The organism is Streptomyces sp. NPDC048603, from assembly GCF_043199475.1.
GTDB lineage: Bacteria > Actinomycetota > Actinomycetes > Streptomycetales > Streptomycetaceae > Streptomyces.
Genome location: NZ_JBICVY010000007.1, coordinates 342,044 through 398,200, shown reverse-complemented (window position 1 = coordinate 398,200; position 56,157 = coordinate 342,044). Strand labels below are relative to the sequence as shown.

General features: G+C 73.7%; 49 protein-coding genes (2 of these 49 only partly in view). 22 read left to right on the top strand and 27 right to left on the bottom strand.

Annotated features, from left to right (window positions below; genetic code table 11):
- Window positions 1-382: the beginning of a penicillin-binding transpeptidase domain-containing protein gene (locus ACGFQ9_RS19800; RefSeq protein ID WP_393575190.1), read on the bottom strand. 1,124 nt of this gene lie to the left of the window's left edge; the window shows 382 of its 1,506 coding nt (coding positions 1-382); the start codon lies at window positions 380-382; its stop codon lies beyond the left edge, outside the window.
- Window positions 379-1,845, bottom strand: coding sequence for an FtsW/RodA/SpoVE family cell cycle protein (locus tag ACGFQ9_RS19795; protein WP_393575384.1), 1,467 nt, complete (start codon window positions 1,843-1,845; stop codon window positions 379-381). Before ACGFQ9_RS19795 ends, ACGFQ9_RS19800 begins: the two co-directional genes overlap by 4 nt.
- Before the next feature lie 118 nt (window positions 1,846-1,963).
- Between ACGFQ9_RS19795 and ACGFQ9_RS19790 the strand changes: the two genes are divergently transcribed.
- The 3 genes from ACGFQ9_RS19790 to ACGFQ9_RS19780 all read left to right on the top strand — a co-directional run bounded on the left by ACGFQ9_RS19790 (window position 1,964) and on the right by ACGFQ9_RS19780 (window position 4,807).
- A complete protein-coding gene (locus ACGFQ9_RS19790; protein ID WP_393575189.1) occupies window positions 1,964-2,362 on the top strand; it encodes a DUF6325 family protein in 399 nt (132 codons plus the stop codon).
- Window positions 2,362-2,889, top strand: a complete 528-nt coding sequence (locus ACGFQ9_RS19785; protein WP_393575187.1) for an SHOCT domain-containing protein — start codon at window positions 2,362-2,364, stop codon at window positions 2,887-2,889. The genes ACGFQ9_RS19790 and ACGFQ9_RS19785 overlap by 1 nt, the downstream gene beginning before the upstream one ends.
- Before the next feature lie 565 nt (window positions 2,890-3,454).
- Window positions 3,455-4,807: an NlpC/P60 family protein gene (locus ACGFQ9_RS19780; RefSeq protein WP_393575185.1), complete on the top strand. Its 1,353-nt coding sequence runs from the start codon at window positions 3,455-3,457 to the stop codon at window positions 4,805-4,807.
- Here the strand turns inward: ACGFQ9_RS19780 and ACGFQ9_RS19775 are convergent.
- The 5 genes from ACGFQ9_RS19775 to ACGFQ9_RS19755 form a co-directional block, all read right to left on the bottom strand.
- A complete protein-coding gene (locus ACGFQ9_RS19775) occupies window positions 4,759-6,018 on the bottom strand; it encodes a styrene monooxygenase/indole monooxygenase family protein (protein ID WP_393575183.1) in 1,260 nt (419 codons plus the stop codon). The genes ACGFQ9_RS19780 and ACGFQ9_RS19775 overlap by 49 nt on opposite strands.
- A gap of 122 nt (window positions 6,019-6,140) precedes the next feature.
- The gene (locus ACGFQ9_RS19770) at window positions 6,141-6,764 is read right to left on the bottom strand and encodes an ATP/GTP-binding protein (protein WP_393575181.1); all 624 of its coding nucleotides are present in this window, start codon (window positions 6,762-6,764) and stop codon (window positions 6,141-6,143) included.
- A complete protein-coding gene (locus ACGFQ9_RS19765) occupies window positions 6,745-7,137 on the bottom strand; it encodes a DUF742 domain-containing protein (RefSeq protein ID WP_393575180.1) in 393 nt (130 codons plus the stop codon). The genes ACGFQ9_RS19770 and ACGFQ9_RS19765 overlap by 20 nt, the downstream gene beginning before the upstream one ends.
- Window positions 7,134-7,640 (bottom strand): roadblock/LC7 domain-containing protein, encoded by a 507-nt coding sequence (locus ACGFQ9_RS19760; RefSeq protein ID WP_393575178.1) that lies wholly within the window; start codon window positions 7,638-7,640, stop codon window positions 7,134-7,136. Before ACGFQ9_RS19760 ends, ACGFQ9_RS19765 begins: the two co-directional genes overlap by 4 nt.
- On the bottom strand, window positions 7,637-11,113 hold the full coding sequence (locus tag ACGFQ9_RS19755; protein WP_393575177.1) for a nitrate- and nitrite sensing domain-containing protein: 3,477 nt from the start codon (window positions 11,111-11,113) through the stop codon (window positions 7,637-7,639). The genes ACGFQ9_RS19760 and ACGFQ9_RS19755 overlap by 4 nt, the downstream gene beginning before the upstream one ends.
- A gap of 432 nt (window positions 11,114-11,545) precedes the next feature.
- Here ACGFQ9_RS19755 and ACGFQ9_RS19750 point away from each other — a divergent pair, with 432 nt between their 5' ends.
- Window positions 11,546-12,331 (top strand): hypothetical protein, encoded by a 786-nt coding sequence (locus ACGFQ9_RS19750; protein WP_393575176.1) that lies wholly within the window; start codon window positions 11,546-11,548, stop codon window positions 12,329-12,331.
- Window positions 12,332-12,483: 152 nt separating this feature from the next.
- On the opposite strand, the gene ACGFQ9_RS19745 is transcribed toward ACGFQ9_RS19750, so the two are convergent.
- The gene (locus ACGFQ9_RS19745; protein ID WP_393575175.1) at window positions 12,484-13,110 is read right to left on the bottom strand and encodes a CGNR zinc finger domain-containing protein; all 627 of its coding nucleotides are present in this window, start codon (window positions 13,108-13,110) and stop codon (window positions 12,484-12,486) included.
- Window positions 13,111-13,226: 116 nt separating this feature from the next.
- Between ACGFQ9_RS19745 and ACGFQ9_RS19740 the strand changes: the two genes are divergently transcribed.
- Together ACGFQ9_RS19740 and ACGFQ9_RS19735 are read left to right on the top strand one after the other, a co-directional pair.
- Window positions 13,227-13,973 carry a phosphodiesterase gene (locus ACGFQ9_RS19740; protein ID WP_393575383.1) on the top strand — a complete coding sequence of 249 codons (747 nt, stop codon included), beginning with the start codon at window positions 13,227-13,229 and terminating at the stop codon, window positions 13,971-13,973.
- 14 nt (window positions 13,974-13,987) lie between these two features.
- Window positions 13,988-14,695: a LysE family translocator gene (locus ACGFQ9_RS19735; protein ID WP_393575174.1), complete on the top strand. Its 708-nt coding sequence runs from the start codon at window positions 13,988-13,990 to the stop codon at window positions 14,693-14,695.
- 13 nt (window positions 14,696-14,708) lie between these two features.
- Here ACGFQ9_RS19735 and ACGFQ9_RS19730 read toward each other — a convergent pair whose 3' ends face one another.
- Both ACGFQ9_RS19730 and lon read right to left on the bottom strand, forming a co-directional pair.
- Window positions 14,709-15,149, bottom strand: a complete 441-nt coding sequence (locus tag ACGFQ9_RS19730; protein WP_393575172.1) for a MarR family winged helix-turn-helix transcriptional regulator — start codon at window positions 15,147-15,149, stop codon at window positions 14,709-14,711.
- 152 nt (window positions 15,150-15,301) lie between these two features.
- Window positions 15,302-17,698, bottom strand: a complete 2,397-nt coding sequence (gene lon / locus ACGFQ9_RS19725; RefSeq protein ID WP_393575170.1) for an endopeptidase La — start codon at window positions 17,696-17,698, stop codon at window positions 15,302-15,304.
- Between the two features lie 215 nt (window positions 17,699-17,913).
- On the opposite strand from lon, the gene ACGFQ9_RS19720 reads away from it, so the two are divergent.
- Window positions 17,914-18,834, top strand: a complete 921-nt coding sequence (locus ACGFQ9_RS19720) for an immunity 49 family protein (RefSeq protein ID WP_393575169.1) — start codon at window positions 17,914-17,916, stop codon at window positions 18,832-18,834.
- Between the two features lie 24 nt (window positions 18,835-18,858).
- Here ACGFQ9_RS19720 and ACGFQ9_RS19715 read toward each other — a convergent pair whose 3' ends face one another.
- Both ACGFQ9_RS19715 and ACGFQ9_RS19710 read right to left on the bottom strand, forming a co-directional pair.
- Entirely contained in the window at window positions 18,859-19,704 is an 846-nt protein-coding gene (locus tag ACGFQ9_RS19715) for a sulfurtransferase (protein WP_393575167.1), read from the bottom strand.
- Window positions 19,705-19,818: 114 nt separating this feature from the next.
- On the bottom strand, window positions 19,819-21,075 hold the full coding sequence (locus ACGFQ9_RS19710) for a hypothetical protein (RefSeq protein WP_393575166.1): 1,257 nt from the start codon (window positions 21,073-21,075) through the stop codon (window positions 19,819-19,821).
- Window positions 21,076-21,314: 239 nt separating this feature from the next.
- Here ACGFQ9_RS19710 and ACGFQ9_RS19705 point away from each other — a divergent pair, with 239 nt between their 5' ends.
- From ACGFQ9_RS19705 to ACGFQ9_RS19685, 5 genes are all read left to right on the top strand, one after another.
- A complete protein-coding gene (locus tag ACGFQ9_RS19705; RefSeq protein WP_393575165.1) occupies window positions 21,315-21,848 on the top strand; it encodes a hypothetical protein in 534 nt (177 codons plus the stop codon).
- A 58-nt stretch (window positions 21,849-21,906) separates the two neighbouring features.
- A complete protein-coding gene (locus ACGFQ9_RS19700) occupies window positions 21,907-22,668 on the top strand; it encodes a spermidine synthase (protein WP_393575163.1) in 762 nt (253 codons plus the stop codon).
- 69 nt (window positions 22,669-22,737) lie between these two features.
- Entirely contained in the window at window positions 22,738-23,478 is a 741-nt protein-coding gene (locus tag ACGFQ9_RS19695) for a response regulator transcription factor (protein ID WP_393575161.1), read from the top strand.
- A gap of 134 nt (window positions 23,479-23,612) precedes the next feature.
- The gene (locus ACGFQ9_RS19690; protein WP_393575381.1) at window positions 23,613-24,695 is read left to right on the top strand and encodes an ATP-binding protein; all 1,083 of its coding nucleotides are present in this window, start codon (window positions 23,613-23,615) and stop codon (window positions 24,693-24,695) included.
- A 259-nt stretch (window positions 24,696-24,954) separates the two neighbouring features.
- Window positions 24,955-28,851: a multifunctional oxoglutarate decarboxylase/oxoglutarate dehydrogenase thiamine pyrophosphate-binding subunit/dihydrolipoyllysine-residue succinyltransferase subunit gene (locus ACGFQ9_RS19685; protein ID WP_393575160.1), complete on the top strand. Its 3,897-nt coding sequence runs from the start codon at window positions 24,955-24,957 to the stop codon at window positions 28,849-28,851.
- An 82-nt stretch (window positions 28,852-28,933) separates the two neighbouring features.
- Here ACGFQ9_RS19685 and ACGFQ9_RS19680 read toward each other — a convergent pair whose 3' ends face one another.
- The 8 genes from ACGFQ9_RS19680 to ACGFQ9_RS19645 form a co-directional block, all read right to left on the bottom strand.
- Window positions 28,934-30,559, bottom strand: coding sequence for an alpha/beta hydrolase (locus ACGFQ9_RS19680; protein ID WP_393575158.1), 1,626 nt, complete (start codon window positions 30,557-30,559; stop codon window positions 28,934-28,936).
- Window positions 30,560-30,751: 192 nt separating this feature from the next.
- Window positions 30,752-33,730, bottom strand: coding sequence for an FxSxx-COOH system tetratricopeptide repeat protein (fxsT, locus tag ACGFQ9_RS19675; protein WP_393575156.1), 2,979 nt, complete (start codon window positions 33,728-33,730; stop codon window positions 30,752-30,754).
- Between the two features lie 71 nt (window positions 33,731-33,801).
- Complete coding sequence (locus ACGFQ9_RS19670; RefSeq protein ID WP_393575155.1) at window positions 33,802-35,193, bottom strand: HEXXH motif domain-containing protein; 1,392 nt, start codon at window positions 35,191-35,193, stop codon at window positions 33,802-33,804.
- Entirely contained in the window at window positions 35,190-36,578 is a 1,389-nt protein-coding gene (locus ACGFQ9_RS19665) for an FxsB family cyclophane-forming radical SAM/SPASM peptide maturase (protein ID WP_393575153.1), read from the bottom strand. The genes ACGFQ9_RS19670 and ACGFQ9_RS19665 overlap by 4 nt, the downstream gene beginning before the upstream one ends.
- Window positions 36,579-36,751: 173 nt before the next feature.
- Window positions 36,752-36,952: an FxSxx-COOH cyclophane-containing RiPP peptide gene (gene fxsA, locus ACGFQ9_RS19660; RefSeq protein WP_393575151.1), complete on the bottom strand. Its 201-nt coding sequence runs from the start codon at window positions 36,950-36,952 to the stop codon at window positions 36,752-36,754.
- 123 nt (window positions 36,953-37,075) lie between these two features.
- Window positions 37,076-40,780 carry an SAV_2336 N-terminal domain-related protein gene (locus ACGFQ9_RS19655; protein ID WP_393575150.1) on the bottom strand — a complete coding sequence of 1,235 codons (3,705 nt, stop codon included), beginning with the start codon at window positions 40,778-40,780 and terminating at the stop codon, window positions 37,076-37,078.
- Window positions 40,781-40,786: 6 nt separating this feature from the next.
- Complete coding sequence (locus ACGFQ9_RS19650; RefSeq protein ID WP_393575149.1) at window positions 40,787-41,791, bottom strand: AAA family ATPase; 1,005 nt, start codon at window positions 41,789-41,791, stop codon at window positions 40,787-40,789.
- Between the two features lie 35 nt (window positions 41,792-41,826).
- A complete protein-coding gene (locus ACGFQ9_RS19645) occupies window positions 41,827-43,872 on the bottom strand; it encodes a trypsin-like peptidase domain-containing protein (RefSeq protein WP_393575147.1) in 2,046 nt (681 codons plus the stop codon).
- Window positions 43,873-44,072: 200 nt separating this feature from the next.
- On the opposite strand from ACGFQ9_RS19645, the gene ACGFQ9_RS19640 reads away from it, so the two are divergent.
- Window positions 44,073-44,258, top strand: coding sequence for a DUF6104 family protein (locus ACGFQ9_RS19640; RefSeq protein WP_007266501.1), 186 nt, complete (start codon window positions 44,073-44,075; stop codon window positions 44,256-44,258).
- Between the two features lie 160 nt (window positions 44,259-44,418).
- Here the strand turns inward: ACGFQ9_RS19640 and ACGFQ9_RS19635 are convergent, their stop codons facing one another.
- The gene (locus ACGFQ9_RS19635; protein WP_393575146.1) at window positions 44,419-45,624 is read right to left on the bottom strand and encodes an NADP-dependent malic enzyme; all 1,206 of its coding nucleotides are present in this window, start codon (window positions 45,622-45,624) and stop codon (window positions 44,419-44,421) included.
- A 526-nt stretch (window positions 45,625-46,150) separates the two neighbouring features.
- Here ACGFQ9_RS19635 and ACGFQ9_RS19630 point away from each other — a divergent pair.
- From ACGFQ9_RS19630 to ACGFQ9_RS19620, 3 genes are all read left to right on the top strand, one after another.
- Entirely contained in the window at window positions 46,151-47,113 is a 963-nt protein-coding gene (locus tag ACGFQ9_RS19630; protein ID WP_393575145.1) for an ABC transporter substrate-binding protein, read from the top strand.
- Between the two features lie 63 nt (window positions 47,114-47,176).
- Entirely contained in the window at window positions 47,177-48,112 is a 936-nt protein-coding gene (locus tag ACGFQ9_RS19625) for an amino acid ABC transporter permease (RefSeq protein ID WP_393575144.1), read from the top strand.
- 5 nt (window positions 48,113-48,117) lie between these two features.
- Window positions 48,118-48,882, top strand: a complete 765-nt coding sequence (locus ACGFQ9_RS19620; RefSeq protein WP_393575143.1) for an amino acid ABC transporter ATP-binding protein — start codon at window positions 48,118-48,120, stop codon at window positions 48,880-48,882.
- A 103-nt stretch (window positions 48,883-48,985) separates the two neighbouring features.
- On the opposite strand, the gene ACGFQ9_RS19615 is transcribed toward ACGFQ9_RS19620, so the two are convergent.
- Complete coding sequence (locus ACGFQ9_RS19615) at window positions 48,986-49,312, bottom strand: hypothetical protein (RefSeq protein ID WP_393575142.1); 327 nt, start codon at window positions 49,310-49,312, stop codon at window positions 48,986-48,988.
- Window positions 49,313-49,404: 92 nt separating this feature from the next.
- Complete coding sequence (locus tag ACGFQ9_RS19610) at window positions 49,405-50,157, bottom strand: class I SAM-dependent methyltransferase (protein WP_393575140.1); 753 nt, start codon at window positions 50,155-50,157, stop codon at window positions 49,405-49,407.
- A 205-nt stretch (window positions 50,158-50,362) separates the two neighbouring features.
- On the opposite strand from ACGFQ9_RS19610, the gene ACGFQ9_RS19605 reads away from it, so the two are divergent.
- On the top strand, window positions 50,363-50,992 hold the full coding sequence (locus tag ACGFQ9_RS19605; RefSeq protein WP_393575138.1) for a CGNR zinc finger domain-containing protein: 630 nt from the start codon (window positions 50,363-50,365) through the stop codon (window positions 50,990-50,992).
- Here the strand turns inward: ACGFQ9_RS19605 and sodX are convergent.
- Window positions 50,896-51,318: a nickel-type superoxide dismutase maturation protease gene (sodX, locus tag ACGFQ9_RS19600; RefSeq protein ID WP_393575137.1), complete on the bottom strand. Its 423-nt coding sequence runs from the start codon at window positions 51,316-51,318 to the stop codon at window positions 50,896-50,898. The two genes, ACGFQ9_RS19605 and sodX, sit on opposite strands and share 97 nt — an antisense overlap.
- Before the next feature lie 173 nt (window positions 51,319-51,491).
- Between sodX and sodN the strand changes: the two genes are divergently transcribed.
- From sodN to ACGFQ9_RS19580, 4 genes are all read left to right on the top strand, one after another.
- Window positions 51,492-51,887: a superoxide dismutase, Ni gene (sodN, locus tag ACGFQ9_RS19595; protein WP_393575135.1), complete on the top strand. Its 396-nt coding sequence runs from the start codon at window positions 51,492-51,494 to the stop codon at window positions 51,885-51,887.
- 276 nt (window positions 51,888-52,163) lie between these two features.
- Entirely contained in the window at window positions 52,164-53,129 is a 966-nt protein-coding gene (locus ACGFQ9_RS19590; RefSeq protein WP_393575133.1) for a zinc-binding dehydrogenase, read from the top strand.
- A 53-nt stretch (window positions 53,130-53,182) separates the two neighbouring features.
- Window positions 53,183-53,392, top strand: coding sequence for a helix-turn-helix domain-containing protein (locus ACGFQ9_RS19585; protein WP_393575132.1), 210 nt, complete (start codon window positions 53,183-53,185; stop codon window positions 53,390-53,392).
- The gene (locus ACGFQ9_RS19580) at window positions 53,392-53,934 is read left to right on the top strand and encodes a Clp protease N-terminal domain-containing protein (RefSeq protein WP_393575131.1); all 543 of its coding nucleotides are present in this window, start codon (window positions 53,392-53,394) and stop codon (window positions 53,932-53,934) included. The genes ACGFQ9_RS19585 and ACGFQ9_RS19580 overlap by 1 nt, the downstream gene beginning before the upstream one ends.
- Before the next feature lie 83 nt (window positions 53,935-54,017).
- Here the strand turns inward: ACGFQ9_RS19580 and ACGFQ9_RS19575 are convergent, their stop codons facing one another.
- A complete protein-coding gene (locus ACGFQ9_RS19575; protein WP_393575130.1) occupies window positions 54,018-54,548 on the bottom strand; it encodes a hypothetical protein in 531 nt (176 codons plus the stop codon).
- A gap of 234 nt (window positions 54,549-54,782) precedes the next feature.
- Between ACGFQ9_RS19575 and ACGFQ9_RS19570 the strand changes: the two genes are divergently transcribed.
- On the top strand, window positions 54,783-55,124 hold the full coding sequence (locus tag ACGFQ9_RS19570; RefSeq protein WP_393575129.1) for a HopJ type III effector protein: 342 nt from the start codon (window positions 54,783-54,785) through the stop codon (window positions 55,122-55,124).
- 9 nt (window positions 55,125-55,133) lie between these two features.
- Here the strand turns inward: ACGFQ9_RS19570 and ACGFQ9_RS19565 are convergent, their stop codons facing one another.
- A complete protein-coding gene (locus tag ACGFQ9_RS19565) occupies window positions 55,134-56,138 on the bottom strand; it encodes a helix-turn-helix transcriptional regulator (protein ID WP_393575127.1) in 1,005 nt (334 codons plus the stop codon).
- 1 nt (window position 56,139) lies between these two features.
- Window positions 56,140-56,157, bottom strand: partial view of a DUF4097 domain-containing protein gene (locus ACGFQ9_RS19560; RefSeq protein WP_393575125.1) — the final stretch only. 903 nt of this gene lie beyond the right edge of the window; only the last 18 of its 921 coding nucleotides appear in the window; its start codon lies beyond the right edge, outside the window — the gene reads right to left on this strand; it ends in the stop codon at window positions 56,140-56,142.

The following is a 56,157-nucleotide window of genomic DNA, read 5'->3' as shown; positions in this document are numbered from 1 at the left end:
GGCTGCGGGCCAGGTCGTGCCAGAGCGGCAGCAGGGCAAGGGCCGGGTCGGTGCCGGCGAGGATGCGGTCCTCGGCCCGTTCCACAAGGCTGGTGCCGTACGTCTGCGAGGAGAAACCGGTGACCGGCGCGTAGAGCGGGCCGTCGGTGTAGGTCCGTTCGTAGCGCAGGACCTGGCCGCTGTCCCGGTTCCCGGTGACGGGCCGGCCGTCGACCAGGATGGCGCCGCGCGGCTGGGCGTAACGGGCGATGGAGGACCGCTTGTTGGCGGGGTTCGCGGCCAGGGTCCCGGCGTCGGCCAGCTGCACCCGGGCGGCGTTGACCAGGAGGGCGGCCAGCAGCAGGGCGCAGAAGTACGCGCACCAGCGGATGTAGCGAATCACGCGGCGCACCCGCTCCCGGCCGCGGGAGGCCCGGCCGCAGGGGGTCCCGCGGAGGACGTGCCCCCGGAACCGCCCGCGGGGCTGCCCCCCGGGCCGTCCCGGTCCCCGGCGGGGCGGGGTCTGCGGGCGCAGTCGCTGAGCCGGACCAGCAGCGCGACGATGATCCAGTTGGTGACCACGGAGGAACCGCCCTGGGCGAGGAAGGGCATGGCCATGCCGGTGAGCGGGATCAGGCCGGTCACTCCCCCGGCGATCACGAAGACCTGGAGGGCGATGATCGAGGCCAGGCCGGTGGCGAGGAGCCGGCCGAAGGGGTCGCGGAGCGCCAGCCCGGCCTCGAAGCCGCGGGCGACGAGCAGCCCGTAGAGGAGGAGCAGGGCGACGAGGCCGGTCAGGCCGAGCTCCTCGCCGGCGGTGGCGAGGATGAAGTCGGATTTCGCGGCGAAGCCGATGAGGAAGGACTCGCCCTGGCCGAGCCCGGCGCCGAGGAGTCCGCCCGCGCCGAACGCGAACAGGGACTGGGCGAGCTGGCCGGGGCCCTCCCCGCGCTCGATGGAGGCGAAGGGGTCGCGCCAGTCCTCGACCCGGCCGTGGACATGGGGCTCGAAGGTGCCCACGGCGTACGCCCCGAGGCCGGCCAGAAGCAGGCCCACGGCGATCCAGCCGAGCCGGCCGGTGGCCGTGAACAGCATGATCACGAAGAGGCCGAAGAAGAGGAGGGAGGTGCCGAGGTCGCGTTCCAGGACCAGCAGGCCGACGCTGATCAGCCAGATGGCGAGGATCGGGCCGAGGACGCGCATGGGGAGCAGCCGGACCAGCCAGATGCGGCGGCCGGTGAGGGCGAGGGCGGTGCGGTTCGCGGCGAGGTACGCGGCGAAGAAGACGGCGAGCAGGATCTTCGCGAACTCGCCGGGCTGGAAGGAAAGTCCGGCGAAGCGGATCCAGATGTGGGCGCCGTTGACGGGCGGGAAGAAGACCGGGACCAGCATCAGCACGAGGGCGGTGGCCGCGGCGAGGTAGGTGTACCGCTGGAGCACCCGGTGGTCGCGGAACAGGGCCAGGACGAGGACGAAGAGCGCCACCCCGAGCGCGGACCAGAGGAGCTGGTCGCCGGCGTCGCCGGGGCGGGTGGGGGTGGTGAGGTCCAGGCGCTGGATGAAGACGAGGCCGAGGCCGTTGAGCAGGGCGGCGATGGGGAGCAGGACCGGGTCGGCGTAGGGGGCGGCGAAGCGGACCGCGAGGTGGGCCAGGAGGGCGGCGAGGGCGAGCCCGGCGGCGTAGCGGGACGCCTGGGGCGGGAGGTGGCCGAGGGTGGCCATGCCGACGTGCAGGTGGCCGAGGACGGAGATGGCGACGGCGCCGGCGAGGAGCGCCAGCTCTACGCCGCGGCGCTTGCCGGGGGTGCCGCCGGGGGGCGGTGGAGGGCCGTCCGGGTCCGCGGGGTCCGCCACCTTTGCCGTCAATGCGGTCATATGGGAAACGTAGCAAGCAGTCTGAGGTTATGTCCGGCTATGTCATAGTGTGCCGAGGAGTCACCGAAAACCTTCTGCGTGGTGGTGGTCATGGGGCGTGATGGTGGTCATGGGTCCTGTTGAGTTCATCGTGCTCGCGTTTCCCGAGGAGCAGCTCCGGGTGCCGGCGGTGGAAGCGGTGCTGGGGCTACGCAAGACCGGGAACGTCCGGCTGATCGACGGGCTGGTCGCGACGAAGACGGCCTCCGGGGAGGTGCTGGCGGCGGAGTTCGACGAGTTCGTCGAACTCCACGGGCTGCTGGCGGGGCGTGAGGTGTCCCGGCTGATCGGGCCGGAGGACGTCCGGGAGGCGGCGGACCTGCTGCAGCGGGGCAGCTGTGCGCTGCTGCTGGTCGTGGAGCACGTGTGGGCGGCGGACGCGGCGGTCGCGGTCCGCGCGGCCGGCGGGCGGATCGCGGGCTCGGTCCGCATTCCGGTGGAACGGCTGGCCGAGCTGGGGGTGTCCTGATGTTCATCCGGCCGATGGGTGCGGTGGTGCACCCGGCGGAGCGCGAGCCGGGGCGGCCGCTGCTGCGGGGGCTGCTGGCGCGGGGGGCATACGTCTGGGACGGGGGCCCGCCCCCTCCCCCGGCCGCCGCGCCGGGGGAGCCGGCCCCGCCCGTTCCGTGGGCCTCGGCCGGAGCCGGCGAGGACGAGGACGAGGGTGAGGGCGGATCCTTCCCCGAACCGCCCGAGGCGGGCTTCGCTCCGGGCGGCGCGGACGCGGGCACCGATGCCGGGGCCGGCAGGCCGGTCGGGCCGGTCGGGCCGGTCGGGCCGGGAGCGGGCGCTCCGGCCGGGGCGGGCGCCGGAGTACCGGCCGGGGCCGCAGCGGGCGCTCCTACGACGGGAGCCGGGCCGGCGGCTGCGGGCGCGGCGGCGGTGCCCGTCCACGACCTGACCGACCAGTTGCACCGGCTGGCAGAGCTGGCCCGCGAGGGGCTCCTGACCCCGGAGGAGTTCTCGGCGGCCAAGTCCCGCCTGCTGAAACCGTAGCGGGGGTGGGGGTCCCGCTGCGCGGAGCCTCTCCCCGCCCCGCCCTTTCCCGAGACCGGGGCTCCGCCCCGGACCCCACGGGGCTGCGCCCCAGACCCCCCACTGGGGCTCCGCCCCGACCCCCACCGGGCTCACCCGGTCCGGGGTGGCCCACCCCGGATCGCCCACGGGGCTCCGCCCCCACCCCGCCGGGCTGCGCCCCCACCCGCCAGGGCCCACCCCGGGCCCCTCGAGGCTGCACCCCGTACCCCATCAAGGCGCCCCGGGTCTTCGAGGTCCAGCCCGGACCCCGTGCGAGGGCTCCGCGCCCGCTTCACCCCTCCGGGGCTGCGCCCCGCACCCCGCCGAGCCCGCCCCGGGCCTTCGACGTCCGCCCAGAACCTTTGACGGGGCCCCGCCCCGACCCACCGGGGCTGCGCCCCGCACCCCGCCCGGGGCCGCTGGCGGGGCCGGGGTGGCGGCGGATGGCGGGTGGGGTGAATGGGTGAGGTCCGTGGTCCGGTCGGCACGGGTGGGGGATTTGTCGTATTTGGCGTGGGAGGATCGCCGCCTCGGAGGTGATCCCATGTCACGTCGGTTGCTGCGCGCGGCCTGTGTCGCGACGGTGGTCGCGGCCGCCGTCCTGCCCGGGGGCGGTCCGGTGGCGCCGTACTCCGCGAGTGCCTCGCCCGTCGTGCCGGACGGGTTCCCGGCTGCGGCCGGACAGCCGGACGCGGCGCCGGGGAGCCCGGACGTACCGGGGCTGACCGTTCCTCAGGACGGGAGCGGGGAGGGCAGGGCTGCCGAGCGGGATGCCCTCGCCGGGCCGGGCGCTCTCGCCGGGGCCCCGGGGCCCGCCGCCGCCGCCGCCGTGGGGAGTGCGGGCGGGGTCGGGGCGCTGCTCGTACGGCTGCAGGGGCTCTACCAGAGCGCCGAGGAGGCGACCGAGGCCTACAACGCCACCGAGGTCGCGCTCAAGGGCCGGCAGGAACAGGAGCAGCGGCTCAGCACCGAGCTGGGCGCCGCGCGGAGCACGCTGGACAAGGAGCGGGCCGAAGCCGGGCGGCTGGCCCGGGCGCAGTACCAGGAGGCCAGCGGCGGCCTGTCGCCGTACGCCCGGATGATGCTGTCCGGCGACCCGCAGCGCGTGCTCGAGCAGCGGCGGATGGCCGGCCGGGAGGCGCAGGCCCAGGCCGCCCTGGTGAGCCGGCTGGCCGGCGCCGAGAAGCGGGCCTCCACCGCGGCCACCGCGGCCCGCAAGGCCCTGGACACCCAGCAGGCCCTGGCCGCCGAGCAGAAGAAGCAGCGGGACGAGGTCACCGGCCGGCTCAAGGAGGTCGAGCGGCTGCTCGCCTCGCTCACCCGGGAGCAGCTGACCGAGCTCGCCGACCGGGAGCGGGCGGGGACGGAACGGGCCCAGCGCGCGCTGGAGGGATCCGGGCGGCTGCCCGCCCGGAACAACCCGCCGACCGCGGCCGGCGGGGCCGCCCTCGGCTACGCCACCGCACAGCTCGGCAAGCCGTACGTGTGGGGTGCCGAGGGACCGGCCTCCTTCGACTGTTCGGGGCTGACCTCGCAGGCGTGGGCGCACGCGGGGCGGACCATCCCCCGGACCAGCCAGGAGCAGTGGGCGCAGCTCCCCAGGGTGCCGCTGGACCAGCTCCGCCCGGGGGACCTGGTGATCTACTTCCCCAAGGCCACCCACGTGGCGATCTACGCCGGGGACGGCAAGGTCATCCAGGCGCCCCGGCCGGGCGCGAAGGTCAAGGTGTCGCCGATCGCGGCCAATCCGCTGCTCGGCGCGGTCCGTCCGGACCCGGCCGGCACCCCGCTCGCCGAGGGTGAGTACACCCGGCCGGAGCTGGATGCCGACGGCTCCGACGACAGTGGTTACTCCGCCGAGGGGGCGCCCGAGGAGGCCGCGACCTCCGCCAGGTAGTCCGCCGCGTCCTCCGGGTCGTAGAAGTACGCGTCGAAGTCGGAGGGGTTGTCGAAGCCGTTGGCGAAACGGTCCGCCACCGGCTGCAGCTGCCCGGCGGCACCGATCAGGTTCAGCACGTGCTCCGGCGGCACGCCGAGCATCGCGTTGGACCAGTCGGTGACCGGCTTGCCGGTGGTGAACCAGTACTTGTCGAAGGTGGCCTTCATCCACGCCTCGTCGAACGGGTTGTCCCCGTGCATGAGGATGGAGGAGAGGTACGAGGCCGCGCACTTCGACGCCGAGTTGGCGCCCTGGCCGGTGATGGGGTCGTTGGCGACGACCACGTCCGCGACGCCCAGCACCAGTCCGCCGCCGGGCAGCTTGGCGATCGGGTTGCGGACCACCGGCGCGTACCGGCCGGCCAGCGTACCGCCCGCGTCCGTCAGCTCGGCCTTGGTGGCCCGCGCGTACTCCCACGGCACGTACTTCTCCATGAGGGCGAGCGTCAGCTTCAGGTGTTCCGCCGGGTCGTTGACGCCCGTGAACACGTCGAGCGGGCCGCCCGGGATGCCCTCCCAGAAGAGGATGTCCGCCCGCCCGGAGTTGGTGAGGGTGGGCATGACGAACAGTTCGCCGACGCCCGGCACCAGGTTGCACCGGACGGCCTCGGTCCCCGGGTGCTCGGGGCGCGGGCCGAGTCCGTGCACGTACGACACGGCCAGCGCGCGCTGCGGGCTGTCGTACGGGGAACGCGCCGCGTTCCGGCCGAACATGGACACCAGCTCGCCCTTGCCGGCCGCGACCATCACCAGGTCGTACGTGCGGGAGAAGTAGTCCAGGTCGGAGACGGTCGCGCCGTGGATGACCAGCTGGCCGCCGCGCTGTACGAAGGTGTCCAGCCAGCCCGCCATCTTCAGGCGCTGGTCGACGGACTGGGCGTGGCCCTTCAGGCGGCCCAGCCAGTCGACGGCGCGGCTGCCGTCGGGGGCGGCGACGGACAGGCCGAGACCCTCGATGCGCGGGGCCCGCTGCGCCCAGAAGTCGAGCTGCAGGTCGCGTTCGTGCTGGAGGGCGGTGTCGAACAGGACCTGGGTGGACATGACCCGGCCGGTGCGGATCTCGTCCGCCGTCCGGTTCGACAGCAGGGTGACCTCGTACCCCTTGGCCTGGAGTCCGAGGGCGAGCTGGAGGCCGGACTGGCCGGCCCCCACGACGAGTATCTTGCGCATGGCGTCTTCGTGTCCCTGTTCCGTTGGTCCGGCTGATCCGACTGGTCCGGCTGATCCGACTGGTCCGCTGTCCGAAGCTCTTCCGGTCGCACCGGTCGCACCGGTCGCTTCGGTTGATCCGGTTATTCCGGGGTGCTGTCGAGGGCGTGGGTCACCAGCGTCAGCAGCGATTCGACGACGGTGGCGCGGCGCCGCGCGTCCATGATCACGACGGGCACGTGCCGCGGGATGGTCAGCGCCTCCCGTACGTCGTCCTCCTCGTAGGAGGTGGAGCCCTCGAAGTGGTTGACGGCGACGGCGTACGGCAGTCCGCAGCTCTCGAAGTAGTCGAGGGCCGGGAAGCAGTCGCGCAGCCGGCGGGTGTCCGCCATGACGATTCCGCCGACGGCGCCGCGTACCGGGTCGTCCCACATGAACCAGAAACGTTCCTGGCCGGGGGTGCCGTACACGTAGAGGACGAGGTCGTCGTCGAGGGTGACACGGCCGAAGTCCATGGCGACGGTGGTGGTGCGCTTGTCCGGGGTGCCGGACAAGTCGTCGGTGGCCGCGGCGGCCTGGGTCATCACCGCTTCGGTGCGGAGCGGGGTGATCTCGGAGACGGCGGAGACGAAGGTGGTCTTGCCGACGCCGAAGCCGCCCGCGACGAGCACCTTGACGGCGACGGGAGCGCGGGAGCGGTCGTACTGCCAGGGCTGGACGGGTTCGTCGTCGGGGACGACCGGTGGTTCAAAGACGGCGGAGCCCACTGAGCACCCTTTCGAGCAGTGCGCGTTCGGGCCGGCCGGTGCCGTGTCCGGTGCCGTAGACGCGGATCCTTCCCTGGTCGGCGAGGTCGCTGACGAGCACGCGGACGACACCCATCGGCAGCTTGAGCAGTGCTGCGATCTCGGCGATGGTGCGCATGCGGCGGCACACCTCGACGATGGCGTGCATCTCGGGCATGCGGTCGCCGCTCCTGGGCGTGGCGTCCAGGGCGGCGACGAACGTCTCGACCTGCAGGACCTGGGTGAAGCGGGTTCGGCCACCGGTCAGCGAGTACGGGCGGACGCGCGCGGGGCGGCGGTCCGCCCCGCGTATCGGCAGGCGGGAGGGGGGCGCGGCGGCCGGCGCTGCGGTCACGTGACGTTCTCCGGGTTTTCCATGGACTGGCGCAGCTCGCTGCGGACTTCGGGGGTGAGGACGTGACCGGCCCGGCCCACGAAGAGCGCCATGTGGTAGGCGACGACGCCCATGTCGCAGTCGGGGGTGGCGTGCACGCCCAGCAGCGAACCGTCGCTGATGGCCATGACGAAGACGGAGCCGTGCTCCATGGTGACCATGGTCTGCCTGACCGACCCGCCGTCCATGAGCTCGGCGGCACCCGTGGTGAGGCTGCCGAGACCGGACACGATGGTGGCCAGGTCCGCGGCGGCTCCACGGGGTCCCCGGGGCCGCTGCTGCTGCCGGTCCCGCTGTTCCTTCTGCTCGCCCGGGGCCTCCGGGTCGGAGCAGAGGAGGAGCAGCCCGTCGGAGGAGACCACGGCTACGGAGACGATGCCGGGCACCTCCTCGACCAGATCGGTCAGCAGCCACTGCAGATTGCGGGCCTGGGTGCTCAGTCCGTACGTACTGGGCGCGGTCATGTGCGTGCCTCCTGTGCGGTGTCCCCCTGATCGTCCCGTCCCTCGGCGAGCTCGGCCGCCACGACGCGGCGCCCGTCCCGGGCCCCCTGGTAGAACCCGCCGAGGCGTCGGCGCAGCTCCTCGGCGTCGACCTTCTTCGGTTCCGGCCTGGGCTCCGTGGCCCGGGGCGCGGTGACGACGCGCGGGGTCCGCTTGGGCAGGCCCTTGTCGGTGACGGCGCCCTCGGGGTCGGCGGGCTGGGCCGGCACGGGGGCGTGCGACGGCCCGGGCTGTCGGCCCTGCGGGTCCTGGTCCGGCCGGCGGCGCTGGGGCAGCGATGCCTGCGGCTGCGCCTGCTGCTGCTCCGGCGGCTGCTCCGGCTGCCGGTCCTGCGGGTGTTCGGCTTCCGGCCGGTCCGCCTGCGGCCCGTCGGTGCGCGGATGCGCTGCCGGGACCGTCAGGACCTGACCCTGCGGGGGCAGCTGCTCCCCGGGCTCGGGCGTGGCCTCCGGCTCCGGTGCGGGCACCGTGAAGACCTGGCCCTGCGGGGGCAGTTCCATCTCGGGCGCGGGCACCTGGAACACCTGGCTCACGGGCGGCAGGACCGCCTCGGGGTCCCCGGCGGCCGGCGGCTCGGGCAGGACGTAGGCCTGCGCGGGCGGCTCGGCCTGCGCGGTCCCGGCCTGCTCCGGGTCCTGTGCCGGGTCCTGTGCCGGGTCCTGTGCCGGCGTGGCCGGCTCGTCCGCGCCCGGCTCCTCCGCGCCCTGTTCCCGGGCGGAAGGATCCCGGAGGTCCGGCTCCCGGAAGGCCGAGGCCGTGAACACCTGCTCGGCGGGCGGAAGTCCGCCCTCCGTGCCGGCGTCCGGGAAGTGCACCTCCGGCACGGTGGCGGTACCGGCACCGGCACCGGCACCGGCAGCCTCAGCCGTGACGGGCTCGGCCGCCTCGGCCGGCGCGAGGTGGAAGTCGTCGGCCGCCTCGCCCGGGAAGGGCTCCGCGGCTGCCGGGGCCAGGTGGAAGTCCTCCTCCGGGTCCGCTCCCTCGTCCTCGCGCCCTGCCGGGGCCGGCTCCGTGACGGCGGTGTCGGCCGGGGCCGCCAGCGGGAAGTCCTCCTCCGGGTCGACCACCCGGGCGGCGGGCGACGCGGCAGCAGGCTCGGCCGCGGCCGGCTCGGGCGCCGGCTCCGCGGCGTGCTCGGCCTCGGCCGGTACCGGGCCTGCTTCGGCCCGCAGGTCCACGCCTTCGGCCGGCACGGCCATCGCTTCGGCCGACTCGGCGATCGGTTCGGCCGACTCGGTGATCGGTTCGGGCCGCTGCGGGCGGAGCCGCGGCGGCAACGTGTTCTCGTTCGCCTCCGCCACGACGCCCGGCAGCTGCAGCAGCGGCGCCCCGGGAACGCTCAGCGTGTGCACGGGCGTGGACGGCCCGCCCGCGGGCAGCAGCGAGGCCGGAACGACGACCAGCGCCTCCGTGCCCCCGCTCCGCGAGGCCCGCAGCTCCGCCTCGACACCGTGCGCCGCCGCCAGCCGGCCGGCCACGTACAGGCCGAGGCCCAGGCCGTGCTCGGACTCGGACTCCGCCTCGTACGCGTCGGGCGTGGACAGCCGCTGGTTGAGCAGCTCCAGCCGGTCTTCGGTGATGCCGATGCCCTCGTCGACCACGGACAGGACCACGTCGCCGGAGTCCAGCAGCCGCCCCGAGACCTTCACCTTGGCGTCCGGCGGGGAGAACGTGGTGGCGTTCTCCAGGAGTTCGGCGAGCACGTGCGAGATGTCGTCGGCCGCGTGTCCGGCGACCTGCGTGTAGGCGGGCAGGGACTGCAGGTCGACACGCTCGTAGCGCTCGATCTCGGAGACCGCGGCGCGCATGACGTCCACCAGCGGCACCGGCCCGGCCTGGCCGTGGCCGTGCTCCTGGCCGGCCAGCACCAGCAGGTTCTCGTTGTGACGGCGCATCACCGTCGCCAGGTGGTCCAGCTTGAAGAGGGTGGCCAGCCGGTCCGGGTCCTGCTCCTTGGACTCCAGCTCCTCGATGACCGTGAGCTGCCGCTCCACCAGGCCCAGGGTGCGCAGCGACAGCGACACCGAGGTGGTGATCATGATGCGGCGGTGTTCCTCGAGTCCGGCCCGGAGCCCGGTGAGCTGCTCCTCGAGTTCCGTACGTCCCGCGGTCAGGGCCTCGTTGCGGCCGATCAGCCGCCGCCGGTCGGCGTCCAGCCCGGCGATCTTCGTGTGCAGGGAGACGGTCATCTCGCGGACCGAGTTGAGCGACCGTACGACCTCGGCGAACTCGTCGTTGCGGCCGGTGAAGCGGACCGGCTCGATGGAGCCCTCGGCCGTGGCCAGCCGGGCGGCGCCGCGCCGGAGCACCGACAGGGGCCGGGTCAGCGAGCGGGCGACCGCCGTGGAGACGCCGATGGTGATCAGGAACAGCACGCCGAGGAGCGCGATCAGCACTTCCAGTGCGGTCACGTCGTCGTCGCGGAGGCCGGCCAGCGCGGTGACGCGTTCGGTGGCGAGGGTGGACTCCACCGACCGGATCCGGTCGAGCCGGGCCGACAGGGCGGTGCCCACGGCCTCGGCGTTCAGCTTGCGTTCGGCGGGGGCCAGGGTGGGCCGGTCGGTGAGCTTGTTCAGGAAGTCCTCGGCCGCCTTCACCTCCGGTCCGGTGACGGTGGCCGCGAGGGTCTCGCGTACGTCGGGCCGCGCGGCCCTGTCGAAGTCGTCGAGGGCGCCCTGCTCGCGCACCCGGGCGCGCTGGGCGGCCGAGGTCAGCTCTTCCTCGACGGGCGAGGCGGCCGTGGCGGCAGAGCCGGACGTACCGGCGGTCGCCGAGGACGACCCCTGCTCGCCGCGGGGGACGGCCAGCGCGGCGAGCAGCAGGCCACGGGTGGCCGAGGCCTGGTCCGCGGCCAGGCCCAGCGGGGCCATGGGGCGGGTGGTGGCGAGGGCCGCGGTGGCCCGGGGCGGGGTGTCCTCGGCCAGTCCGGCCGCCGGGACGAGGAGTTCGGCGATGACCGCGGAGTACGCCTGGTTGGCGGCGAGGGCGCTGCCCTTGCCGTTGACGGCGTCGCCGCGGACGGTCTCGATGCGGCCCAGGGCGACGGCGAGTGCCTCGTCGGCGTCCGTCTGGGCCTCGGCCGTCTCCCGGTCGACGCGTCCGGAGCGCTCCTTCAGGGCGGCCTTGCCGGCCGCGGGGCGTCCCCTGGCGATGTACTCGGTGACGGCGTCCCGCTCGTCGGCGAGTGCGTGCGCGAGGGTGAGGGTGTGCCGGACCTGTTCGGCTCTGGTCACCAGTTGCTGGGACTCGTTCAGGTCGGCCGAGGCGGAAATGACGGCAGGGGCGCCGGCGCCGAGGACGGCGAGGCCCGCCACGGCGACGCCGATGACCAGCCTGCGGCGCACGCGTACGCGGCGTCCCGTGGGGAGGTCGACGATGGCGGGGCCGTCGGCGGTGGTGGCGGTGCCGTTCTTCCGAGACCGCTTGTTCTGCACCGGTGCTCGCAATCCTGTACGTGTGCTCGTGCTCGTCTACTCGTGTGGCCGAGGTAACGGCCGGTCAACAAGTAAACGCCCCCTGCCCCCTCGTACCGCTTCAGACCTTTGCAGTGTGTTTGGGACAGAGCCGCACAACGCCCACCCGGCCACACGAACGAGTGAACATCACGGATGAGTTGGCGAACAACTCGGACACCGGGCGGTACGGGCCGCTCCGTGGACGGGCGGTTGAAAGATCGCAGGCGGCTTTGGCAGGATGCCCGCCCACATTCCGGGGGGCGGAGGTTCGCCTTCCACCGGGGCGCCCCGAGGGGCCCATTGCGGGGCATTTGGTACGGACCAGAGTCCGCCGGACAGGCGCGGGGCACAGCCCGCGGGCGGCGCCGGGACCGCCGCGCGGTTCCGGACATCCCGGGCACACTTGCCCTCATGCGCATCGACCTCGCCTCGGCTCCCGGCAACCCGGAACACCCCAATGAGGACTGGGTATCCGCTGCGACACCCGCCTCGGGCGGGGGCGGCGTACTGGTCGCGCTGGACGGGGTGACCCCGCCCCGGGGGCCGGACGGCTGCGTGCACGGAGTGCCGTGGTTCACCGCCCGGCTCGGCGGCCGGCTGACCGAACTGTCCGGTTCACGGCGGGACATGCCGTTGATGGAGGTCCTGGCGGAGGCGATCGCGGGCACGGCGGCCGGACACCGGGACTCCTGTGACCTTTCTCACACCCGGACCCCGCAGGCGACGGTGGTCGCGGTCCGCTGGGACGAGGCGTACGTCGAGCACCTGGTGCTCTCCGATTCGGTGCTGCTGCTGGAGTCGCCGGAGGGCGGGGTGACGGCGGTCCGGGACGACCGGCTGGACCACGTCCCCGCGGAGGTGCTGCGCTCGCACGCGGCGACGGACGCGCTGCGCAACGCGTACGGGCGGGAGGGCGCGTTCTTCACGGCGGCGGCGGATCCGGCGGTCGCCGGGCGGGCGGTGACCGGGCGGACGCCGCGGGAGCGGGTACGGGCGGTGGCGGCGCTGACGGACGGCGCGAGCCGGTGGACGGACACGTTCCGGGAAGGGGACTGGGCGGCCTGCATGGCCGTGCTCCGCAAGGAGGGGGCGGCCGGCCTGATCGACCGCGTCCGCGCCCTGGAATCGAGCCCGTCACAGGTCCGGCCCCGCTGGAAGCAGCACGACGACGCGTCGGCGCTCTACGCCGAGCTCTGACGCCCCCGGCGGGGCGGCCGCGCAGCCACCGCCGTGTGGGCAGGCGTGCCGTACCGCACCGCCGTGTGGGCAGGCGTGCCGCAGGGCGGCACGCCTGCCCACACCTCAGCGGAGCCGCGCCCACACCTTCGGTGGAGCCGGGTCCCGCAGGGTCAGGGGGTGGGGCGGTGGCGTTCGGCGTGGCGGGCCACGCGGGCCCGGTTGCCGCAGGACGGTTTGCACCAGGCCTGGCGGCCGTGGGTGCGCAGGAAGTAGCGGACGCAGCGGGGCGCCGAGCAGGCGCGGAGCTGCGCCCCTTCCGGGCCGCTCAGGAAATCGATCGCCGCACGGGCCAGCGCGGCCAGCAGCCCGGCCCGGGAGTCGGCGCCACCGCCGCCCGCCGGCGCCAGGCCGGCGGTGGGCCGCTCGCCGGCCGGCCAGGTCAGCCGCGGGACCACCGGGTCCAGCGCCGCCGCCGTGTTGAGTGCGGCCAGTGCCTCCTCGACCGGCATCAGCCGGTTCGCGTCCGCCGGGCTGGGCGGCGCGGGGCTGACCGCGCGCGCGAACAGGGCGCGTACCGCCCGGCGCAGGGCGGTGACCTCCTCCCGCAGCCGCTCGTCCGCCGTCGGCGGCAGCACCCCCGCCGGGAGCAGTCCGTCCTGCTCGCGCAGCCAGGAGGCCAGGCCCTCGACGGTGGCCAGGTCGTCGGCTACCCCGCCCGAACCGTCGTGGCGGATGGTGCTCGCCAGCTCCAGGGCCGGCCGGCGGTGTTCCGCGCGCGGCGCCGTCCTCGTCTCCACCTGACTGCCTCCCAGTCCCGTCCCGGGTCTCGTGCGCTCTTGATCTCCCGTCTCCCCACACCCTAGGGTCAGGATCGCTAACGGTAAATCAATTGGTTTCCATTAGGGGGATGGCCATGGCCACACTGCTGCTCGCGCAGATCAGCGACCTGCACCTGGACGGCAGCCGCCGCGCCACCGAACGCGCCGCACGCGTGATGGACCACCTGCGGGCGCTGCCCCGCCCGGTCGACGCCCTGCTCGTCACCGGAGACATCGCCGACCACGGCACCGAGGCCGAGTACGAGGAGGCGGCCCGGCTGCTCGACGCGCCCTTCCCGGTGCTCACCTGCCCGGGCAACCACGACGTCCGGCCCGCCTTCCGGAAGGCCCTGCTCGGCGAGGAGCCCTCGGAGGCTCCGGTCAACCGGGTCCACCAGGTGGCCGGCACCGCCGTCCTGATGTGCGACACCACCGTGCCGGGGCAGGACCACGGTGTCCTGGACGACGTGACGGCGAACTGGATCGACCGCACGCTGAGCGGGTTGCCGGACGACACCCCGGCGCTGCTCGCCTTCCACCAGCCGCCGGTCGACCTGTACCACCCGCTGCCCGACTCCTCCCGGCTGGAGCGGCCCGAACGGCTGGCAGTGCTGCTCGACGCGCACCCCCGCGTGGCCGCGGTCCTCACCGGCCACGCCCACACCGCGGCCGCCTCGACGTTCGCCGGGCGCCCGCTGGTCGTCGGGCCGGCCGTCACCTGGACCCTGCGGCTGCCCTGGGAGGGCGACCGGCCGGCCGACCGCGAGCAGCCACCCGGCCTGGCCTTCCACGTACTGGGCGAGGACCGGCGCCTGACCACGCACTTCCGCGTGGTGCTGTAGGGCCGGGCCGGTCCGTGTACGTGCATCCGTATGCCGTCGCCGGGTTCCTGCTGGCCGTCCTGCCGCTCGCCGCCACCCCCGGCGCCAGCCTGGCGCTGCTGGTCCAGCGGGTCACCGACGGCGGCCGCCGGCAGGCGCTGCCCGTGGTCCTCGGCACCGTCACCGGCCTCTACGTGCACGCCGCGCTGGCGGTGGCCGGGCTGTCGGCGCTGGTCATGCATACGGCGGGGGCCTTCACCGCCGTACGGATCGCGGGGGCCTGCTACCTCGTCGGCCTGGGGGGCTGGACCTGGTACTCCGCGGCCCGGCAGGCCCGGCAGGCCCGGCAGGCCCGGCAGGCCCGGCAGGCCCGGCAGGCTGAGCATCCCGTACGGGCCCGCCCCCGCCTCCGCCGCCTCGGCCGGCTCATCGGCCCGGTCCGGGCGCGCGGCGGGGGGACCTACTCCCAGGCCCTCCTCGCCAACGTGCTCAACCCCAAGGCCGCGTCCATCTACCTGACCCTGGTCCCGCAGTTCGTCGTGCCCGCCCGCCCGTTCGCCGGGCAGATCGTGGTGCTGGCCACCGCGCACGCCCTGCTGATCGCCCTCTGGCTGCTCGGCTGGAGCCTGCTGGTCGGGCGAGCGGTGCGGGCCCTGCGCCGGCCCGGGTTCCGGGCCGCGGTCGCCCGGGTCAGCGCGGTGGTGCTGGTCGCGCTGGGGCTGCGTACGGCCGTGGCGGGATGACCGCGGCCGCCGCCTACTCCGCGCCCTCGTTCAGCTGGTTCAGCAGGCGGGCCAGCTCCGCCACCTCTCCGCGGTCCCAGTCGGCCAGCTTCCGCATGTAGCGGGCCCGCCGGGCGTCCCGGACCTCTCGGAACCTCTCCCGGCCCTCCGGGGTGAGGCCGACCAGGAAGGCCCGGCCGTCCGCCGGGTCCGGTTCGCGGGCGACCAGCCCGAGGTCCTCCAGCGCGCGCAGCTGACGGCTCATCGTCGCCTTGCCGACGCCGAAGTAGGCGGCGAGGTCGGTGGCCCGCTGCCTGCCCGCGTCCTCCAGCCGTACGAGCAGCCCGTACGCGGCCGGCTCCAGCTCCGGATGGAGTTCGCGGGCCATCTCTCCGGAGGATGCGCGGGCCCGCCGAAGGAAGACGGACAGCTCCCGCTCCAGTGCGAGGAACTCCTGGTCTTCACTCCCGTGCACGTACCGCTCCCATCCGTGGTGTGTTGAGGCACCAGTATTTCCCAGCGGGACGGCCCGGACCCGCAGCGGGCGGGTCCGGGCCGTCCCGTGCCCCCGGTCAGGGGAAGGGGAGGGGAAGGGGAAGAGGAGAAGGGGAGGAGGAGGGGGCGGGGTCAGGCGGCGGCGGTGACGGCGAGCTCCGCGTCCTTCAGCGCGAGTTCCAGCACCTGCCGCACGTCGGTCACCGGGTGCACCTCCAGGCGCTCCAGCACCTCCGCCGGGACGTCGTCCAGGTCGGCCTCGTTCCGCTTGGGAATGATCACCGTCGTGATCCCCGCCCGGTGCGCGGCCAGCAGCTTCTGCTTGACGCCGCCGATCGGCAGCACCCGCCCGGTCAGCGAGACCTCGCCGGTCATCGCCACGTCGGTGCGAACCTGCCGTCCGGAGAGCAGCGAGGCGAGCGCCGTGGTCATGGTGATGCCCGCGCTCGGTCCGTCCTTGGGCACCGCGCCCGCCGGGAAGTGGATGTGCACCCCGCGGTCCTTCAGTCCGGTGACCGGCAGTTCCAGCTCGGCGCCGTGCGACCGCAGGAAGCTCAGCGCGATCTGCGCGGACTCCTTCATCACGTCACCCAGCTGGCCGGTCAGGGTCAGCCCGGCCGCGCCGGTCTCCGGGTCGGCGAGGGAGGCCTCCACGAACAGCACGTCGCCGCCGGCGCCGGTGACGGCGAGGCCGGTGGCCACGCCGGGTACGGCGGTCCGCCGCTCGGCCGGGTCCTGCGCGGACTCCGGCACGTGGTGGGGACGTCCGAGCAGCCCGCGCAGGTCCTGCTCGCCGATGGCGAAGGGCAGTTCGCGCTCCCCCAGCTCGTGCTGGGAGGCCACCTTGCGCAGCAGCCGGGCGACGGCCCGCTCCAGGTTCCGGACGCCGGCCTCCCGGGTGTACTCCCCGGCGAGCTTGCGCAGGGCTCCCTCCTCCAGGGTGACCTCGTCGGCGCCGAGGCCGGCCCGGTCCAGCTGCCGGGGCAGGAGGTGGTCGCGGGCGATGACGACCTTCTCGTCCTCGGTGTAGCCGTCCAGCCGGACCAGGTCCATACGGTCGGCCAGGGCCTCGGGGATGGCCTCCAGTACGTTGGCGGTGGCCAGGAAGACCACGTCGCTGAGGTCGAGTTCGACCTCCAGGTAGTGGTCCCGGAAGGTGTGGTTCTGCGCCGGGTCCAGGACCTCCAGGAGGGCGGCGGCGGGGTCGCCGCGGAAGTCCGAGCCCACCTTGTCGATCTCGTCGAGCAGCACGACCGGGTTCATGGACCCGGCCTCCTTGATGGCCCGGACGATCCGGCCGGGCAGGGCGCCGACGTAGGTGCGGCGGTGGCCGCGGATCTCGGCCTCGTCGCGGACGCCGCCGAGCGCGACGCGGACGAACTTCCGGCCCATGGCGTGCGCCACGCTCTCGCCGAGGCTGGTCTTGCCGACGCCGGGCGGGCCGACGAGGGCGAGCACGGCCCCTCCGCGGCGGCCGCCGACGACACCGAGGCCGCGGTCGCCGCGCCGCTTGCGGACCGCGAGGTACTCGGTGATCCGGTCCTTGACGTCGTCCAGCCCGTAGTGCTCGGCGTCGAGCACGGCGCGGGCGCCGCGGATGTCGTACGCGTCCTCGGTGCGCTCGTTCCAGGGCAGTTCCAGCACGGTGTCCAGCCAGGTCCGGATCCAGGAGCCCTCGGGGCTCTGGTCGCTGGACCGCTCCAGCTTGTCGACCTCCTTGAGGGCGGCCTCGCGCACCTTCTCGGGGAGGTCGGCGGCCTCGACCCGGCTGCGGTAGTCGTCGGCCTCCTCGCCCTCCTTCTCCCCGCCCAGCTCGCGCAGCTCCTTGCGGACCGCCTCCAGCTGACGGCGCAGCAGGAACTCGCGCTGCTGCTTGTCGACGCCCTCCTGCACGTCCTTGGCGATGGACTCGGCGACGTCCTGTTCGGCGAGGTGGTCGCTGAGCCACTTGACGGCGAGCTTCAGGCGGGCGACCGGGTCGCCGGTCTCGAGCAGCTCCACCTTCTGGGCGACGGTCAGGAACGGGGAGTACCCGGAGTTGTCGGCGAGGGCGCCCACGCCCTCGATGCCCTGCACCCGGTCCACGACCTGCCAGGCGCCGCGCTTCTTCAGCCAGCTGGTGGCGAGCGCCTTGTACTCCTTGACCAGTTCGGTGACGGCCCCGGGCAGCGGGTCGGGCACCCGCTCCTCGACGGTCTCGCCCTCGACCCAGAGGGCGGCGCCGGGGCCGGTGGTGCCGGCGCCGATCCGCACCCGGCCGAGGCCGCGGATCAGCGCCCCGGGATCACCGTCGGAGAGCCTGCCGACCTGCTCGACGGTTCCCAGCACACCGGTGCCGGCGTACTTCCCGTCGACCCGCGGCACGAGCAGGACCCGGGGCTTCCCGCTCCTGACGGCCGCCTGCGCGGCCTCGACGGCCCCGCGCACCTCGGCGTCGGTCAGGTCCAGCGGAACCACCATGCCGGGCAGCACGACCTCGTCGTCAAGCGGCAGCACGGGCAGGGTGAGCGTTACGGACGTCGAAGCCATGATCTTCCCTCCGGCAGTGAAGTTGAGCTACACGGACTCAATGCATCGGAGCCCGAGACTGTTCCCCAACGCCCGTTCGCCTGAGGCGAACAGCCATCGGATGCCGGGACGCGGGGGCCGGGGCCGGGGCCGGGGCGGTGTCCGAGGCCGCTGGTAGCGTCCGCGACGGCTGGAACGATCAAGGGACGCGGAGGGGGACGACGGTGGCGCGGGAAGTGGCGGTGCACGAAGTCGACGGGGAGCGGATCGCGCGGGCGCTGGAGGGCATCACATCGCGTACCTACGACCGGTGGTACGACCTCCGGTACGGAAGCGCGCGGCTGGACGAGCTGGACCGGATGCGGGACGAGCTCCTCGACCACGTCGCCGCCCGCGCCGCCGCGGAGGAGCCCGCCGGTGGCCTCGTGCTCGACATCCCGGCGCGCGCCGCGCTGTGGACGGCGGCGGAGTGCTCGCTGGGCGTGATGAGCGTCGGCTGTTTCCCCGAAGGTGACCAGGAGATCCGCTTCCCGCTCATCGACGATGAGCTCAGCAGCATGGACATCGCCTTCGACCACATGACCGACCGGGCGGCCACGGCCGCGGACTGGCTCGACGCCTTCGCGATCTGCGTGGTGAGCGGCCTGGTGTGGGAGTGGGAGCGGGTCAGCGGCCTGCTCCTGCGCAGCGACTACGCGCCCGCGGTCCGGGACGGGGTCCCCTACTCCCGCCACGAGTCGGTGTCGGATCCGGCGGACCTCGCCGCGATGGACGCGCTGTGCGGCTACCTGACCCCGTCGGGCGGGCACCGGCCCGGCAGTTGGCCCACCGTGACGCTGTGCAAGCCGACGGCCGAGGAGCGCGCCGAGGCCGCCCGGAAGCTGGACGCGGCCGGCCCGCTGACGCAGGACCAGCGCCTGCTCCGGGTCCTGCTGGACGACGACCGGGACGCCTTCGAGCAGGCGCTCGCGGCCCGGCTCGCCGAGCACCGGGACGCAGTGGGAGCCGATCCGGCTCCCCGGAGCCTGCTGCCGGTCGGCACCCTGGCCCTCGCCGCCCTCGCCGTCCAGGTGCACGGCTGGGAGCCCGCCGTCCGGTCCGGTTATCTGCCCGCGGCTCTCCTGGGGTCCCCGAAGGCGCTTCGGCCGGCCGGCTGAAGCCGCCGCCTCCGGTCAGGCCCGTCAGCCGGTGGTGGTGACCGGCAGGTCCGACTCGCGGCCCCAGTCGCTCCAGGAGCCGTCGTACACCGTGAGGTCCCGGTGGCCGGCCAGGTCGGCCGCCAGGGCCAGGACGCAGGCCGTGACGCCCGAGCCGCAGCTGAAGAACAGCCGGTCCGTGGCGGGAGCCACGGCGGCGAGGGCGGCACGGAGCTCCGGCACCGGGAGCATCCGGCCGTCGGAGGTCTGGAGCTCGGTGAAGGGGAGGTTGCGGGCTCCCGGCATGTGGCCGGGGCGCAGGCCCGGGCGGGGTTCCGGGGCGGTGCCGGCGAAACGGCCGCGGCTGCGGGCGTCGAGGACCGTGGCGGCCGGGTCGGCGAGCGCGGTGAGCACCTCGGCGCTGTCGGCCAGCAGTCCGGGGCGGGGCCGGGCGGTGAAGGAGCCGCGCGGTCCCTCGTACGAGGCCGGCCGTCGCTCCACCGGCAGACCGGCCGCCTCCCAGGCGGGCAGGCCGCCGTCCAGGACGGCCGCCCGGTCGAAGCCCATCGCGCGCAGCATCCACCAGGCGCGGGCGCTGGAGTAGACGCCGGCGGCGTCGTAGGCCACCACCGCGCTGGTGTCGTCCACGCCGAGGGCGCGCACCGCCTCGGCGAAGGCGGCCGCGGACGGCATGGTGTGTGGTACGGGCGAGGAGTGGTCGGAGAGTGCGCCGTCGAGGTCGAAGGGCCGGGCGCCGGGTATCCGCCGGGCGGTCCCCCGGTGGGCGCCGACCGAGGCGTCGAGGACGACGAGGCCGGGATCGCCGAGCCGGTCGGCGAGCCATTCGGCGGAGACGAGCGGGTGGCCGAGGGGGCGGGGATCTGCGGACATCGGGCGGCTCCGGGCGGAAGATCACGGACGGGTGGCGGCCCATCCTCGCCCGGGGCGGGTGGCCGGCCAACCGGTTTCGACCCGGCCTGATGCCCCGACCGGACTCGGTCAAGGTCAGCCGCACTCCCCCTGGCGGGCGTAGAGCGCGACCCGGGCACCCCGCACCTCCCGGATCGAGCACAGGTCGAAGTACGCGACCAGCGTCTGCCGTTTGACCGCCTCCCGCGGGTACGGGTCGCGCGGCTGGTCCGCCGGGTCCAACAGGGCCACGACCCGGCCGGCCCCGGCCAGCCGGGTCCGGATCTCCGTCGAGGGCAGCTCCGTGCCCCACAGGCTGCGGGAGGCCGTGGGGGTCCGGTCCAGAGCCAGGTCCTGCAGCCCGGCGTAGACGTCCGGGGAGGACAGCAGCCATTCCCGGCGACGGGACGGCAGGAAGAGGACGGCGTCGCCGGGGCGGGCCGTGGCCCGGACCGCCTCGGCGACGGCGAGCGCGTCGTCCTTGCGGCTCTCGGGCGTGCGCAGCCACAGGCTCCAGGGCAGGAAGGCCGCGGCGAGGGCGGCCGTGAGCGGGATCCAGACGCGCGGCCGCAGCCGCGGCAGGGCGGCGCCCGCGAGGAGGGCGACACCGGCCAGCGAGTAGAGGACGTACCGGTCGACGTACCAGGGGTTGACCAGGGAGACGGTCATCAGGAGCCCGGCCGGGAGCAGGGCCAGCGGAAGCGCCACCCGCACCAGCTCCCGGTCCGCCCCCCGGGCGCAGGCCAGGGAGACCGCCACGACCACCGCGTACGCCGCCCAGTCCGCGACGCTCGGCCGGCCGAGCCAGCCGAGCTGCCGCCCGGCCTGCCCGGCGCTCAGCACCGCCAGCGGGAGCAGCAGGGCGCAGACCGCGGCGGCGCTCCACCGCCAGCCGCGGGAGCGGCGGCCGGTGAAGGCGTGCGCGAGCAGGGCGAGGACCGCGAACTCGTGCAGCCAGCAGGCGAGCACGAGCAGCGCCGTGTAGGCGACCCAGCGGGCGCGCAGCAGCGCGTACGTCGACCAGATCACGGCCGCGGCGACGAGCGCGTACGAGCGGCCCTCCTGGGCGTACATCTGCACCGGCGGGAGCACGGCGTACAGCAGACCGGCGCACAGGCCCGCGCGGTCGCCCGCCAGGCGGCGGCCGACGGCGGCGACCCCGGCCGCGGCGAGGGCGGTGGCGGCGACCGAGGGGAGGCGGAGGGTCCACAGGCCGCCGTCCCAGAGGGCGAAGAGGCCGTGCAGGAGGAGGTAGTAGAGGCCGTGCACGGCGTCGACCCGGTCGAGCAGGCCCCACAGGTCGGCGAGCGGGCGGTGGGCCACCTGCCAGGTGACGGACTCGTCGCGCCACATGCTCCGGCCCCGTTCGAGGCCCCACAGCCCGAGGGCGAGGGCGGTGACTGCGGGCAGGAGCGGAACGCGCCACCGTGGATCGCGGCTGATGGTCGGCCTCCGGGTGGTTCCAGTGTTCCGTCTGTTCCGCACGCTTCCCCGCGGGGGCGGCGGGTTCCATACTCGTCCCGTCGACTGTGACCTTACGGGGGTGGGGTGTGGGCGGATTCTGCCGGGCGGCCCGTGCGGGTGCCCGCGCCGTGGCGGGTGCCGGTGCCGCGGCCTGCGTGCTCGTACTGGCGCTGGGAGGGTGCACGACGCCGGAACCCGACGCCGCACCCGCGCCGGGCAGCCCCACGGCCACCGCCCCACGGCCCGCTCCGCCTTCCGCGTCGGCCACCCCGACCGCCTCGGCCACCCCGACCGCCTCGGCCACGCCGACCACTCCGGCGCCGTCACCCGCCGCAGAGCGCCTCGTCAACGTCACCCGCAGCGGTGGTTTCGCCGGGGTGCACGAGAGCGTGCTGGTCAAGGCCGACGGGTCGTACCTGCAGCTGAAGGTGGGGGCGACGGTGGGCACCGGCCGGCTGACCCCGGACCGGCTGGCCGAACTGCGGGCGGCGGTGGCGGCGGCCGGCTTCCCGGAGCTGGAGCGGATCCAGCCGGGTGCCACGGACCCCGGACCTGACGGTTTCCGCTACGCCCTCGTCGCGGAGGGCCGCGAGGTGGTCACGGGCGGACCGGACGTCCCCCCGGCCCTGGCGCGCATCATCGACCTCGTCCCGCTCCCCTGACCCCGTCATCCAGCGTGACCGCAGGAACACGGTGCGGCGCGGGCGCGTTGGAGATCACATGACAGAGACCGTCCCGACCGCGCGCATTCCGTCCGAGACCGTCACGCTCGACCGCCGCACCGGCCCGTACGGCGAGGTCGTGCTCCGTCGCACCGGCCCGACCTACGGGATCATCGCCAACGGCTGCTTCCTGATGGACACCTCCGACGGCCGCTCCGAACGACTGCTCGTCGACGCCGCGTACGCCGCCCTCGGCCGGCCGGACCCGCCGGACCTCCCGGACCGGCGGGATCTGCCGGACCCCCCGGACCGGCCGGCCTCCGACCACACCCGCCCCTCCGTCCTGATCGGCGGACTCGGCGTCGGCTTCTCGCTCGCGCACGCCGCCGCGCAGGACCGCTGGGGGCGGATCGTCGTCGCCGAGCGTGAGCAGGCGATCATCGACTGGCACCGGACGGGGCCGCTCGGGAGCATCTCCGGGGCCGCCCTCGCCGATCCCCGGGTAACGATCCTGCACACAGACCTGGTAGACCACCTGATGTCGTCCTCCGACCGTTATGACACCCTCTGCCTGGACATCGACAACGGCCCCGACTGGACCGTCACCGAGGACAACCGGAGCCTTTATTCCGCTTCAGGACTCGCCACCTGCCGGGACCGGCTGACCCCCGGAGGAGTGCTGGCCGTGTGGTCGGCACAGCCCTCCACCGCCTTCGAGGAGGCTTTGCGGAATGCCGGATTCAGCTCAGTACGGACCGAAGAGGTACCGGTTGCCCGAGGTGTCCCGGACGTGATCCATCTCGGCCGGAATCCGGCCTAGACCCCACATAGCCGCAGGCCGGAGGCTCCTCTACGCTGCACCCCATTACCTGACTACCGGGGCGGGAAGATGGATCAGACACACACCACGCAGAACGGCGGCGCGGCGACCCCCGGCGCCCAGCGGCGGGTCCTCGTCGTCGAGGACGACCAGACGATCGCCGAGGCCATCGCGGCACGGCTGCGCGCCGAGGGCTTCCAGGTGCAGACCGCCGGGGACGGCCCGGCCGCCGTCGCGGCCGCCGAGAGCTGGCAGCCCGAGCTGCTGGTCCTCGACGTGATGCTGCCGGGATTCGACGGTCTGGAGGTCTGCCGCCGGGTGCAGGCCCACCGGCCCGTCCCGGTGCTCATGCTCACCGCCCGCGACGACGAGACCGACATGCTGGTCGGCCTCGGGGTCGGCGCGGACGACTACATGACCAAGCCGTTCTCCATGCGCGAACTGGCCGCCCGGGTGCACGTGCTGCTGCGTCGGGTGGAGCGGGCCACGGAGGCGGCCACCACCCCGCGCGGCTCCACCCTCCGCCTGGGTGACCTGGAGATCGACCACGCGCAGCGCCGGGTCCGGGTGCACACCGAGGACGTGCACCTGACCCCCACCGAGTTCGACCTGCTGGTCTGCCTGGCCGGCACCCCGCGGGCGGTGCTCTCCCGGGAGCAGCTGCTGGCCGAGGTGTGGGACTGGGCCGACGCGTCCGGCACCCGTACGGTCGACAGCCACATCAAGGCGCTGCGCCGGAAGATCGGCGCAGAGCGGATCCGTACGGTGCACGGTGTGGGGTACGCCCTGGAGACCCCGGCGGGTCCGTGACCGCCCGCCCCGCCCGGCCGGGCCGCCGTACGGTCCGCGCGGCCCGCGCCGAGCGCGCGGCCCGGGCCGAGCGCTTCGCCCGTACGGCGGCCGGGACGGCGGCGTCCCGGGCACGGGCCCGGGCTGCGGCACGGGTGACCCGTACGGGGCAGGGGCTGCGGCCGTTCTCCCCGTTCTCGATCAAGACCAAGCTCGGCACCCTGGTCGTCGTCTCCGTGTTCATCACCACCGGCCTGCTGATGGTGGCGCTGCGGACCAAGACCGAGGTCCGGTTCATCACGGTCTTCTCGGTGATCGCCTCGATGCTGATCACCCAGTTCGTGGCGCACGGCCTGACCGCGCCGCTGGACAACATGACCAGGGTCGCCCGCGCGATATCCCAGGGCGACTTCACCCGGCGGGTGCGGGGCGCGGACCGGCGCGACGAGCTGGGCGACCTGGCCGCCACCATCAACGTGATGGCCGACGACCTTGAGGCGGTGGACCGGCACCGCAAGGAGCTGGTCGCCAACGTGTCCCACGAGCTCCGAACCCCGATCGCGGCGCTGCGGGCGGTGCTGGAGAACGTGGTCGACGGGGTCTCGGCCGCCGATCCCGAGACCATGCGGACCGCGCTGAAGCAGACCGAGCGGCTGGGCCGGCTCGTGGAGACCCTGCTGGACCTGTCCCGGGTGGACAACGGGGTGGTTCCGCTCAAGGCCCGCCGCTTCGAGGTGTGGCCGTACCTGTCGGGGGTCCTCAAGGAGGCCGGGCTGGCCGCCGGGCAGCGGGCGATGCTCGCCTCCGGCTCCGGCCGGCACACCCGCAAGGACGTCCACCTGCACCTGGACGTGTACCCGCCGGACCTGACCGCCGTCGCGGACGCGGAGCGGCTCCACCAGGTGGTGGCCAATCTGATCGACAACGCGGTCAAGCACAGCCCGCAGCACGGCCGGGTCACCGTCCGCGCCCGCGGCGGCGACATCCCCGGCAGCCTCAGCCTGGAGGTGATCGACGAGGGCCCGGGTATCCCCGAGGGGCAGCGGCACCGGGTCTTCGAACGGTTCAACCGGGGCAGCGCCGGCCTGCCGGGCAGCGGCGACGGGGGCACCGGACTCGGCCTGGCGATCGCCCGCTGGGCGGTGGAGCTGCACGGCGGTCACATCGGGGTGGCCGAATCCTCTCGCGGCTGCCGGATCCTGGTCACCCTTCCGGGGAGTCCTAAACCCTCAGGTTGACGTAGGGTTCGAGGAGGTACGGAGATGATCTCGGCCACATGTGCCGGGGATGCGTCAGGGGTGCGAAGCCAGGGGGTCGCAACCTCGCTGCCCCCTACCCGAACCACGCTTGTTTCCCGCCATTCCAGACCTCGAAACCCGCCGTTCGATGTGACCTGCGCGACGTAAGTCTCGCCCGGCCTGCATCTGACCGCCGGGGAGGCGTAGCCTTTATTCCCGCTGTCCATACCTTGTGAAGCGGAAGAGGGCGGTTGCCGCCGTGTCGCCACAGTCCCCCAGTAACCCGACCACCACGACCGAAGCAGCAGAGGGCGGGAAGACCCCTGTCTCGGGCTTCGGTGCCAACGAGTGGCTCGTCGACGAGATCTATCAGCAGTACCTCCAGGACCCGAACTCGGTCGACCGGGCCTGGTGGGACTTCTTCGCCGACTACAAGCCGGGGGGCGCTGCCGCCCCGGTGAAGGCGGAGCAGTCCACGACGACGGACGGCGCCTCCGCACAGGCCGCCACCACCGTCAACGCGACCGCGCCCGCGACCCCGGCCGCTCCGGCCGCCGCCGCTCCCGCCCCGGCCGTGCAGACCGCCGACGCAGCCGCCACGGGGGCGGCCGGCGCCGCGCAGCCCTCTGCACCCGTGTCAGCTCCTGCCCCTGCTCCTGCCACCCCCTCTGGTGCCCCTGCTGTGACTGTCACCTCCCAGACCCCGGCCGCCGCACCGGCCCCGGTCGCTCAGGTCCCCGCCCCCGCTGCCGCCGCCAAGGCCGCGCCCGCCACCGAGGCCCCCCAGGGCCCCGAGCTGGTGACGCTCCGCGGCCCGGCCGCCGCCGTGGCGAAGAACATGAACGCCTCCCTCGACGTGCCGACGGCCACCTCGGTCCGCGCCGTCCCGGTGAAGCTGCTGTTCGACAACCGGATCGTCATCAACAACCACCTGAAGCGCGCCCGGGGCGGGAAGATCTCCTTCACCCACCTCATCGGCTACGCGATGGTGCAGGCCATCAAGGCCATGCCGTCGATGAACCACTCCTTCGTGGAGAAGGACGGCAAGCCCACCCTGGTCAAGCCGGACCACGTGAACTTCGGCCTGGCCATCGACCTGGTGAAGCCCAACGGCGACCGCCAGCTCGTCGTCGCCGGCATCAAGAAGGCCGAGACCCTCAACTTCTTCGAGTTCTGGCAGGCCTACGAGGACATCGTCCGCCGCGCCCGTGTCGGCAAGCTGACGATGGACGACTTCACCGGCGTCACCGTCTCGCTGACCAACCCCGGCGGCCTGGGCACCGTGCACTCCGTGCCCCGCCTGATGCCCGGACAGTCCGTGATCATGGGCGTCGGCTCCATGGACTACCCGGCCGAGTTCCAGGGCACCTCCCAGGACACCCTGAACAAGCTGGGCATCTCCAAGGTCATGACCCTGACCTCGACCTACGACCACCGGGTCATCCAGGGCGCGGCCTCCGGCGAGTTCCTGCGCATCGTCGCCAACTACCTCCTCGGCGAGGACGGCTTCTACGACGGCATCTTCGAGGCCCTGCGCATCCCGTACGAGCCGGTCCGCTGGCTCCGGGACATCGACGCCAGCCACGACGACGACGTCACCAAGGCCGCCCGCGTCTTCGAGCTGATCCACTCCTACCGGGTCCGCGGCCACGTCATGGCCGACACCGACCCGCTGGAGTACAAGCAGCGCAAGCACCCCGACCTGGACATCACCGAGCACGGCCTCACCCTGTGGGACCTGGAGCGCGAGTTCGCGGTCGGCGGCTTCGCCGGCAAGTCGATGATGAAGCTCCGCGACATCCTCGGCGTGCTGCGCGACTCGTACTGCCGCACCACCGGCGTCGAGTTCATGCACATCCAGGACCCCAAGCAGCGCAAGTGGATCCAGGACCGCATCGAGCGCCCGCACTCCAAGCCGGAGCGCGAGGAGCAGCTGCGCATCCTGCGCCGCCTGAACGCGGCCGAGGCGTTCGAGACCTTCCTGCAGACGAAGTACGTCGGCCAGAAGCGCTTCTCCCTGGAGGGCGGCGAGTCGGTCATCCCGCTGCTCGACGCGGTCATCGACTCCGCGGCCGAGGCCCGCCTCGAAGAGGTCGTCATCGGCATGGCCCACCGCGGCCGCCTGAACGTCCTGGCGAACATCGTCGGCAAGTCCTACGCGCAGATCTTCCGCGAGTTCGAGGGCAACCTCGACCCGAAGTCGATGCACGGCTCCGGCGACGTGAAGTACCACCTGGGCGCCGAGGGCACCTTCACCGGCCTGGACGGCGAGCAGATCAAGGTCTCGCTGGTCGCCAACCCCTCCCACCTGGAGGCCGTCGACCCGGTCCTGGAGGGTGTGGCCCGCGCCAAGCAGGACATCATCAACAAGGGCGGCACGGACTTCACCGTCCTGCCCGTCGCGCTGCACGGTGACGCGGCCTTCGCCGGCCAGGGCGTGGTCGCCGAGACCCTGAACATGTCGCAGCTGCGCGGCTACCGCACCGGCGGCACCGTCCACGTCGTGATCAACAACCAGGTCGGCTTCACCGCCGCCCCGGAGTCCTCGCGTTCCTCCATGTACGCGACCGACGTGGCCCGCATGATCGAGGCGCCGATCTTCCACGTGAACGGTGACGACCCGGAGGCCGTGGTCCGCGTGGCGCGGCTGGCCTTCGAGTTCCGCCAGGCGTTCAACAAGGACGTGGTCATCGACCTCATCTGCTACCGCCGCCGCGGCCACAACGAGTCGGACAACCCGGCGTTCACCCAGCCGCTGATGTACGACCTGATCGACAAGAAGCGCTCGGTGCGCAAGCTGTACACCGAGTCCCTCATCGGTCGCGGCGACATCACCCTGGAAGAGGCCGAGCAGGCGCTGCAGGACTTCCAGGGCCAGCTGGAGAAGGTCTTCGCGGAGGTCCGCGAGGCCGCCTCGCAGCCGCTCGTGGGCGCTCCGGTGCCGACGCCGCAGGCCGAGTTCCCGACCGCGGTTCCCACGGCCGTCTCCTTCGAGGTGGTCAAGCGGATCGCCGAGTCCCAGGTGAGCGTCCCCGAGGGCGTCACCGTCCACCCGCGTCTGCTCCCGCAGCTGCAGCGCCGCGCGGCGATGATCGACGACGGCACCATCGACTGGGGCTTCGGCGAGACCCTGGCCTTCGGCTCGCTGCTGATGGAGGGCACCCCGGTCCGGCTGTCCGGCCAGGACTCCCGCCGCGGCACCTTCGGCCAGCGGCACGCGGTGCTGATCGACCGGGAGACCGGCGAGGACTACACCCCGCTGCTGTACCTCTCCGAGGACCAGGCCCGGTTCAACGTCTACGACTCGCTGCTCTCCGAGTACGCGGCCATGGGCTTCGAGTACGGCTACTCGCTGGCCCGCCCGGACGCGCTGGTGCTCTGGGAGGCGCAGTTCGGTGACTTCGTCAACGGCGCGCAGACCGTCGTCGACGAGTTCATCTCCTCGGCCGAGCAGAAGTGGGGCCAGACCTCCGGCGTCACCCTGCTGCTGCCGCACGGTTACGAGGGCCAGGGCCCGGACCACAGCTCCGCCCGCCCCGAGCGGTTCCTGCAGCTGTGCGCGCAGAACAACATGACGGTGGCCATGCCGACCCTGCCGTCGAACTACTTCCACCTGCTGCGCTGGCAGGTCCACAACCCGCACCACAAGCCGCTGATCGTCTTCACCCCGAAGTCGATGCTGCGTCTGAAGGCCGCGGCGTCGAAGGCGGAGGAGTTCACCACCGGCTCGTTCCGTCCGGTCATCGGCGACAGCACGGTCGACCCGAACGCGGTCCGCAAGGTCGTCTTCTGCGCCGGCAAGGTCTACTACGACCTGGAGGCCGAGCGGGAGAAGCGCGGCATCACGGACACCGCGATCATCCGCATCGAGCGCCTGTACCCGCTGCCGGGTGCCGAGCTCCAGGCCGAGATCGCCAAGTACCCGAACGCCGCGAAGTACATCTGGGCGCAGGAGGAGCCGGCGAACCAGGGTGCGTGGCCGTTCATCGCGCTCAACCTGATCGACCACCTGGACCTGGCGGTCGGTGCGGACATCCCGGCGGGCGAGCGCCTGCGCCGGATCTCCCGCCCGCACGGCTCGTCCCCGGCGGTCGGTTCGGCCAAGCGCCACCAGGCCGAGCAGGCGCAGCTGGTCAACGAGGTCTTCGAGGCCTAAGCGCCCCGGAAGCCACGGCATACCGACAAGGCCCGGCCTCCCCTTCGCGGGGAGGCCGGGCCTTCGGGCTGTGCGGGAGCGGTCAGAACCGCGGGGTGCCCTGCGGAAACGGCATCGGCTGCCGGTCCTGGGACGGGCTCGGGGCCACCCGGCGCGAGGCATCGGCGGGCGGGTTCTTGCAGGTCAGGTCCTTGGCCGGCAGCCGGCCCGTGGCCAGGTAGTCGTTCACCGGGGCGTTGACGCAGGAGCGCGGGTCGAACAGGTACACGGCGTGTCCCTCACCGCCGGCCGCGAGCACCATACGGGAGCCCTTCAGGGCACGGTGCATGCCCTGGCCGCTGACGAGGGGGGTCTGCGAGTCCCACTCGTTCTGGACGGTCAGCACGTTCGCCGGCTTGTTCATGGGGGTGGCCGCCTCGGCCGGCCGGTCCCAGAACGCGCACGGCTTGATGTTGGAGGCCATGTCCCCGTACAGCGGGTACTTCTTCTTGTCCGCCGCCGCGTCCCGGGCGTACTGCTCGGTGTAGCGGGGCCAGGCTGCGGTGTCCCCGCACACCACGGCCCAGAAGACCGCGCTGCCGTTGTCCGCCGGCACCCCGGGCTCCGCGCCCGTGGCGCGGCCGGCGTACGCGTCGGCGATGAGCGTGCCGGGCAGCAGCTTCCTCAGGTCGTCGGCCGCGGCCTGGTTCTTCGGCATCGGCTTGCCCTCGGCCGCGGCCTTGAGCTGCTTGATGACGTCGGATGCCTGCTGCGGGTAGAAGAAGAGCGCCCGGCCGGCCCGGATGTCGTCGCCCTTGAGCTTGCTGCCGAAGAAGTCGATCGGCTTCCGGTCGGCCTGGGCCACCAGTCCCCAGAAGGTCTTCGACACCGCCTCCGGGGTGCTGCCGAGCCCATAGGCGGCGTTCCGCTCGGCCGCCCACCGGGTCCACCGCTGGTATGCGGGTTCGGCCTCGGTCGCCCACACCTGGATCATGCCGCGCCAGGCGCGCTGCGGGTCGACCGCGCTGTCCAGCACGAAGCGGTCGGTGCGCTGCGGGAACATCTGCGAGTACACGGCGCCGAGGTAGGTGCCGTAGGAGTAGCCGACGAACGAGGTCTTCTTCTCGCCCAGCACGGCCCGGACGGTGTCCATGTCGCGTGCCGTATTCCGGGTGGTGATGTGCCGGAGGACGTCGCCGGACTTCTCGCGGCACTTGTCGGCGACGGTGCGCGCCCAGGCGACGTCGGCGGCGTAGGTCCCCGGCCGGTAGGCGCGGTCGAAGTTCTGCTCGGCCTCGGTGAGCCCGCAGGTGATGGGGCTGCTCTTGCCGACGCCGCGGGGGTCGAAGCCGATGAGGTCGTACTGGTCCCGGACGTTCGCCGGCATCTGCTGGTGCATCAGCAGCGGCATGTCGAGGCCGGGCCCGCCCGGCCCGCCCGGGTTGGACAGCAGGATGCCCTGCCGCTTGGCGGGGTTGGTGCTCTTGATCCGGGATATCGCGAGGTCGATCTTCCGGCCCTCGGGGCGCCGGTAGTCGAGCGGGACCTTCAGGGTGGCGCACTCGTACGCGGCCGGCTGGTCGGCGGCGCAGCGCTGCCAGTTCGGCTTCTGCTTGAGGTACGCCGCCTCCGCGCCCGCGGCGGTGGCCTGGGTCGCGGTGAGCAGGGGCACGGTGGTGGCCATGAGACCGGCGGCGGCGAGCAGCTGTGCGAGGGGTTTCCGGCGCAACAGGACCGTCCTTGGGTTGGGCTAAGTCGCTTACCCGTTCACCCTGTTGCACGCGGAGGCGCGGCGAATCATCCCGGAGGCCCGGTCCGTGTGCGTCTCGCGAATGATCCGGAAACCGGACAACTGGCCGACATGCCGACACAGGCCCCCCTTTCGGCCTGCTAGGACCCGGCGTGATCGGCAAGACACCCCCTAGGGCTGGGGCTCGAAGTCCCAGTACGGGCGCACGCGCTGACGGGCCGACACGGTGTGGACGTGCTGCGGGCCGAGGGTGCGGGCGAGGGACTTCAGGCCGGCGTCCTCGTGCTTGGCTGCCTCCTCCATCCGGCCGGTGGAGCGGAGGTCGGCCGCGAGGGCGATCTGCGCGGTGAGGGTCATCGGGTGGTCGGTGCCGAGGACCCGTTCCGCGGTCCGCAGGGTGTCCCGGCTGAGGTCCAGCGCGTCGGCGAAGCGGTCGGTGATGTTGCGGCAGCCCGCGGCGTTGACGGCGCAGCCCAGGGTCCACGGGTGCCGGTCGCCGAGGGCGCCGCGCATGCCGACGAGGGCCTGTTCGCAGAGGCTGAGGGCGGCCTCGCGTTCGCCCTGGGCGCGCAGCACCAGGCCGAGGTTGCCGACGGTGCCGATGCTGTACGGGTGGGCGAGGCCGAGCTGGGTCTGGTAGCCGCGGACCACTTCCTCGGAGATCCGGCGGGCCTCCTCGATGTCCCCGTACTCCCGCAGGTAGGTGGCGTAGTCGGAGGCGACCATCAGGGTCCAGGGGAACTCCGCCCCGTGCACGCGGGTGGAGCGTTCCCAGACGCTGCGCAGCCGGGCGCCGGCGCCCGGGATGTCGCCGGAGCGGCGCAGGCACTGGCCGAGGTTGTGTTCGGCGCGGAGGGTCTGCGGGTGGTTGGTGCCGAGCACGGCCGCGTTGAGCTTGAGGCCCTGTTCCTGGCGGGCCAGGGCCTCCCGGTAGCGGCCCATCAGGCGCAGGCCCATGGCGCAGCCGATGCCGCTGGAGAGGGTGGCGATGTGCCGGACCCGGAGCACCCGCTCGCGGCGGCGCAGGGTGTCGAGGTCGGCCTCGTAGGACTCCTGGTAGCGGCCGAGCAGGCGGAGTACGACGGCCACGTTGTTCTCGGCGTTGAGGGTCATGGAGTCGTCCTCGCCGAGCAGTTCCCGGTAGGAGACGAAGCAGTGTTCCAGCAGCTCCCTGGCCTGTTCGAACTTGGCGGTGTTGAGCAGGACCGCCGCGTACGTGCTGATGGCGCGGAGGGTCTCCAGGTCCCGGTCGCCGCGCTCGGCCCGGAGCCGGTCGGCGATCGCCTTGCTGAGGACCTCCGCCCGGCGGAAGTGGCCGAGCATGCGCAGGGCGCCGCCGTAGTGGTAGCTGAGTTCCCGCACCTGGTCGTGGTGCTCGCCGAGCATGGCCCGCCAGGCGGTGTCGGTCCGTTCGGCCAGCCGCAGGCAGGTCCGGTACTCGCCGGCCAGGATCAGGTAGCGCAGACAGCGCAGCAGGAAGTTCTGGATGCGCGGGTTGGAGCTGGTGAGGACCCCGGCCGGTTCCAGGTGCGGGATCAGTTCGGCGTAGCGGGGCCAGAGGCGGGAGTCGGTGGGCCGGCCGGGGTCGGCGGCGGCCAGCACCTGGCGGACGGCGCGGGAGAGCGCGTCCGCCTCCTCCTCGCCGAGGTTCTCCCGGACGATGCCGTGCACCATCCGGTGCAGCTGCACGGTCTCGGTGCCGCCGCCGCCCTCCTCCACGGCCAGGTCGGAGTACTCCAGCCGGACCACGGAGAACTGGACCAGTTTGTTGAGGGCCGCGTTCCACCGGACCTGGTCGTTGATCAGCCCGGCCAGCTGTTCGGGCACGTCGTCGAGGGGGAACTCGCGGAGCAGCCGCAGCGGCACCCGGCCGGGCGCGAAGAACACGAACAGCCGGAGCAGGGAGAGGGCGTCGGGGAAGTTCTCCCGGACGTTGTTGAGGAGTATGGCCAGCGCGGTGGGGAAGGGCAGCGGGTAGTCCTCGGAGACGGTGACCGCCTCGCGGGAGTCCAGCCGGCGCTGGAGGAGGGTCAGGTAGTCCCCGACGGTGAGCGGGGAGTCGGCGAGCCAGCCCGCGGTCTGGTCGAGGGCGAGGGGGTAGTCCTCCAGGGCCTCGGCGAGCTGGTCGGCCTCCTCGGCGGTGAGGCGGAGGGCACGGCGGCGGATGAAGGTGATGGACTCGGGCCGGGCGTAGAGCGGGACCTGCACGAGGTTGGTGCGGCGGGACGCCCATTCGTGGTTCCGGGAGGTGATGATCACGTCTCCGGCGCCGGAGGGCAGCAGGTCGGTCAGGTCGTCGGGGTTGTCGCAGCCGTCGAAGACCATCAGCCAGCGGCTGTAGGGGTTGCCGCGGCGCAGGGCTTCGAGCACGGCCCGGATCTGCTCGCCGTAGCTTCCGGCGCCGCGCGGCAGGCCGAGTTCGGGGGCGAGGTCGGCGAGCCGCTCGCGGAGGGTGGGGCGGTCCTCGGCGGGCACCCACCACACCACGTCGTACTCGGAGGCGAACCGGTACGCGTATTCGGTGGCGATCTGGGTCTTCCCCACGCCGGACAGGCCGAGCAGGGTCACCACGGAGGCGCCGGGCGGGGCTTCGGCGAGCGCTTCCCGGAGGGCGCCGATGACGTCGTTGCGGCCGGTGAAGCGGGGGTTGCGGCGGGGCACCCGGCCCCAGACCTCGGGCGGGTCGTTGGGGAAGCGGGGGCCGCGGCGGCCGCTCTCGGCGCCGACCCGGTCGGTGGGCAGCTCCAGCCGGCGGAGCACCCGGTACTCCGCCTCGTACGCGTCCAGGCCCCACAGGTCGGTCTTCTCCAGCGCGGCCACGGCGGTGGGCAGCGGGGCGTCGGTGAGGGAGACCGCGGCGAACCGGTGGGGGTGCGTCTCGGTCACCGTACGGAGGGCGGTGTTCCACTCGTCCTCGGTGTGGGTGCCGGCCGAGAAGTAGCGTTCGCTGAGGACGACGAGGATCTTCCCGCCGGCCCGGGCGAGGTCGTCGAGGGCCTCGGTGAGTCCGGGGCTGCGCTGCGGGTCCCAGCGCTGGAGGGTGACGCGGTGGCCGTGTTCCTCCAGCCGGTGGGCGATCCACACGGCCCAGGGGCGGTTGAACCCGGCGAAGCTGATGACGAAGCGCTGGGCTTGCACGGCGAGGGTCATACGGGCCGTCTCCCTCTCCCTCGGGTCCGGGGTGTGGGCGGGAACAGAAATGTAGCGCAGGTCACAGTCCGTCAACCTCGTGCGGAGGCGGCGAGTTCGGGGTGTGCCTCGCACCAGGCCCGGCGCTCCTGTTCCAGGGCTCGGCGGGCGGTGGCGTGCTGGTCGGCGGGGGGCGGCAGTTCGTCCATGGTCCGTTCGGCCTCGACCATGGCCGCCACGAACTCCCTTCCGGCTTTGGTGAGTCGGGTTTCGCTCTGCAGGACGGGGAGGACGGCGGCGACCTGGGCGCGGCAGCGGGCGTGACAGGCCCAGGCGGCCCGGGCGCCGTAGAGGGCGGCGCGCTGCCAGTAGCAGGCCAGGGCCAGATGGGCGTACGCGCCGTGCAGGAGCCCTTCCAGCGGGCGCGGGTCGGCGCGCCAGGGCGCCCAGTAGCGGGCGGTCCCGTCGCCGGTGTGCAGCGGCAGGACGTCGGTGAGGGCGCCCAGTTTGCCGTGCTGGGTCTCGTGGACCAGGGTCGCGGCGAGGGCGGGCGGGGCCTGGCCGCGGACGAGGACGGACCCGGCGGCGGCCGGGAGGGTGGCGCCGGCGGAGCGGGTGCCGCCGGCCAGCGGCACGACGGAGCGCAGCAGTCCGGCGATCTCCCCCGCCCGCGCGGTGTCGTAGCGCTCCAGCAGGGTGAGGGCGCCGGTCCACTGGGTGTCCCACCGCTTGTGGCCCTTGGGGGTGAGGCGGCGGGCGGGCCGTACGGGTCCCGGGCTGCCGGGGACGGCCCGGTACGGGTCGAGGTCGTCGAGGGCGGTGCGGCCGCCGGGCAGGGCGTGCAGCGGCAGCACGGCGGGATGGTCCGGGTCCCAGGCCCCCTCGGAGAGCGGGACCGGGCCGAGCCGGTGCGGGCGCAGCAGACCGAGGGTGGGCAGCGCGATGCGGCCCTGGACGGGGCGCAGGGTGATCTCGAAGGGGATGCCGGCCCGCAGGGCGGCCGCGGCGGCGAGGGACCCGAGGTGGGCCAGGTCGGCGGCCGGGCCGTCGGGGGCGTGCAGCCGGCGCAGGGTCTCCTCGGCCCAGACCCCGGTGGAGGGGTAGAGCAGCACGTCGCGGACGGCTCCGGGGTCCTGCCGTTCGGCCGCCTCCAGCAGCTCCCAGTGGGCCCCGGCCTCCCCGCCGGCCGGCGCGGCGTCGAGCACGGCCCGGAGCAGCACCAGCCGCTTGGACCACCGCACGTCCCGCACCAGCGCCATCCCCTCCGGGGAGGGCTCGGTGGAGGCGAGCGCCCGCAGGGTGCGGGCGGACACCCGGAACCCTCCGGGCACGACCCGCCCCGCAGGGGTGTCCGCGGGACGGGCGGCCGCGCCGCCGCCGGGCGCGGGGACGGGCGGGCCCGGTGCCCCGGGCTGCCGCTGCCCGGGCACACCCGGCCCGGTCCCGGTCCGGGTCCGGCCGCGCGTGATGTCGTCCGCCGTCATGAGGTCGCCTCCCGGTCGTGGCCGGCGGTGGTCCGGTGGTCCGCGACCGGCCGCCCGGCCCCGGCCGGCCGGTGGGCGGGGGTACGGGCGGCGGCGGTCCTGGCGGTCCGGCCCGGCCCGGTGGGTTCCGGAGCCGGGTCCGGCCCCCCGGTGGCGGCCGTGGCGGCGGTGTGGAGGGCGGCGGCCATGTGGCGGATCAGGTGCTGGAGGTCCGCGCAGTAGACGGACGGCTGGCGGAAGCCGAGGCCCTCGCGGTAGCGGTGGGGGTAGTGGCCGCCACCGCAGACCGCCACCAGTTCGCAGGAGCGGCAACCGGCCGGGAGCGCGGCCCGGCCGAGCTGGCGGGCGGCCATCCCGGGGTGGTCGAGGAGGTCGTCGAAGCTGTCCCGGGCCAGGTGCAGTCCGGTCGCGGCGGCGCCCTCGTAGGCGGACTTGAGGGAATCGGCCTGTTCCAGTGCGCCGTCGGTCTCGATCACCGCGGTGGCGGCGGGGGTCAGGCCCAGGGATTCGGTGGCGGCGGGCAGGCCCAGCAGCAGGGCGATGATCTCCTCGAAGAGCCGGATGCGGGTACGCCGGACGCCGTCGTGCCACCAGCGTTCGAACACGGCGATCAGCCAGTCCGCGTACGGGGTGGCACCGGGTCGGGAACCGGGCGGCGGGGTGCTCCAGTTGGCCAGCGGCAGCAGCAGCCCGATCGCGGGCGGGCCGAAGCCGAGCAGGGACTCGTACGTCTCCACCGGGTCCTGGGCCGGGTCGACCACGCACAGCAGGCCGGCGTAGCTCTCGGGGCGGCGGGCCAGCAGCCGCAGGCCGCGGGCGGCGGCGGCGAATCCCGGCCGCCCGGCGTGGTCCACGCGGCGGGAGTTGTGCGCGGGCAGACCGCCGTCGAGGCTGACGCCGACCCGGATTCCGGCGGCGGCCAGCGCGTCGAGGCGGCGCGGGGTCAGCAGGGTGCCGTTGGTCTGGACGCTGGCGGTGACCCGGGTCCCGGGCGAGCGGCGGGCCAGCTCGGCGCGTATCTCGGTGACCGGCGCGGTGAGTTCCGGGGCCGGGGCGAGGAGGGGTTCCCCGCCGTGCAGGACCAGGTCCACCCGGGGCAGTTCGTGGGCGGTGGCGTGATCGGCGATGCGGCGGGCGGCGAGCCGTACCGTGGCCGGGGCCATCGTGGCGGGCCGGTCCCGCCAGCTCTGGTCGGCCATCGCGTACACGTAGCAGTACGTGCAGGCGAGGTTGCAGCGGCTGCGGGTCTTGAGCACGAACTGCCGCACCGGGTGCGGGCGGTGCCCGGCCGCGCGCAGGGCCGGGACGTCCAGCCGCTGGTACGGCCACGGGGCGTGCCGGTGGTGTGCGGGCAGCGCGGAGGGCCGCACGGTCGTGTGCCTCATCGCCTGCTCCTCTCTTCCCCGGCTGCCGCCGGCCGGCGGGGATGCCCCCGGACGGAGCCCGGGGAGTGCCCCCGTCCCCGGCCGCCTCCCCCTGGGCCGGTCCCGGCGGATTGCCCATCCCTGCCCTTCCGATGCGCGCGGCTAACGGCGGAATGTGGTCAACCGGTGGCCGGTCAGACGACTCCGGAGTCGAAGGCGTTGAGGATCTCCGCGGGGTGGGTGACGCGCTCCACCATGCTCTCGATCACCTCGGCGAGGACGGGGTGGTCGATGCCGCGGAGCGCGGCCAGGTCGAAGCCGGACAGGTCCGGCAGCTCGCCGGGGCACCGGCGGGCTGTCACGCCGCCGCCGGTGTGCTGAGTGTCGGTCACCATCCTGCTCATCTCCCCCAGTTGTGTCGTACGACTGTGCGGTCCACTCCCCTTTCCCGCGGCCCGGGCCGGGGAAACGGCGGGGCTCATGGGCCCTGGCTCATGGACTGGCTCATGGACTCTGGCTCATGGGCTCTCCAGGGCCTGGATCCGGGCGCGGACCGCCTCCCGGCGGGCCGCTTCGCCGCCCTCGTCCGCTCCGCCGGGCGTACCGGTCCCGTCCGGGCGGGTCCGGTCCGGGCCGGTCCCGTCCGCGCCGGTCCCGTCCGCGCCGGTCCCGCCGTGGTCCGCTTCGAGCCGCTGCCACAGCTCCAGTGCCGCCCGGTACGCGTCCAGCGCGGCCCGGGGCCGGCCCAGCAGCTCCAGCACCTCCCCGCGCAGCTCCTGCACCCGGGCCGCGAGCCGGGCCGCGGTGTCCCCGCGACCGGCCCGGTCGGCCTCCAGGGCGGCCCGCCATGCCTTCCGGTAGGAGTCGGCGGCCAGGTCCAGCCGGTCCGCAGCCCGGGTGTGGGCGTGCAGCTCCCGCTGCACGTCCCCGTGCTCCCGCCAGGCCCGCGCCCGGTCCAGCGGCTCCGGGCTGGTGCGCACGGCCAGTTCGAGCAGGTACTCCGCCTCCCGCAGGTCCACCGGGTCACCCTCGTAGTCGTGCCGCAGCCGCAGCCCGCCGGCCAGCCGCAGCAGCCGGCGCCCGACCCTGGGATCGGACTGCGGCACCGCGGCCCGGCTCTCCCGGAGCACCCGGACGGCCGCCGACACGAACCGCCGCCCGTCCGCCGCCCTGGCCCGGTCCAGCAGGACGTCGCCCCACTCCGGCAGCAGCTCCCCGTACGCCTCCGCGTCGCGCGGGATCAGCCGCCGGGCCCGCCCGAACGCCTCGCCCGCCGCCTCCAGCGCGGCCGGATCGCCGTCCCGCGCGTAGCGGGCCCGGTGCACCCGGGCCAGGCACACCAGGGCCGCGAGCCGCGCCTCGGGATCCCCGGCCGCCTCGTCCAGGGCCGTCGCCAGCTGCCCGACGGCCTCCTCCAGCCGGGACGGCAGGTGGCGCAGGGCGCCGGCCAGCGCCACCCGCGCCGCGGCGCGTTCCAGCCGCCGCCCGGGACCCGCCCCCGGGCCGGCCTCGGGCAGCCCGTCCGTCGGCCCGCCGCCGGGCCCGACGGCGGGCCCGACGGCGGGTCCGACGGCCGGTCCGACGGCAGGCCCCACGGCAGGTCCGGCGGCAGGCCCCCCACCGGGGCCGCCGCCCAGCCCGGCCAGTCCCGCGGTCAGCCAGGTCGCGGCCTGCCCGGCCCAGACCGTGCGCGGTCCGGCCTCGGGCTCGCCTTCGGCCAGGGCCAGCAGCACCCGGCCCAGCGCCAGCGCCAGCCCGGTGCCGGCCCCGTCCGGCTCGGAGCCCGCGTGGAAGGCCAGCACCGAGTACGCCGTGTGCAGGTAAGCCGGGTCCTCCCGCAGCCCGTGAAGACGCACCAGGGCCTCCGCCCGGCGCACCGCGGCATCCGTCTGGAGCTCCCGGTCCGCCGGCAGCAGCCGTTCCACCGCCTCGAACTCGGCGTCGGCGGCGGTCAGCAGCTCCGCCGCCGCCTCCGCACCGGCCGCCACCCCGGCCCGCTCGCAGAGCACCCGCCCCAGCAGCACCCGGGCCCGCGCCCGGAGCGGCCGCTCCGCCGTCCCGGCCGGCGTCCCGTGCGCCTCCGGGACCGGCAGCCCGGCCAGCCGCCGGGCCAGCCGCTCCGCCTCGGTCAGCAGCTCGGGGTCCCGCTGCACCGTCCACATCCGCAGCAGCGCGCCCGCGAGCTCGTACTCCGCCTCGTACGCCGCACGGTCCGCGGCCCGGTCCGCCGCGCTGTCGGCCGCGCGGTCCGCCCGGTGCTGCCGGGCTCCGCCCCCGGCTCCCTCGCCGGACCCGACGCCCCGCCCCTCCGCCCGGTTCGCCGCCACCGCCCGGCGCAGCAGCGCCACCGCCTCGTGCAGGGCCCGCTGGCCGCCGTCCCGGTCGTGCGCGGCGAGCCGCGCCCGCGCGGCCCGTACGGCGGCCTCCCGGTCGGGGCCGGGGACCTCGGGCCGGGCCGGGGCCTCCGGCGGCGGCACCGGCAGGTAGCGGCGCACCACCTTGGCCGAGACCTGGGCGAAGGCCTGCGGCAGCCGGGCCGGGGGCACCCGGCCGCCCGGGTCCGGCCCGGCCTCCGGGCCGTCGTCCCGTTCCGCCTCCGCCACCCCGGTCAGCTGGGCCACCGCCAGCGCCGGGAAGTTCCGCACCCCGCGCCCGAAGTGCTGGAGCACGTACTCGGAACAGTGTTTGAGCACCAGCGCGGCCTCGTCCCGCCCCAGCGGCCCCAGCAGCACCTCCTGCACCCCGGGCACGAATTCGTACCACTGGTCGGAGGTACGCCGCAGCAGCCCGCCGAGCAGCACCTCCGCCAGGTCCGAGGGCTCCGAGTCCGGCAGCATCGTGCGCTGCACCAACCGCATCACCGGCAGGGTCAGCGGGGTCGCCGACAGGTAGACCGCCAGCTGCACGGCCCGCGGCGAGGCGGTGGAGCGGAACCGGCGCACCAGTTCGCGCGGCGGCCGGGCGGCCCGTGGCGGCGGCGCGGGCGCGCCGGGGTGTGCGGCCAGCACCCGGCCCACCTCGGCCGGCACCGGACCGGAGCCGAGCCCCGCCACCAGCCGGGCCCACGCGCCCAGCGCCCGCGCGTTCGGCGGCAGCACGGGCACGGTCAGCCCGCCCCCGGGCTCTGGACCTCGCTCGACCAGGGGGGACCCCCATGGCGGACGACCGTGCGGCTGCGGCCGGTCCGGCCGGAAGCGGAGCCCGCCCGGAGCGCCCTCCATCCGGGCCAGCGCGCCCCGTTCGGTGGGCAGCCAGGTCCGCCCCCACAGCCGCTGCGGCAGCGGCTGCACGACCACCGACGGGGTGCACTCGGCCCACCGGTGCAGCAGCCGCTGCGCCCGGCCGTCCCGCCACAGCGGCCCGGTGCAGTCGGAGACCACCATGGTGATGCCCCGCCCGGTGGGGTCGCGGAGCTGCTCCGCGGACCGCACCCCGGTGTCCGGGGACGGGCCCCGGCCCACCGCCGGGGTGCCGTCGGGCAGCCGGTGCAGGTAGTGCGTCTGCACGTCCCGGAAGGCGCCCAGCCGCTCGCACACCGCCCGCAGCTCGTCGAACATGTCCTGCCACACGGCCATCGACGGCGAGGCGTCCATCACCAGCCGGACCGTGGTCTCGCGCCGCGCCTCCGGCCGCAGCACCGGGATGACCTGGCCCAGCGCCCGGGCGCTGGCGTCGGCGGTGGCCGGTTCGTCCAGCACCAGCCGGGCGGGCGGGGCGGGCGGCCGGTGCCGCTGGAGGGCGCGCAGCGCGCGCTGGATGTCCGGGATCCGGGGCAGCGCCGCCGCGGCGGGCACCCGGACCGGCACGGCCACCGTGCCGGGCGGCAGCCCGGCCCGGTCGTCCGGCTGCTGCCCGGGGCGGCCGCCGGGTCCGCCGGGGCCGCCCGGGCGGCCGGGCGCGTAGAGGCTCAGCGGGTCGTCCTCCGGCGATGCGGAGGGGCGCACGGGCCCGGCCCGGTCGGTGTCCCGGTGCGGGTCCTGCCCGTCGGAGGTGCCCGGCGGCGCGGCCGGGCGGTCCGCCGCCCCGTCGGGCGAGGGGCCGGTACCGGCCGCTCCCCTGGTCTGCACGGCCAGCCACAGGGCGTCGGCGAGCTCCTCGGCGGCGGGCTCGAGTCCGCCGGACCGCAGGACGCCGACCAGGGCGCGCAGTCCGGGCCCCGGGTCGGCGGAGCCGTCGGGACGGGCCTCGGGGAGCGGATCGGGAGCTGCGTCGGAGGCGGTCACGGCCCGTCACCTCGGGCGGTCGAGGCGCTGGATGAGCAGGTCGGCCAGGTCCTCCCGGGTGGGCGGCGCAGCGTAGTGGGTGAGGTAGATGGCGTTGAGCAGCTGGTCGGCGGCGAGGAGCTCGGTACGGGACCGGCTGAGGAACTCGTTGATGAGTTCGGCGCCGAGCCTCGCCGCCTCCTCCCCGAGGTGGGCGCGGACCATGGTGGCGAGCCGCTTCTCGCCGGGCTGGCCCAGTCTGAGCTGGATGCAGCGGCGCAGCAGGGCGGCGGGGAACTCCCGTTCGCCGTTGCTGGTGAGGATGATGAACGGGAAGGCGCGGCAGCGCACCCGCCCGTCCCGGACGGTGACCCGGTCCCCGTCGTCGGTGAGCACCTCGACCTCGGGTTCGCGGTCGGCGACCCGTTCCAGCTCGGGGAGCGCGAACTCGCCCTCCTCCAGGACGTTCAGCAGGTCGTTGGGGAGGTCGATGTCGCTCTTGTCGAGCTCGTCGATGAGCAGCACCCGGGGCCGGGCGGCGGGCAGCAGGGCGGTACCGAGCGGGCCCAGCCGGATGTACTTGCCGATGCCGGGCGCGGCCTGGCCGGAGCCCCCGGCGATCTGTACGTCCTGCAGCCGCGCGATGGCGTCGTAGCGGTAGAGGCCCTCCTGGAGCACGGTCCGGGAGACCACCGGCCAGCGGAGCACCCGGCCGAGCCCCAGCTCGTGGGCGACGGCGTGCGCGAGGGTGGACTTGCCGGTGCCGGGGTAGCCGGTGACCAGCAGCGGGCGGCGCAGGTAGAGCGCGGCGTTGATGGCCTCCAGTTCCTCGGGTTCGGGCCGGTGGAGTTCGGCGGCGTGCCGGTGGGCGCCGAGCCGGCGCGTGGCGGTGCTGTCGGGTTCGGCCGCGGCGGGCGCGGGGGCGGTCACCGGGCCGCCGTCGAAGTCCCGCCAGGGCGGCGGGTCGGGCAGGGCGTCGATGCCGTCGTGGGGCTCACCGACGCCCCGGTAGACGAGCCACTCCTCGTTCATCTGAACTCCTCCGGGTGGATCCGGGCTCGCGGCGGTCATAGGTCCCCCTGCAAGGGCTCCTCGCAGGGAAGCGGACGGTCGGGGTCCTCCCAGACCAGTGCCGTTCCGGCGGCCCAGTACGCGTCGGGGTCCCGGCCGTACGCCCGCCCGCGCAGCGACTGCAGCCGCAGCGGCAGCGGGCCGGCCCCGCCGGCCTCGGCGAGCTCCTCGCGCACCCCGCGGTGGAAGGGGGCGCAGCCGGCGGGCGGGCCGGGCGGCGGCCGCCGGGCGACGGACACCGCGAACCCGGCGTCCCGCACCTCGTGCACGGCACCGAGCCGGCAGTGCACCGGGACCACCTGGTCGGGGAGGGCGGCGAGGGCCTCGTACGGGAGCATGCGCGGGCGGCCCCCGGCGCAGTCGGCGCGCTCGTCCTGGAGCGGGCCGGCCGTCGTCCTGGACCAGCGGTCGGCGTGCCGGCGGCGCTGCTCCCCGGTGGGCTGCAGCGCCCCGGCCGGATAGCGGAACACCACGGGCCGCTGCACGCCCAGCGGCACTCCGCCGGTCACCGTCCATGCGTCGACGGGGAGGCCGAAGAGCTCCGGCTCGACGGCGACTTCGAGCAGCGCGGCGCCCTCGTGGGTGTCGCAGCGCCGGAAGCCCTCGGCGAGCGGGGCCCGTAACGCGGCGGGCAGCCGGTCGGGGCGGACGTCCACTCCCGAGTCCACGGCGGCGAGGTGTTCGGGGCCCAGCCACACCGACACCCGCCAGTCGTGGAGCGGGTCCCAGGTGTGCGCCCAGATCTCCAGCAGGACGGACGGGCCGGGCGGGAGCAGTCCGGCCTCGCGGCCGGCCGGGCCGCGGACGGACCGGGCGGCGGCGGCCCGGCGCCGCTGTTCGCGGTCGGCCAGGCCCTGCTCGTGGCGTTCGCCGAGTTCGCGGCGGAGCGGCCGCCACAGCCGTTCGGCGGTGCCGCGCACCCAGTCCCAGAGTTCGTCGTCGGCGCCCGGCGAGGGCGGCTCGCGGTGGTCGGCGGTGCTGACGTCGGTGGCGTAGCGGAGCATGGCGGCGGCCTCGCTGACCACGCCCGGCGGGTCGTAGAGCAGGCCCAGGCCGTCCCGCCAGGTCAGGGGGGCCTTCAGGCCGGGGTCGCGGTCCTCGCCGCGGGCCTCCTCCGCCAGTTGCTGGACGGCCTCGGAGGAGCCGGGCGGCGGCAGCTCGGCGAGCAGCCCGCACAGGGTGGTCCGCTCGGCCGCGGTGAGCCGCTGCCGGCCGCCGAAGGGCTCGCGGCCCTCGGGCAGCTCCTCGTGGACGTCGGTCCAGGTGCGGCGGGTGTTGAGGTCGCTCAGGTGCTGGTCGTAGTGGTGCAGGTCGTGGCCCTGCATGACCCGCCGGTAGAGGCCGGCCCGGCCGCGGGGTGCCTGCGGGAGCTCGCGGAGCTGGGTGATGGCCACGGCCAGGCCGCCCCCGCCGCCCTGGCGGCGGGCCTTGACGACGCCGACCACCTCGCCGCGGACCAGGTCCACGACCGGGCCGCCGGACATGCCGGCCTCGACCTCGTCCTCGGCGCCGAGGCGGAGCGCGCTCTGGCGGCCCAGGACGCCGCGCAGGGTGGTGGTGCGGCCGGTGATCTCCGGGTAGCCCATCTCGTCGGTGCAGCCGAAGTAGGCGACCTCCTCGAAGCGGGGTCGCGGGCGGTCGGAGAGCCATACGCAGGCGTGCGAGACCGGGGCGAGGACGCGGACCAGGGCGATGTCGGGCAGCGGCCACAGGCCTGCGGGGCGGGGGCGGCCGTCCGGTTCGGGGAGCACGCACTCGACCCGGCCGGCGACGGTCCCGGTGGCGCCGTCGTCGCCGGAGGAGAAGGTGATGCCGATCTCCCGGCCCGTGAGCCGCACCGGCGCACCACCCCCTTCGCCCACCACGTGCGCGCACGTCAGGACCCAGCCGGGGGCGATGAAGAAGCCGCTCCCCCAGGTGTCCAGGCTCCCGGGGTCTGCATACCCGTCCGGAGCGGCGTGGATGCGCACGGTGGCCGCCAGGACGAGGGGCTCCAGGAGCTCGAAGGCGCGCGCGGCGTCGCCCGAGCGCTCTTCGCCCATGCCCTGTCCTCCCCCCGGGCCCCGCCCGGACCTCCCGCAGGATTCCGCGGGCCTCCCCGGACCTCCCCCGGTCCCCAACCGGCCCGCGCGTCACGCGTGTTGAAGCAGTTCAGGCTAGCGCCGCCCCCGCCCGTAGGGGAGGGCCGGGCGGAAGCCCGCTTATCCTGGCCTGGAATCACCCATGACCTACGGAGCCTGTCTTGTACTTCACCGATCGCGGCATCGAGGAGCTGGAGAAGCGGCGCGGCGAGGAGGAGGTCACCTTCGAGTGGCTCGCCGAGCAGCTCCGCACGTTCGTCGACCTGAACCCCGACTTCGAGGTCCCGGTCGAGCGGCTGGCGACCTGGCTGGCCCGCCTCGACGACGAGGACGAGGACGACGAGTAGCCCGGCACGTCCGGCCCGCCGTGTCCGGCCCGCCCCGCCCGCCCTGCGCGACGCGGCCGGCGGACCGGGCCCGGGAACAACCGAAGGCCCGGCCGGATCTCTCCGGTCGGGCCTTCGGGCGTGTACGGCGTACGGCGGTGCCAGACGTACGCGGTGCCGGTTACGGGCGGCGGGCGACGCCGTCCTCGCGGGCGGCGGCGGCGACGGCCTCGGTGACGGCAGCGGCCACGCGCGCGTCGAACGGCGACGGGATCACGTAGTCGGCCGCGAGCTCGTCGTCGGCGACGACGCCGGCGATGGCGTCGGCGGCGGCGATCTTCATGTTCTCGGTGATCCGGGACGCCTGGACCTTGAAGGCGCCCGCGAAGATGCCGGGGAACGCGAGAACGTTGTTGATCTGGTTCGGGAAGTCCGACCGGCCGGTGGCCACGACCGCCGCGTACTTGTGCGCGACGTCGGGGTGGACCTCCGGGTTCGGGTTGGCCATGGCGAAGACGAAGGAGTTCTCCGCCATCGTGGCCACGGCCTCCTCGGCCACGGTGCCGCCGGAGACGCCGATGAACACGTCGGCGCCCGCGAGGGCCTCCTCCAGCGTGCCGGTCCGGGCCGTCTTGTTCGTCAGGCCCGCGATCTCCGCCTTGACGTCCGTCAGGTCGGTACGGTCGGCGGACACCACGCCCTTGCGGTCGGTGACGCAGACGTCGCCGATGCCCGCGTCGACGAGGATCTTGGCGATGGCGATGCCCGCCGCGCCCGCGCCCGCGATCACGGCGCGCAGGTCACCGAGGGTGCGGCCGGTGAGCTTGGCCGCGTTGCGCAGGGCGGCCAGCGTCACGATGGCGGTGCCGTGCTGGTCGTCGTGGAAGATCGGGATGTCCAGGGCGTCCTGGAGCCGGCGCTCGATCTCGAAGCAGCGGGGGGCGGAGATGTCCTCCAGGTTGACCCCGCCGAAGGAGGGCGCGAGGCGGATGACCGTCTCGACGATCTCGTCGGTGTCCTTGGTGGCGAGCGCGATCGGGACCGCGTCCACGCCGCCGAACTGCTTGAACAGGATGGCCTTGCCCTCCATCACGGGGAGGGACGCCTCGGGACCGATGTCACCGAGTCCGAGCACGGCCGTGCCGTCGGTGACGACGGCGACCACGTTGGACTTCCAGGTGTACTCGTTCACCAGCTCGGGCTGCTCGGCGATGGCGGTGCACACCTTCGCCACGCCCGGCGTGTACGCCAGGGACAGGTCGTCCTTGTCGTTGACCGGCACGGTGGCCTGGATGGCCATCTTGCCGCCCCGGTGCAGCGCGAACACCGCGTCCGGGTTGTTGTCCGTCTCCTCGTCGGAGCGAGGATTGACGATCTCCGCTGCCACTGTGTGTGACCCCTTAAGTATTGAAAATGTCGAGGGTGGCCACTCCTGGTTAAGGGGTGGGCGGGCACCGCGTCCGTGCTCCGCATCGACGGTTGGCCCGTCTCCGCGAAGGGGAGGTTCGTACGCGCGGGCGCGCCGCACACGCGCCCTGAGCCCCGGATGAGGGGTGTAACCATCTGTTCTACCCGAAGAACACTCGCCCAGACGAGTCGATTCCTGTATGAATCGAAAGCTGTTGTCCGGATTTCGGCGAAAAGTCCAAGAGGGCACACCGTGAGGGTGGACCGGGCCGTAGAAACCTCTGTGGAACAGGCCACTCGCCGCACATGTTGCGGCCGTCACACCGGAAGCTCCCGCTCCTGTCCGGTGATCGCCTTCGCCCGTTATCCGATTTTGACCTGACGGGCAGCCTGAATATGTCAGTCCGAATGGCAAGATGCCGTAATCACACGAGGTCGCGACACTCGATGGTGCGTGCGTGGCCTTACTCATCGGATGCTTCCACCCCAGCCGGAGGAACCAGCTCATGACCGCTAGCACCACCCGTCGTACGACCGCCGCCCGGTCCCGGATCGCCGCGGTCGGCGCGATCGCGGTCGCCGGCGCCCTGATCCTCACCGGTTGTGGTGACCAGACCGACAAGGGCTCCGCGACTCCGTCCGGCAAGACCGACAGCAGCAGCGCGCCGCTCTTCTCCAAGCTCCCCGAGAAGATCCAGAAGGCCGGTGTCATCAAGGTCGGCACGGACGCGACGTACGCGCCGATGGAGTACACCGAGGGCGGCAAGATCATCGGTGTGGACCCGGACATCGCGACGGCCCTGGAGAAGCAGCTCGGCGTCAAGTTCAAGTTCGAGTCCGGCACCTTCGACACCCTGATCACCAGCATGCAGACCGGCCGCAGCGATGTGGTCATGTCCTCCCTGAGCGACACCAAGGAGCGCCAGGAGGGCCTGGACGACAAGGGCAACAAGACCGGCGCCGGTGTCGACTTCGTCGACTACTTCACGACCTCCACCGGCATGCTGGTCAAGAAGGGCAACCCGGAGGGCGTCAAGACCCTCGACGACCTGTGCGGCAAGACGGTCGCCGTGCAGCGCGGCACCACCTACGAGCAGGTCGCCAAGGACCAGGCCGAGAAGTGCAAGAAGGACGGCAAGGGCGAGCTCAAGATCGAGTCCTTCCCGACCGACCCCGAGGCCCAGACCCGCGTGAAGGCCGGCGGAGCGGTCGCCGACCTGAACGACGCCCCGGTCACCGCGCACATCGCGCAGAAGGCCGGCGGCGGCAACGACTTCGAGGCCATCGCCAACCCGACCGACGCCGGCCCCCTCGGCATCGCCGTCGACAAGAAGAACACCCAGCTGCGCGACGCGCTGAAGGAAGCGCTGGACGCCATCATCAAGGACGGCAGCTACAAGGCCGCCCTGGACAAGTGGAACGCCGGCTCCGGCGCGGTGACCGAGGCGAAGATCAACGCCGGCCAGTGACATCCCCGGCGGAGTGCTCCCCTCGCACTCCGCCCCCTCTTGCAGCACTGAAGGGCAGTCACTGTGACTGACAAGCTCGACAAGACTTCCGGCCCGGCGGACACCCCGCCGGCCGGGAGCACTCCTCCCGAGATGATCCGCGCCATCCCCGTCCGCCACTACGGCCGGTGGATCAGCGGTGTCGTCGTCCTCGCCCTGGTCGTGGCGCTCGTGTACGCCTTCGCGCAGGGCAACGTGCGCTGGGCGACCGTTCCGGAGAAGCTCTTCGACCCCTCGATCCTCAAGGGTCTGGGCAACACCGTCCTCATCAGCATCGCCTCGATGGCGCTCGGCCTGGTGCTCGGTGTGGTCTTCGCCGTCATGCGGCTCTCGAAGAACCCGGTGACCAGCACCATCGCCTGGTTCTACATCTGGCTCTTCCGGGGCACCCCGGTCTACGTCCAGCTCCTCATCTGGTTCAACCTCGCCCTGATCTTCCCGATCCTGAACCTCGGGTTCTACAAGGACGAGATGACCCAGGTCATGACGCCGTTCCTGGCGGCTCTGCTGGGCCTGGGCCTGAACGAGGGCGCCTACATGGCGGAGATCGTCCGGGCCGGCATCCAGTCGGTCGACGAGGGCCAGACCGAGGCGGCCCACGCGCTGGGCATGAAGCAGACCCAGACCATGCGGCGGATCGTCCTGCCGCAGGCCATGCGGGTGATCGTGCCGCCCACCGGCAACGAGTTCATCAACATGCTGAAGACCTCCTCGCTGGTGGTCGCGGTGCAGTACCCGGACCTCCTGCGGGCCTCCCAGGACATCGCCTCCACCTCCTTCGCGGTGATGGAGATGTTCTTCGTCGCCTCCATCTGGTACCTGGTCCTGACCAGCATCTTCTCGGTCGGCCAGTTCTACCTGGAGCGGCACTACGCACGCGGTGCGCTGCGCACCCTGCCGCCCACGCCGTTGCAGAAGATCAAGGCGAACCTGCTTTCCCTCTCCAACTGGCGACGGTGAACGACATGACTACGGCAATGGTGAAGGCCGAGGGCGTCCACAAGTCCTACGGCGCCGCACACATCCTCAAGGGCATCGACCTGGAGGTGGCGCCGCGTGAGGTGTTCTGCCTGATCGGCCCGTCCGGCTCCGGCAAGTCGACCTTCCTCCGGTGCATCAACCACCTCGAGAAGATCAACGGCGGCCGGCTGTACGTCGACGGCGAGCTCGTCGGCTACCGCCAGAAGGGCGACAAGCTCTACGAGCTGAAGGACAGCGAGGTCGCGGCCCAGCGCCGGGACATCGGCATGGTCTTCCAGCGCTTCAACCTCTTCCCGCACATGACGGCCATAGAGAACGTCATGGAAGCCCCGGTGATGGTGAAGGGCGAGAGCAAGGCGGTGGCGCGGGAGCGCGCGATCAAGCTGCTCGACCGGGTGGGTCTGGGCGACAAGGGCGGGAACTTCCCGTCCCAGCTCTCCGGCGGCCAGCAGCAGCGCGTGGCGATCGCCCGCGCGCTGGCCATGGAGCCGAAGCTGATGCTCTTCGACGAGCCCACCTCGGCCCTGGACCCGGAGCTGGTCGGTGACGTCCTCGACGTCATGCGGGACCTGGCCGAGTCGGGCATGACCATGATCGTGGTGACCCACGAGATGGGCTTCGCCCGCGAGGTCGGCGACAACCTGGTCTTCATGGACGGTGGCGTGGTGGTGGAATCCGGCCACCCGCGCGAGGTCCTGACCAACCCGCAGCACGACCGGACGAAGGCGTTCCTGTCCAAGGTGCTGTAAGGCGCGTGCGTGGCGAAGGGGCGGTACGGAACTTCCGTACCGCCCCTTCGCGCTGCCCGGGGCGGCTGCGCCGGGCGGTGGTCCGTCCTGGCGGTGGTCCGTCCTAGCGGAGGCCGCGCTTGAGGACGGGGGTGGCGGTCTGGTCGGCCAGGTCGCCGCGCAGCAGGTTGCGGACGGTGTTGCGGAGGGCCTCGGGCGAGTTCTCCACGAAGGTGCCGGCCGCGGTGACGACCTTGCCGCCGGCGTCGGTCACGGCCCGGCCGGAGGTGCCGACGAGGACGCCCAGCTGCTGCAGAAGCGTCACTTCAGGAGTGGTCGTCTGGGCTGCGGCCTTGGGGGTCGAGGCGTCGGCGGCCTGGGCGGGAGAGGCGAGGGTGACCAGGGCGCCGGCGAGTGCGAGGGCGGCGAGTGCGCGCGTGGTGTGGTTCATGCCCACCCCAACGAAGCGTGGCCGAAAGCGGTTAGTCCGCGGCCGGGGGAAGCACCCGGATGGCCCATGACGGACGGACTACGGGCGATGGCTCACTTCAGTGCCAGCACCAGCGCGTCCGCCGGTGACCGCCAGACGCTCCGGACCTCGCCGAAGCCCGCCTCGCGCAGGGTCCGGGCGTGCCAGGCCTCGTCCGGGGTGTCGCCGTCGGCGTGCTCGCCGTAGATCTCGTAGCGGCGCCTGGTCGGCTCGGCGAGCACCGGGTCCTTGGCCGCGAGGGCCCACCATTCGGCCCAGCCCAGAGCGCCGGCGGCCTGCGCCCGGTCACCGGCGGCGTGCCGGTGGGCGTGCTCGGCCGCGTTGATGCGCGGGGTGGCCGGATCGGGCATGTGGTCGGCGTTCATGAAGACCCCGCCCTCCCGGACCAGCGGGGCGAGCTGCCCGTAGAGCACGGCCAGCTCGGGGCTGTGCAGCCAGTGCAGGGCGGTGGCGGTGAGGACGGCGTCGTAGGAGTCGTACGGGAGGGCCTTCGTCCAGTCCGGGTCCTTGAGGTCGGCGGTGACGAAGGTGGCCCGGTCGTCGCCGGCGAAGGTGCCGCGGGCGATGGCCAGCAGGGCGGGGTCGAGGTCCACGCCGGTGCTGGTGGCCGCGGGGAAGCGGCGGAACACCCGGCTGGTGATGCTGCCGGTGCCGCAGGCGAGGTCGAGCACCCGGGGGGCGGGGCCGACCAGGGCCCCGACCATGTCGAGCATCACCCGGAACCGCTCCTCGCGGTCCGGCAGGTACACCTCCTGCTGACGGTCCCAGCTCTCCTGCCACGCCTGCCAGTCGGTCTCGACGGTCATCTCGATCCCCTCCGCGCGTAATAGTCCCATGGCCGTGTTGGCTGTTACTCACCCTAGGAGGGATCCGTAAGCCCCGCAAGAGATGAGCAGTCATTACGTCCGCACGGGTCGCCCACCGGCGCCGACCGCCGGAGCCCGCGAACCGCCGCATACGTAATAGCCTGGTAGCCAAACCAGCCGTTACAGACGCCCGTAAGGAATACTCGTGGAACTGGCCTCTTACTCGGACTACGCCGTGCGCCTGGTCAACACCGAGGAGCCGGCCCGCAACAAGGACCGGCTCACCTCGGTGGAGGCCGTCAAGGCGCTGTTCGGGCCGAGCCAGCAGATGGCCCGGCGGGTCACCGACGCGGACGTGACGCGCTTCCGCAACGTCCGCGGCCGGCTGCGGGCGGTCTTCGAGGCCGCCGATTCCGGCGACCACGTGCTCGCGGTCGACCTGCTGAACTCCCTGCTGATGGAGTTCCCGGTCAGCCCGCAGATCTCCGGCCACGACTATCTCGACGACACCGGCCGCCCCGACTGGCACATGCACCTCGCCGACCACCCGTCGAACGCCTCGGCCGGCTATGCCGCCATCGCCTCCATGGGCCTGGCCTTCCACCTGACCGAGCACGGCCCGGAGCGGCTCGGCCTGTGCCAGGCGGCGCCCTGCCGCAACGCCTACCTGGACACCTCCACCAACCGGTCCCGCCGCTACTGCTCGGACCGCTGCGCCACCCGGGCGAACGTGGCCGCCTACCGGGCCCGCAAGCGCCTGGAGGCGGAGACGTCGGCCGGCAGCGGACGGACGGCGGTCACCGCCCAGGACAGCCTCGCGCCCAGCGAGGTCTGATCCTTCCCGCGGGGCCGGAACCGGAACAGGGCCCGGCCCAGAACCAGGTCCTCCGGCACCGGCCCGTAGTCGGTGCTGTCGCCCGGCGGCACGGCGTACGGATTGTCCCCGAGCACCCACCAGCCGCCGGGCCGGCGCTCCACCGCCCGCTTCACCACGAGCAGGTTCTGCTGGAACGGGTGGCACAGCACGACGACGTCACCCGGCCGGACGCGCGCCCCGTAACGGATCAGCAATTGGTCCCCGTCCTCCAGCGTCGGCGCCATCGACGGACCGTTCACCTCCGCGACACCCATCCGCCCACTTGACTGCACTGCATCCGGCATGCCTGCCTCCTCCTCACCGATCCCGGTCACCCGCGGGCCGTACGTACATTCCGTCACCGGCCCCATCCTGACCCTGGACTTTTGTCCCAATCCCTTGGGGGCGCCCGCGAAATCGTCTCCTCCACGGAGTAATCTCCCCTCTTGAGAAGACGATCACGAGGAGGACTGCGCCCATGCTTTCCCGCTTCTTCGCCCCCAAGGTGAAGGTCAGTGCCCACTGCGACCTGCCCTGCGGCGTCTACGACCCGGCCCAGGCCCGGATCGAGATCGAGTCGGTCGTTGGCTGCCAGGAGAAGTACCAGGCCAACACGGACGCCGACTTCCGCACCCGCGCGCTCATCATCAAGGAGCAGCGTGCCGAGGTCGCCAAGCACCACGTCTCGGTGCTGTGGAGCGACTACTTCAAGGCCCCGCACTTCGAGAAGTACCCCCAGCTGCACCAGCTGGTCAACGACACCCTGAAGGCCATCTCGGCCGCCAAGGCGTCGAACGACCCGGCGACCGGCAAGAAGGCGCTGGAGCTCATCGCGGAGATCGACAAGATCTTCTGGGAGACCAAGCAGGGCTGAGCCCCGCACCCCTCCCGCCCGCCCCGCCAGGGACCGGGCCCCGGAAGGCGACCGGCCCGCCGCACCACGCGGCGACCGGTCGCCTTCCGCGTTCCGGCGGCCCGGGGACCCTCAGCCTCGGCCGGGGCCGCATCGAGGTCCGTTCGGCCGGCTCGGCCCCGGCCGACACCGTGAACCCGGCACCTCGACCGGACCCTGTACTGCGACGAAGAACTCACCGGTCGGCGGCCCGATGGGGCTGGCCCCGGGGCATACCGGCCGGTAGCGTCCGGGGGCATGTTTGCTGCCTATGCCGCCCGCATTGACCGTGACCAGCCGCTCAGCGGCCTCGAGCTGGGCGAGCGCCCGGCGCCCGAGGCGCGTCCGGGCTGGGTGACCGTGAACGTCCGCGCCGCCTCGCTCAACCACCACGACCTGTGGTCGCTGCGCGGGGTGGGCCTCAGCTCCGACAAGCTCCCGATGATCCTCGGCTGTGACGCGGCCGGCGTGGACCAGGACGGCAACGAGGTGGTCCTGCACTCCGTGATCGGCGCGACCGGCCACGGGGTCGGCCCGGACGAGCCGCGGTCCATCCTGACCGAGCGCTACCAGGGGACCTTCGCCGAGCAGGTGACCGTCCCGGCCTGGAACGTGCTGCGCAAGCCGGCCGAGCTGTCCTTCGAGGAGGCCGCCTGCCTCCCGACCGCCTGGCTGACCGCCTACCGGATGCTCTTCACCAACGCGGGTGTCCGCCCCGGCGACTCGGTCCTCGTCCAGGGCGCGGGCGGCGGCGTCGCCACGGCCGCCATCGTCCTCGGCAAGGCCGCCGGCCTCCGCGTCTACGCCACCAGCCGCGACGAGGCCAAGCGCAAGCGGGCCGTCGAACTCGGCGCGGTGGACGCGTTCGAGCCGGGCGCCCGCCTCCCGCACCGCGTGGACGCCGTCATCGAGACGGTCGGCGCGGCGACCTGGTCCCACTCGGTCAAGTCCCTGCGCCCCGGCGGCACCCTGGTCATCTCCGGCGCGACCAGCGGAGACCGCCCCTCGCACGCGGAACTGACCCGGATCTTCTTCCTCGAACTGAAGGTCGTCGGCTCCACGATGGGCTCGAAGGACGAGCTGGAGGACCTCCTCGCCTTCTGCGCGGCCACCGGCGTGCGCCCGGTGATCGACGAGGTCCTCCCCCTGGACCGGGCCCGCGAGGGCTTCGAGAAGCTGGCCGCCGGCGACCTCTTCGGCAAGATCGTCCTGACCGTCGACTGAGCAGCCGTCAATGTAGGTTGACACCCTCGGGACGTCAACCTACATTGACATGCATGACGGAAGCGACGGATCTGGCCGCCCGCGCCGGAGACCCCGACCCTCGCGTGGGCCTGCGCGCAGTGGCCGCCCTGCGGCGCCTGCTGGAGCGCCTGGAGGCCGTACAGGTGCGCAGTGCCCGCGCCCAGGGGTGGTCCTGGCAGGAGATCGCCACGGAACTGGGCGTGAGCCGGCAGGCCGTGCACAAGAAGTACGGGAGGTCGTGATGTTCGAACGCTTCACCCGCGAGGCCCGCGCCGCCGTGATCGGCGCCCAGACCGAGGCCGCACGCACCGGATCGGCCTCGATCACCGAGGAGCACCTGCTCCTCTCCCTGCTGGAACAGGGCGCACTCGACCCGCTCGACGTGGACCGCGCCTCCATCCGCGCCGGACTGGCACAGGCGCGTCGGCGAGGCGGCCTGTCGAAGGCCGACGAGGAAGCACTGGCGGGCCTCGGGATCGACCTGGAACAGGTCATCGCCCGCGTCCGGGAGACCCACGGCGAGGACGCCCTCGCGACCACGGAACCATGCCCCAAGGGCCTCGCGACGGTGTTCGGCCGCAGGGCCACGGACAGCCACCGCCCCTTCACCTCCGCGGCGAAGCAGACCCTGGAACAGTCCCTGCGGGTCGCGCTGGGCCGCAAGGACAAGACCATCGGCGCCCCGCACCTCCTCCTGGCCCTGCTGGCCCGCCCCGGCGTCGTGGCCGAGGTCCTCACCGACCACGGCGTCACGTACGACCGGGTGGAACGCGGCCTGGCCTGAGCCGCGCCGCGTGCCCGCCACACGCCCGGGCCGCCCGCCCGCGAACGACTCGCGAGGCAGGCGGCCCGGCCGACGGATCCCCGTCAGTGGTGAACCCCACCCATGGCTCCGCCGCCGGTGTCCACCTGTCCGCCGGGGTCCACGGGCACCGTGTGCCCACCGAGGTTCCCGAAGCCACCGATCATCCCCTCGCCTCCGTTGCCCCCGCCGGCGCCACCGCCACCGACTATCGAGCCACCGCCGAAGAACCCGTCGACGCGGCCCTCGGACCCCGTGGCGCCGGGGGCCAGCCGGGCGCCGATGGACTCGTCGTCACCGCCGTCGAGGGTTCCCTCCCATTCCCCGCCCTCCGGATAGCCAGGGTCCATGAGGTCGCCGCCCATGACACCCGGGACGCTGTCGTCGCCGTCCAGGAGGCCGAACCCGGCCACCACACCGCCGAAGTCGAGGATGTCCTCCTCGCCGTCCTGTGGCGCCAGGGCAACGCCGGGACTCGGAACCGCCGACGCGGCCACCGCGGCCACCGCGGTCGCCGGCAGCGCCACACCGCCACCGATCAGCGCCACCGAAGCGGCGGCCAGCACGACACGACGACTGCAGGAAATCTTGAACATCGGAATTCTCCGGGAGCTATGGCAAGGGATGGAATATCAGCCGGTTTCCTCCGGGAATTCCCGGCGAACGACTGATTCCAATGAACCCCACCTCGATCCCCCCGTCATGCCACCGGAATACGTGTCTTGACACCGACAGCCACCCCCCGCTACCTGCGGCACAGACCACAAGGGGGTACTGTCGTCCGGTCACGGACGGCAATCGGATCGTCTGTTCAACCCAGGGGAAGCGACATGACCGATCTGAACTCACTGCGGGCGAGCCTCGCGTCAGGCGAGCACGAGTTCGCCGATACCCTCGCCTTCATCGCCGCGCATTACGAGTATCAGCCGCAGGCGTTCCGCAACGGGGAACTGGAAAATGCCGCGGGTGAGAACGAGGGTTCCTGCAAGACGCTGGGGCTGGCCCTGCTGGAAGGGCTGAGCGATCAGGAGGCGCTGCTGGCCTTCGGTGAGCACTACCGCAGCGTGCTGGCGACGCCGAACGACACCGATCACGGCAACATCCGCAACCTCATGGCCCACGGCCTGGCAGGCGTGAGCTTCACCGGGCAGCCGCTGGCCCGCAAGAGCTGAACCTTCCCCCTACTTCCCCCCACCCAGCGTCTCGTTCAGGGCCTCCGCCGCAGCTGCCAGGTGGTGGCGGGCCTGCGTGAGCTGGGCCGGGGTCACTCCCTGGTCGCGGGCCGCGTCGCGGACCTCGTCGCGGAAGCGGTCCAGGAGGCGGTCCAGATCGCGCGCCGGGTCCCCGCTGGACGGCAGGTCGGCGGCCCAGGCCACCACGGCCTCGGGCCCCCATACCACCGTCGGCTCGGGCCCCGCGGTCCGCTCCGGGGCCCCGGACGCAGAGGGCTTCGCAGGCTGCGAGGGGTCCGCGGGCTGCGCGGGCTTCTCGGTCCCCCAGGGCCCCGAGGTCTCCCCGCCCCCCAGCCAGGCCCCCAGCCTGTCCGTGAACTCCGAGAGCCCCGTGCGCGACAGGCCCGACCTCCCGAAGTGGTCCTGCAGCTGGCCCACCAGTCTCTGCACGTCCTCGCGGGCCTTGTCCTGGGCCTCCCTCGCCTGGCGGCGGGCCCGCTGCGCCTCCTCGCGGGCGCGGCGGCTCTCGTCCTTCGCCCGGCGGGTCTGTTCCTTCCATTCCTGCCGGGCCCGGCGCAGCTCCTCCTTGGCCGCGGCCCAGGCGTCCTCCCCCTCCGGGCCCGTGGACTGCGAGGCCGACGCCGCGGCCCGCATCTCGCGCCGCAGGCCGTCCGCCGCCCCGCGCACGTCGTCGCGGATCTCGGCCGCCAGCTCGGAGACCGACTCGCGGATCTCCAGCTCCAGGTCGGCCAGCTCTCCGCTGCGGCCGGCCAGTTCGGCCCGTCCCGCCTCGGTGATCGAGTACACCTTCCGCCCGCCCTCGGTGGCGTGCGTGACCAGCCCCTCGGCCTCCAGCTTGGCCAGCCGCGGGTACACCGTGCCCGCGGAGGGCGCGTACAGGCCCTGGAACCGCTCCTCCAGCAGCCTGATCACCTCATAACCGTGGCGCGGGGCCTCGTCCAGCAGCTTCAGCAGGTACAGGCGGAGGCGGCCGTGGGCGAAGACGGGCGGCATGTCAGAGCACCTTCTTGTC

What these genes read in the sequence shown, in the direction of transcription:
- ACGFQ9_RS19790 (WP_393575189.1), top strand. Translation starts at nt 1,964, where the DNA reads ATGGGTCCTGTTGAGTTCATCGTGCTCGCGTTTCCCGAGGAGCAGCTC.
- ACGFQ9_RS19785 (WP_393575187.1), top strand. Translation starts at nt 2,362, where the DNA reads ATGTTCATCCGGCCGATGGGTGCGGTGGTGCACCCGGCGGAGCGCGAG.
- ACGFQ9_RS19780 (WP_393575185.1), top strand. Translation starts at nt 3,455, where the DNA reads ATGTCACGTCGGTTGCTGCGCGCGGCCTGTGTCGCGACGGTGGTCGCG.
- ACGFQ9_RS19775 (WP_393575183.1), bottom strand. Translation starts at nt 6,018, where the DNA reads ATGCGCAAGATACTCGTCGTGGGGGCCGGCCAGTCCGGCCTCCAGCTC.
- ACGFQ9_RS19760 (WP_393575178.1), bottom strand. Translation starts at nt 7,640, where the DNA reads ATGACCGCGCCCAGTACGTACGGACTGAGCACCCAGGCCCGCAATCTG.
- ACGFQ9_RS19750 (WP_393575176.1), top strand. Translation starts at nt 11,546, where the DNA reads ATGCGCATCGACCTCGCCTCGGCTCCCGGCAACCCGGAACACCCCAAT.
- ACGFQ9_RS19740 (WP_393575383.1), top strand. Translation starts at nt 13,227, where the DNA reads ATGGCCACACTGCTGCTCGCGCAGATCAGCGACCTGCACCTGGACGGC.
- lon (WP_393575170.1), bottom strand. Translation starts at nt 17,698, where the DNA reads ATGGCTTCGACGTCCGTAACGCTCACCCTGCCCGTGCTGCCGCTTGAC.
- ACGFQ9_RS19715 (WP_393575167.1), bottom strand. Translation starts at nt 19,704, where the DNA reads ATGTCCGCAGATCCCCGCCCCCTCGGCCACCCGCTCGTCTCCGCCGAA.
- ACGFQ9_RS19710 (WP_393575166.1), bottom strand. Translation starts at nt 21,075, where the DNA reads ATGTGGCGCGACGAGTCCGTCACCTGGCAGGTGGCCCACCGCCCGCTC.
- ACGFQ9_RS19700 (WP_393575163.1), top strand. Translation starts at nt 21,907, where the DNA reads ATGACAGAGACCGTCCCGACCGCGCGCATTCCGTCCGAGACCGTCACG.
- ACGFQ9_RS19695 (WP_393575161.1), top strand. Translation starts at nt 22,738, where the DNA reads ATGGATCAGACACACACCACGCAGAACGGCGGCGCGGCGACCCCCGGC.
- fxsT (WP_393575156.1), bottom strand. Translation starts at nt 33,730, where the DNA reads ATGACCCTCGCCGTGCAAGCCCAGCGCTTCGTCATCAGCTTCGCCGGG.
- ACGFQ9_RS19670 (WP_393575155.1), bottom strand. Translation starts at nt 35,193, where the DNA reads ATGACGGCGGACGACATCACGCGCGGCCGGACCCGGACCGGGACCGGG.
- ACGFQ9_RS19665 (WP_393575153.1), bottom strand. Translation starts at nt 36,578, where the DNA reads ATGAGGCACACGACCGTGCGGCCCTCCGCGCTGCCCGCACACCACCGG.
- fxsA (WP_393575151.1), bottom strand. Translation starts at nt 36,952, where the DNA reads ATGGTGACCGACACTCAGCACACCGGCGGCGGCGTGACAGCCCGCCGG.
- ACGFQ9_RS19650 (WP_393575149.1), bottom strand. Translation starts at nt 41,791, where the DNA reads ATGAACGAGGAGTGGCTCGTCTACCGGGGCGTCGGTGAGCCCCACGAC.
- ACGFQ9_RS19645 (WP_393575147.1), bottom strand. Translation starts at nt 43,872, where the DNA reads ATGGGCGAAGAGCGCTCGGGCGACGCCGCGCGCGCCTTCGAGCTCCTG.
- ACGFQ9_RS19630 (WP_393575145.1), top strand. Translation starts at nt 46,151, where the DNA reads ATGACCGCTAGCACCACCCGTCGTACGACCGCCGCCCGGTCCCGGATC.
- ACGFQ9_RS19620 (WP_393575143.1), top strand. Translation starts at nt 48,118, where the DNA reads ATGACTACGGCAATGGTGAAGGCCGAGGGCGTCCACAAGTCCTACGGC.
- ACGFQ9_RS19615 (WP_393575142.1), bottom strand. Translation starts at nt 49,312, where the DNA reads ATGAACCACACCACGCGCGCACTCGCCGCCCTCGCACTCGCCGGCGCC.
- ACGFQ9_RS19610 (WP_393575140.1), bottom strand. Translation starts at nt 50,157, where the DNA reads ATGACCGTCGAGACCGACTGGCAGGCGTGGCAGGAGAGCTGGGACCGT.
- sodX (WP_393575137.1), bottom strand. Translation starts at nt 51,318, where the DNA reads ATGCCGGATGCAGTGCAGTCAAGTGGGCGGATGGGTGTCGCGGAGGTG.
- sodN (WP_393575135.1), top strand. Translation starts at nt 51,492, where the DNA reads ATGCTTTCCCGCTTCTTCGCCCCCAAGGTGAAGGTCAGTGCCCACTGC.
- ACGFQ9_RS19590 (WP_393575133.1), top strand. Translation starts at nt 52,164, where the DNA reads ATGTTTGCTGCCTATGCCGCCCGCATTGACCGTGACCAGCCGCTCAGC.
- ACGFQ9_RS19585 (WP_393575132.1), top strand. Translation starts at nt 53,183, where the DNA reads ATGACGGAAGCGACGGATCTGGCCGCCCGCGCCGGAGACCCCGACCCT.
- ACGFQ9_RS19580 (WP_393575131.1), top strand. Translation starts at nt 53,392, where the DNA reads ATGTTCGAACGCTTCACCCGCGAGGCCCGCGCCGCCGTGATCGGCGCC.
- ACGFQ9_RS19575 (WP_393575130.1), bottom strand. Translation starts at nt 54,548, where the DNA reads ATGTTCAAGATTTCCTGCAGTCGTCGTGTCGTGCTGGCCGCCGCTTCG.
- ACGFQ9_RS19570 (WP_393575129.1), top strand. Translation starts at nt 54,783, where the DNA reads ATGACCGATCTGAACTCACTGCGGGCGAGCCTCGCGTCAGGCGAGCAC.
- ACGFQ9_RS19565 (WP_393575127.1), bottom strand. Translation starts at nt 56,138, where the DNA reads ATGCCGCCCGTCTTCGCCCACGGCCGCCTCCGCCTGTACCTGCTGAAG.